Source organism: Kitasatospora misakiensis (assembly GCF_042656005.1).
GTDB classification, from domain to species: domain Bacteria; phylum Actinomycetota; class Actinomycetes; order Streptomycetales; family Streptomycetaceae; genus Kitasatospora; species Kitasatospora misakiensis.
On sequence record NZ_JBHSOF010000040.1, the window covers coordinates 1 to 56,623 of the forward strand.

At 73.2% G+C, this 56,623-nt stretch carries 48 protein-coding genes and 1 riboswitch (1 of these 49 cut by a window edge); of the genes, 20 read left to right on the forward strand and 28 right to left on the reverse strand.

Annotated elements, in window-relative coordinates; translation table 11 throughout:
- Positions 1-215: 215 nt before the first annotated feature.
- The 3 genes from ACFP3U_RS26105 to ACFP3U_RS26115 are packed head-to-tail and all read right to left on the reverse strand — an operon-like array spanning position 216 to position 3,474.
- Positions 216-1,313 (reverse strand): threonine aldolase family protein, encoded by a 1,098-nt coding sequence (locus tag ACFP3U_RS26105; RefSeq protein WP_380228169.1) that lies wholly within the window; start codon positions 1,311-1,313, stop codon positions 216-218.
- Complete coding sequence (locus ACFP3U_RS26110) at positions 1,310-2,077, reverse strand: SDR family NAD(P)-dependent oxidoreductase (protein WP_380228106.1); 768 nt, start codon at positions 2,075-2,077, stop codon at positions 1,310-1,312. The genes ACFP3U_RS26105 and ACFP3U_RS26110 overlap by 4 nt, the downstream gene beginning before the upstream one ends.
- On the reverse strand, positions 2,074-3,474 hold the full coding sequence (locus ACFP3U_RS26115; protein WP_380228108.1) for a DUF6421 family protein: 1,401 nt from the start codon (positions 3,472-3,474) through the stop codon (positions 2,074-2,076). The genes ACFP3U_RS26110 and ACFP3U_RS26115 overlap by 4 nt, the downstream gene beginning before the upstream one ends.
- 260 nt (positions 3,475-3,734) lie before the next feature.
- Between ACFP3U_RS26115 and ACFP3U_RS26120 the strand changes: the two genes are divergently transcribed.
- From ACFP3U_RS26120 to ACFP3U_RS26140, 5 genes are all read left to right on the forward strand, one after another.
- Entirely contained in the window at positions 3,735-4,625 is an 891-nt protein-coding gene (locus ACFP3U_RS26120) for an ABC transporter substrate-binding protein (protein ID WP_380228110.1), read from the forward strand.
- A gap of 11 nt (positions 4,626-4,636) precedes the next feature.
- Positions 4,637-5,548, forward strand: a complete 912-nt coding sequence (locus tag ACFP3U_RS26125) for an amino acid ABC transporter permease (RefSeq protein ID WP_380228170.1) — start codon at positions 4,637-4,639, stop codon at positions 5,546-5,548.
- Positions 5,545-6,321 carry an amino acid ABC transporter ATP-binding protein gene (locus ACFP3U_RS26130; protein ID WP_380228111.1) on the forward strand — a complete coding sequence of 259 codons (777 nt, stop codon included), beginning with the start codon at positions 5,545-5,547 and terminating at the stop codon, positions 6,319-6,321. The genes ACFP3U_RS26125 and ACFP3U_RS26130 overlap by 4 nt, the downstream gene beginning before the upstream one ends.
- 144 nt (positions 6,322-6,465) lie before the next feature.
- Complete coding sequence (locus tag ACFP3U_RS26135) at positions 6,466-7,089, forward strand: DUF5134 domain-containing protein (RefSeq protein ID WP_380228112.1); 624 nt, start codon at positions 6,466-6,468, stop codon at positions 7,087-7,089.
- A gap of 140 nt (positions 7,090-7,229) precedes the next feature.
- Positions 7,230-8,192, forward strand: a complete 963-nt coding sequence (locus tag ACFP3U_RS26140; RefSeq protein ID WP_380228113.1) for a M56 family metallopeptidase — start codon at positions 7,230-7,232, stop codon at positions 8,190-8,192.
- 49 nt (positions 8,193-8,241) lie between these two features.
- On the opposite strand, the gene ACFP3U_RS26145 is transcribed toward ACFP3U_RS26140, so the two are convergent.
- A complete protein-coding gene (locus tag ACFP3U_RS26145; protein WP_380228114.1) occupies positions 8,242-8,673 on the reverse strand; it encodes a MarR family winged helix-turn-helix transcriptional regulator in 432 nt (143 codons plus the stop codon).
- Positions 8,674-8,760: 87 nt separating this feature from the next.
- Between ACFP3U_RS26145 and ACFP3U_RS26150 the strand changes: the two genes are divergently transcribed.
- Positions 8,761-10,284, forward strand: a complete 1,524-nt coding sequence (locus ACFP3U_RS26150) for an MFS transporter (RefSeq protein ID WP_380228115.1) — start codon at positions 8,761-8,763, stop codon at positions 10,282-10,284.
- Positions 10,285-10,545: 261 nt separating this feature from the next.
- Positions 10,546-11,151, forward strand: a complete 606-nt coding sequence (locus ACFP3U_RS26155) for a TetR/AcrR family transcriptional regulator (protein WP_380228116.1) — start codon at positions 10,546-10,548, stop codon at positions 11,149-11,151.
- Positions 11,152-11,230: 79 nt separating this feature from the next.
- On the opposite strand, the gene ACFP3U_RS26160 is transcribed toward ACFP3U_RS26155, so the two are convergent.
- Positions 11,231-12,097, reverse strand: a complete 867-nt coding sequence (locus tag ACFP3U_RS26160) for a helix-turn-helix domain-containing protein (RefSeq protein WP_380228117.1) — start codon at positions 12,095-12,097, stop codon at positions 11,231-11,233.
- A 417-nt stretch (positions 12,098-12,514) separates the two neighbouring features.
- Between ACFP3U_RS26160 and ACFP3U_RS26165 the strand changes: the two genes are divergently transcribed.
- Positions 12,515-13,039 carry an ATP-binding protein gene (locus ACFP3U_RS26165; RefSeq protein WP_380228118.1) on the forward strand — a complete coding sequence of 175 codons (525 nt, stop codon included), beginning with the start codon at positions 12,515-12,517 and terminating at the stop codon, positions 13,037-13,039.
- Positions 13,040-13,375: 336 nt separating this feature from the next.
- On the opposite strand, the gene ACFP3U_RS26170 is transcribed toward ACFP3U_RS26165, so the two are convergent.
- On the reverse strand, positions 13,376-13,630 hold the full coding sequence (locus ACFP3U_RS26170; RefSeq protein WP_380228119.1) for a DUF397 domain-containing protein: 255 nt from the start codon (positions 13,628-13,630) through the stop codon (positions 13,376-13,378).
- 513 nt (positions 13,631-14,143) lie between these two features.
- On the opposite strand from ACFP3U_RS26170, the gene ACFP3U_RS26175 reads away from it, so the two are divergent.
- Complete coding sequence (locus tag ACFP3U_RS26175; RefSeq protein WP_380228120.1) at positions 14,144-15,046, forward strand: sirohydrochlorin chelatase family protein; 903 nt, start codon at positions 14,144-14,146, stop codon at positions 15,044-15,046.
- Positions 15,047-15,150: 104 nt separating this feature from the next.
- On the opposite strand, the gene ACFP3U_RS26180 is transcribed toward ACFP3U_RS26175, so the two are convergent.
- Complete coding sequence (locus tag ACFP3U_RS26180) at positions 15,151-17,304, reverse strand: hypothetical protein (protein WP_380228121.1); 2,154 nt, start codon at positions 17,302-17,304, stop codon at positions 15,151-15,153.
- A 354-nt stretch (positions 17,305-17,658) separates the two neighbouring features.
- Positions 17,659-17,819: riboswitch (cyclic di-AMP (ydaO/yuaA leader) on the forward strand.
- Between ACFP3U_RS26180 and ACFP3U_RS26185 the strand changes: the two genes are divergently transcribed.
- A complete protein-coding gene (locus ACFP3U_RS26185; protein WP_380228122.1) occupies positions 17,806-19,110 on the forward strand; it encodes a transglycosylase family protein in 1,305 nt (434 codons plus the stop codon). (Overlaps the previous riboswitch by 14 nt.)
- A gap of 197 nt (positions 19,111-19,307) precedes the next feature.
- Here the strand turns inward: ACFP3U_RS26185 and ACFP3U_RS26190 are convergent, their stop codons facing one another.
- The 8 genes from ACFP3U_RS26190 to ACFP3U_RS26225 form a co-directional block, all read right to left on the reverse strand.
- Positions 19,308-20,327 (reverse strand): LacI family DNA-binding transcriptional regulator, encoded by a 1,020-nt coding sequence (locus ACFP3U_RS26190; protein ID WP_380228123.1) that lies wholly within the window; start codon positions 20,325-20,327, stop codon positions 19,308-19,310.
- 25 nt (positions 20,328-20,352) lie between these two features.
- Complete coding sequence (locus tag ACFP3U_RS26195) at positions 20,353-22,059, reverse strand: glycoside hydrolase family 13 protein (RefSeq protein WP_380228124.1); 1,707 nt, start codon at positions 22,057-22,059, stop codon at positions 20,353-20,355.
- A 33-nt stretch (positions 22,060-22,092) separates the two neighbouring features.
- Positions 22,093-23,004, reverse strand: coding sequence for a sugar ABC transporter permease (locus ACFP3U_RS26200; protein ID WP_380228126.1), 912 nt, complete (start codon positions 23,002-23,004; stop codon positions 22,093-22,095).
- Positions 23,005-23,042: 38 nt separating this feature from the next.
- Positions 23,043-24,047: a carbohydrate ABC transporter permease gene (locus ACFP3U_RS26205; protein ID WP_380228127.1), complete on the reverse strand. Its 1,005-nt coding sequence runs from the start codon at positions 24,045-24,047 to the stop codon at positions 23,043-23,045.
- Positions 24,048-24,159: 112 nt separating this feature from the next.
- The gene (locus tag ACFP3U_RS26210; protein ID WP_380228128.1) at positions 24,160-25,437 is read right to left on the reverse strand and encodes an extracellular solute-binding protein; all 1,278 of its coding nucleotides are present in this window, start codon (positions 25,435-25,437) and stop codon (positions 24,160-24,162) included.
- Between the two features lie 310 nt (positions 25,438-25,747).
- Positions 25,748-26,833 (reverse strand): aldose epimerase family protein, encoded by a 1,086-nt coding sequence (locus tag ACFP3U_RS26215; protein WP_380228129.1) that lies wholly within the window; start codon positions 26,831-26,833, stop codon positions 25,748-25,750.
- Positions 26,834-27,141: 308 nt separating this feature from the next.
- Positions 27,142-28,113, reverse strand: coding sequence for a tetratricopeptide repeat protein (locus ACFP3U_RS26220; RefSeq protein ID WP_380228130.1), 972 nt, complete (start codon positions 28,111-28,113; stop codon positions 27,142-27,144).
- Positions 28,107-30,227: an ATP-binding protein gene (locus ACFP3U_RS26225; RefSeq protein ID WP_380228171.1), complete on the reverse strand. Its 2,121-nt coding sequence runs from the start codon at positions 30,225-30,227 to the stop codon at positions 28,107-28,109. Before ACFP3U_RS26225 ends, ACFP3U_RS26220 begins: the two co-directional genes overlap by 7 nt.
- A 329-nt stretch (positions 30,228-30,556) precedes the next feature.
- Here ACFP3U_RS26225 and ACFP3U_RS26230 point away from each other — a divergent pair, with 329 nt between their 5' ends.
- The 3 genes from ACFP3U_RS26230 (at position 30,557) to ACFP3U_RS26240 (ending at position 33,877) form a co-directional block, all read left to right on the forward strand.
- Positions 30,557-31,504: a terpene synthase family protein gene (locus ACFP3U_RS26230; protein ID WP_380228131.1), complete on the forward strand. Its 948-nt coding sequence runs from the start codon at positions 30,557-30,559 to the stop codon at positions 31,502-31,504.
- Positions 31,505-31,781: 277 nt separating this feature from the next.
- On the forward strand, positions 31,782-33,305 hold the full coding sequence (gene exaC, locus ACFP3U_RS26235; protein WP_380228132.1) for an acetaldehyde dehydrogenase ExaC: 1,524 nt from the start codon (positions 31,782-31,784) through the stop codon (positions 33,303-33,305).
- A 248-nt stretch (positions 33,306-33,553) separates the two neighbouring features.
- Positions 33,554-33,877 (forward strand): nuclear transport factor 2-like protein, encoded by a 324-nt coding sequence (locus ACFP3U_RS26240; protein WP_380228133.1) that lies wholly within the window; start codon positions 33,554-33,556, stop codon positions 33,875-33,877.
- A gap of 36 nt (positions 33,878-33,913) precedes the next feature.
- On the opposite strand, the gene ACFP3U_RS26245 is transcribed toward ACFP3U_RS26240, so the two are convergent.
- Entirely contained in the window at positions 33,914-35,134 is a 1,221-nt protein-coding gene (locus ACFP3U_RS26245; protein WP_380228134.1) for a serine hydrolase domain-containing protein, read from the reverse strand.
- Between the two features lie 82 nt (positions 35,135-35,216).
- Here ACFP3U_RS26245 and ACFP3U_RS26250 point away from each other — a divergent pair, with 82 nt between their 5' ends.
- The 4 genes from ACFP3U_RS26250 (at position 35,217) to ACFP3U_RS26265 (ending at position 41,359) form a co-directional block, all read left to right on the forward strand.
- Positions 35,217-35,726: an NUDIX hydrolase gene (locus ACFP3U_RS26250; protein WP_380228135.1), complete on the forward strand. Its 510-nt coding sequence runs from the start codon at positions 35,217-35,219 to the stop codon at positions 35,724-35,726.
- A gap of 22 nt (positions 35,727-35,748) precedes the next feature.
- A complete protein-coding gene (locus tag ACFP3U_RS26255) occupies positions 35,749-36,642 on the forward strand; it encodes a TetR/AcrR family transcriptional regulator (RefSeq protein ID WP_380228136.1) in 894 nt (297 codons plus the stop codon).
- Positions 36,643-36,795: 153 nt separating this feature from the next.
- Positions 36,796-38,787 carry a hypothetical protein gene (locus tag ACFP3U_RS26260; RefSeq protein ID WP_380228137.1) on the forward strand — a complete coding sequence of 664 codons (1,992 nt, stop codon included), beginning with the start codon at positions 36,796-36,798 and terminating at the stop codon, positions 38,785-38,787.
- A gap of 262 nt (positions 38,788-39,049) precedes the next feature.
- Positions 39,050-41,359 (forward strand): glycosyl hydrolase family 18 protein, encoded by a 2,310-nt coding sequence (locus ACFP3U_RS26265; protein WP_380228138.1) that lies wholly within the window; start codon positions 39,050-39,052, stop codon positions 41,357-41,359.
- A 76-nt stretch (positions 41,360-41,435) separates the two neighbouring features.
- Here the strand turns inward: ACFP3U_RS26265 and ACFP3U_RS26270 are convergent, their stop codons facing one another.
- The 11 genes from ACFP3U_RS26270 to ACFP3U_RS26320 form a co-directional block, all read right to left on the reverse strand.
- Complete coding sequence (locus ACFP3U_RS26270) at positions 41,436-42,137, reverse strand: spermidine synthase family protein (RefSeq protein WP_380228139.1); 702 nt, start codon at positions 42,135-42,137, stop codon at positions 41,436-41,438.
- Between the two features lie 130 nt (positions 42,138-42,267).
- A complete protein-coding gene (locus tag ACFP3U_RS26275) occupies positions 42,268-43,326 on the reverse strand; it encodes a YeiH family protein (RefSeq protein WP_380228140.1) in 1,059 nt (352 codons plus the stop codon).
- 7 nt (positions 43,327-43,333) lie between these two features.
- Positions 43,334-43,900, reverse strand: coding sequence for a cysteine dioxygenase family protein (locus ACFP3U_RS26280; RefSeq protein ID WP_380228141.1), 567 nt, complete (start codon positions 43,898-43,900; stop codon positions 43,334-43,336).
- Between the two features lie 131 nt (positions 43,901-44,031).
- Positions 44,032-44,946 (reverse strand): LysR family transcriptional regulator, encoded by a 915-nt coding sequence (locus ACFP3U_RS26285; RefSeq protein WP_051769519.1) that lies wholly within the window; start codon positions 44,944-44,946, stop codon positions 44,032-44,034.
- Between the two features lie 137 nt (positions 44,947-45,083).
- Positions 45,084-45,953 carry an amino acid ABC transporter permease gene (locus ACFP3U_RS26290; protein WP_380228142.1) on the reverse strand — a complete coding sequence of 290 codons (870 nt, stop codon included), beginning with the start codon at positions 45,951-45,953 and terminating at the stop codon, positions 45,084-45,086.
- Positions 45,950-46,594, reverse strand: a complete 645-nt coding sequence (locus ACFP3U_RS26295; RefSeq protein WP_380228143.1) for an amino acid ABC transporter permease — start codon at positions 46,592-46,594, stop codon at positions 45,950-45,952. Before ACFP3U_RS26295 ends, ACFP3U_RS26290 begins: the two co-directional genes overlap by 4 nt.
- 14 nt (positions 46,595-46,608) lie before the next feature.
- Positions 46,609-47,496 carry a glutamate ABC transporter substrate-binding protein gene (locus ACFP3U_RS26300; RefSeq protein WP_380228144.1) on the reverse strand — a complete coding sequence of 296 codons (888 nt, stop codon included), beginning with the start codon at positions 47,494-47,496 and terminating at the stop codon, positions 46,609-46,611.
- Positions 47,497-47,506: 10 nt separating this feature from the next.
- Positions 47,507-48,235, reverse strand: a complete 729-nt coding sequence (locus ACFP3U_RS26305; protein WP_380228172.1) for an amino acid ABC transporter ATP-binding protein — start codon at positions 48,233-48,235, stop codon at positions 47,507-47,509.
- A gap of 113 nt (positions 48,236-48,348) precedes the next feature.
- The gene (locus ACFP3U_RS26310) at positions 48,349-48,594 is read right to left on the reverse strand and encodes a LapA family protein (protein ID WP_380228145.1); all 246 of its coding nucleotides are present in this window, start codon (positions 48,592-48,594) and stop codon (positions 48,349-48,351) included.
- Between the two features lie 143 nt (positions 48,595-48,737).
- Positions 48,738-50,510, reverse strand: coding sequence for an ABC transporter ATP-binding protein (locus tag ACFP3U_RS26315; protein ID WP_380228146.1), 1,773 nt, complete (start codon positions 50,508-50,510; stop codon positions 48,738-48,740).
- 97 nt (positions 50,511-50,607) lie between these two features.
- Positions 50,608-52,386, reverse strand: coding sequence for an ABC transporter transmembrane domain-containing protein (locus ACFP3U_RS26320; RefSeq protein WP_380228147.1), 1,779 nt, complete (start codon positions 52,384-52,386; stop codon positions 50,608-50,610).
- A gap of 309 nt (positions 52,387-52,695) precedes the next feature.
- Between ACFP3U_RS26320 and ACFP3U_RS26325 the strand changes: the two genes are divergently transcribed.
- Positions 52,696-53,559, forward strand: coding sequence for an aldo/keto reductase (locus ACFP3U_RS26325; RefSeq protein ID WP_380228148.1), 864 nt, complete (start codon positions 52,696-52,698; stop codon positions 53,557-53,559).
- A 225-nt stretch (positions 53,560-53,784) separates the two neighbouring features.
- Here ACFP3U_RS26325 and ACFP3U_RS26330 read toward each other — a convergent pair whose 3' ends face one another.
- Entirely contained in the window at positions 53,785-54,585 is an 801-nt protein-coding gene (locus ACFP3U_RS26330) for a MarR family winged helix-turn-helix transcriptional regulator (protein ID WP_380228149.1), read from the reverse strand.
- 614 nt (positions 54,586-55,199) lie between these two features.
- Here ACFP3U_RS26330 and fabG point away from each other — a divergent pair.
- Both fabG and ACFP3U_RS26340 read left to right on the forward strand, forming a co-directional pair.
- Entirely contained in the window at positions 55,200-55,967 is a 768-nt protein-coding gene (gene fabG / locus ACFP3U_RS26335) for a 3-oxoacyl-ACP reductase FabG (protein WP_380228150.1), read from the forward strand.
- Between the two features lie 233 nt (positions 55,968-56,200).
- Positions 56,201-56,623, forward strand: the start of a protein-coding gene (locus tag ACFP3U_RS26340; protein ID WP_380228151.1) for a phosphatase PAP2 family protein. 444 nt of this gene lie beyond the right edge of the window; only the first 423 of its 867 coding nucleotides appear in the window; its start codon is at positions 56,201-56,203; the stop codon falls past the right edge of the window.

The window sequence follows — 56,623 nt, forward strand, 5'->3', positions numbered from 1 at the left end:
TTTCACACCGACCCTCCGGGCGCTTCGTTCTTTCGTGTTTCCAGCTTATCAGACGATTTCCGCCCCGTTTCCCGGAGTTTCATTCAGCCGACTTCGCTTTCCACTTGCCACCGCTCTCTCGCGGCGACTCCGGAACTGTACGGGGACGGGACCGCCACATGCAAATCGTCCCGCCCCGCTGACGCGGGACGGGACGATCGGCGGTCGAACGCGCGTCAGACGCGGCCCATCTCCTCGGCGATGGCCGCCGCGAAGGCGTCGATGTCGGCCTCCGTGGTGTCGAAGGAACACATCCAGCGGACCTCGCCGGTGTGCTCGTTCCAGAAGTAGAAGCGGTAGCGCTTCTGCAGCCACTCGCTCACCTCGCGCGGGAGGATCGCGAACACCGCGTTCGCCTGGACCGGGCGGACCACGGTCACGCCGTCGATCCCGCGGACCGCGGCCTCCAGCCGGGCGGCCATGGCATTGGCGTGGCCGGCGTTGCGGAGGTAGAGGTCACCGGTGAGCAGGGCCTCGAACTGGACCGAGACGAAGCGCATCTTCGACGCGAGCTGCATCGAGGTCTTGCGCAGGAACTTGATGTTCCGGACCTTCTCGGGGTTGAGCACGACCACGCACTCGCCGAACAGCAGGCCGTTCTTGGTGCCGCCGAAGGACAGCACGTCGACGCCGACGTCCGTGGTGAAGGCGCGCAGCGGGACGCCGAGCGAGGCGGCGGCGTTCGCCAGGCGGGAGCCGTCCACGTGGACCAGCATGCCGAGCTGGTGCGCGTGCTCGACGATCGCCCGGATCTCCTCCACGGTGTAGAGGGTGCCGAGCTCGGTGCTCTGGGTGATCGAGACCGCGAGCGGCTGCGCGCGGTGCTCGTCACCGAAGCCCCAGGCCTGCTGGTCGATGAGCTCGGGGGTGAGCTTGCCGTCGGGGGTGGGGACGGTGAGCAGCTTGATGCCGCCCATCTTCTCCGGCGCGCCGCCCTCGTCCACGTTGATGTGGGCGCTCTCCGCGGCGACCACCGCGCCCCAGCGCGGCAGCAGCGCCTGGAGGGCGACGACGTTGGCACCGGTCCCGTTGAAGACGGGGTACGCCTCGGCCTTCTCGCCGAAGTGGCGGCGGAAGACGTCCTGGAGGTGGGCGGTGTAGTCGTCCTCCCCGTAGGCGACCTGGTGGCCGCCGTTGGCGAGGGCTATCGCGGCGAGGACCTCGGGGTGCACGCCGGCGTAGTTGTCGCTGGCGAAGCCGCGGACGGCGGGGTCGTGCCGCCGTTCCGCGTCCGTGTGCCCGGAGAGGGCCGCGGGGTCGGAGAAGTCGATCATGGGGCTGTCAGCCACAGGTGCTGTCCGTTCAGTTCTTCTGCGGGGCGGTCCCAGAGGCCCGCCAGGTGGGCGGCGAGGTCGGCGGTGTCGGTGAAGCCGGCGAACTTCGCCTCCGGCTTCTCGGCCCGCATCTCGGGACTGACCAACGCCTTGATCACCAGGATGGCAGCCGCGGCGGTGGGCTTGCCGTCCTCGGCGGTGGTCTCCTTGCGGAAGGAGTCCGCCATGGCGAGCGTCCAGGCCTCGGTGGCGGCCTTGGCGGCGGCGTAGGCGGCGCCGCCCGCGGTGGGCTTGTGCGCGGCGGCGGCGGAGATCATCGCGTACCGGCCGGACTCGCTGCGGACCAGGGCGGGCTGGAACGCCAGCGAGGTGTGCTGGAGGGTGCGCACGACGGTGTCGTGCAGGAAGTCCCAGTCGTCTATCCGGCTGTCGAAGAAGGTCTTGCTGCCGCGCCAGCCGCCGACGAGGTGGAAGACGCCGTCGACGTGGCCGTGCTCGGCCTCCAGGTGGTCGGCCCAGTCGTGGACCTCCTGCGGGTCGAGCAGGTCGATGACCTGGCCGCTGACGCGCGCTCCGCGCACGGCGATCCGGACCGCGTCGAGCGCGGCCTCCAGGCGCTGGGCGTCGATGTCGGCGCCGATGACGGTGGCGCCGTCGGAGGCGAGGCGGCGCAGCACGGCCTGGCCGGCCGGGCCGCTGGCTCCGGCGACGGCGATGACCTTGCCGGTCAGCGGCCCGTCGGGTGCGGTGGATGCGGTGGTCACGCGGCGACTCCCTGCAGGCCGGCGCCGGTGATGCCGGCGGTGGAGGCGATGACGCCGCCGAGCTTCTTCGAGAGGGCCTCGTAGAACATGCTCAGCGGGAACTCGTCGGGGAGCACAGCGTCGCACAGGGCCTTGTTGAGCGCCTTGCCGTCGGCGATGTCGAACGGCAGCGCGTCGGTGCCCTTCGCCCAGGTGGAGGCGGGGTGCGGGGTGAGGTAGCGGGAGACCAGCTCGTAGGCGGCGATCCAGTGGGCCGGCTTGGGGCGGTCGATGCCGTCGCGGTAGAGGGTCTCGATCTCGGCGCAGAGCGCGTTGGTGACCTGCGGGGCGCGCTCCCAGTCGATGCTGAGGCGGTTGTCGCGCCAGCGCAGCGCGTCGTGCTTGTGCAGGTAGGCGAAGAGCAGCTGGCCGCCCATGCCGTCGTAGTTGCGGACGCGGTCGCCGCTGACCGGGAAGCGGAAGAGGCGGTCGAAGAGGATCGCGTACTGGACGTCGCGGGCGTGCTCGTTGCCCTCGGTCTCCAGCTTCACCGCCTCCTTGAAGGTGGTGAGGTCGCAGCGGAGCTCCTCCAGGCCGTACATCCAGAACGGGCTGCGCTGCTTGATCATGAAGGGGTCGAACGGCAGGTCGCCGTGGCTGTGGGTCCGGTCGTGGATGAGGTCCCAGAGCACGAAGGTCTGCTGCGAGCGCTCCTGGTCCTCCAGCAGGCTCTGCGCGTCGGCGGGGATCTCCAGGTCGAGCAGCTCGACGGCGTTGGTGGAGACCACGCGGAAGCGGGCGGCCTCGCGGTCGCAGAAGATGCCGCCCCAGGTGAACCGCTCCGGCGCCTTGCGCACGGCCACGGTCTCCGGGAAGAGGACGGCGGAGTTGGTGTCGTAGCCGGCCGTGAAGTCGGTGAAGGTGATCGGTACGAACATCGGGTTGTCGAAGCGGGTCCGCTCCAGCTCGGCCAGCCACTCGGGCCAGACGACGTTCAGCAGGACGGCTTCGAGGTTGCGGTTCGGGTTGCCGTTCTGCGTGTACATCGGGAAGACGACCAGGTGCTGGAGGCCGTCCTCGCGCTGGTCGGCGGGCTGGAAGGCGAGCAGCGAGTCCAGGAAGTCGGGCTCCCGGTAGCCGGTGTCGGCCCACTTGGCGAGGTCCGTGTCGACGGCGGCCAGGTAGGCGGCGTCGTGCGGGAAGAGCGGGGCCAGCTCGGCGACGGCGGCGCGCACGGTCGCGACCAGCGGGTCGACGGTCTGGCGCTGCACGGCGGACAGGTCGATGGAGCCGTCCTTGGACTGCAGGGGCCGCAGGGTCTCCACGGCGTCCTTCAGGCGCAGCCAGGCCGGGTGCTCGGCGAGGTTCTGGGCCGGGGCGTCGGCCGCCACGGCGAGCCTTGGCGAAAGATTCTGCATCGGGGACTCACTTCGACAGGAGGGTTTTCGACGGGACCACCATAAGTACGAAAGGTTCTCCTGTTCAAGGGGGGTCTCGACGGCGGATCTGCGGTGACCTGGGGTGGAAGGCGCGTAACGGGCGCGTGAACAGCCTCGGGGATCTTCCGGACGGTGCGGGACGAAGCCTCCCAAGGCGACCATGCCGCGCGTGTCCGGGGCCCGCCACCGGGGGAGGTCCCACCCGACCGGTCCGCCTCTTCGTGTCCAGGAGCAGCACCATGCACCTCCCCCGCACATCCGCCGTCGCCGTCCTGCTCGCCGGTGCGCTGCTGGCCGCGGTCACCGGCTGTGCCGCCCGGGAGCCGGCGTCCGGCTCCGGTGCCGGCTCCGGTGCCGCGGCCTCCGGCGGCTCCGCCGACTGCGCGGCGGGCGCGCTGCCGACCCGGACGGCCGGGACGCTCACCCTCGGCACCGACAAGCCCGCCTACGAGCCGTGGTTCTCGGACGACCGGCCGGAGAACGGCAAGGGCTTCGAGTCGGCGGTGGCGTACGCGGTCGCCGCGAAGCTGGGCTATCCCCGGGAGAAGGTGTCCTGGGTGGTCGCGCCGTTCGGCAAGGCGACCTCGCCCGGCCCGAAGGACTTCGACTTCGACGTCAACCAGGTGTCGATCAGCGCCGAACGCCGTCAGGCGGTGGACTTCTCCTCCGGCTACTACGACGTCCGGCAGGCGGTGATCGCGCTGAAGGGGTCCAAGGCCGCGTCCGCCCGGAGCCTGGCCGACCTCAGGGGGGTCAAGCTGGGCGCGCAGATCGGCACCACCAGTCTGGAGGCGATCACCGACAGCATCCGGCCGTCCGCGCAGCCGGCCGTCTTCGACTCCAACGACCTCGCGAAGGCCGCGCTGAGGAACGGTCAGGTCGAGGCGCTGGTGGTGGACCTGCCGACGGCGTTCTACATCACCGGCGCCGAGGTGACCGAGGCCCAGGTGGTCGGTCAGCTGGCGGGCGCGGGCGGCGGGGGCGAGCAGTTCGGGCTGGTGCTGGACAAGGGCTCCCGGCTGACCGGCTGCGTCTCGGCCGCGGTGGACGCGCTGCGGGCGGACGGCACCCTCGCGCGGTTGGAGAAGGAGTGGCTCTCCGACGCCGTCTCGGCCCCCGTCCTGCCGTGAGCTCCGAGAACATGAGCGCCGAGGACGTGGGCACCAAGGACACGGGCACCTCCGTACGAGGGGACGCCGCCCCGGCGGGTTACCGGCCCTCGGCGCGCCGGCTGGCCCACGAGGCGTTCCGGCGCCGCCGGGCCCGCCGCTCGGCCCTGATCGCCACCGCCTCGACCCTGGTGACGGTCGTCGCGCTGGTGGCGCTGCTGGTCGGCTCGCCGGGCTGGCCGGCGGTGCGGCGGTCGTTCCTCAGCGCCGAGTACGCCCGGCAGGCCCTGCCCGAGGTGCTCAAGGGCCTGCGGATCAACCTGGAGCTGATGGCCGTCTGCGGGGTGCTGATCCTCGTCCTCGGTCTGCTGCTCGCGGTACTGCGGACGCTGCGCGGGCCGGTCTTCCTGCCGGTGCGGCTGCTGGCCACGGCGTACGTGGACTTCTTCCTCGGCCTGCCGATGATCATCTGTCTGCTGGTCATGATCACCGGCGTGCCGGCGCTGCGGCTGACCGGCGTCACCACCGACCCGCTGTGGCTGGGCGGCGCGGCCCTGGTGCTGACGTACGCGGCGTACGTGTCCGAGGTGTTCCGGGCCGGGATCGAGTCGGTGCACCCGAGCCAGCTGGCCGCCGCCCGCTCGCTGGGCCTGTCCCACGCGCAGGCCATGCGGTTCGTGGTGCTGCCCCAGGCGGTGCGGCGGGTGGTGCCGCCGCTGCTCAACAACCTGGTCAGCCTCCAGAAGGACACCGGGCTGGTGTCGATCGGCGGGGTGATCGACGCGGTCTACGCGGCGAAGATCATCAACGGCCGGTCGTTCAACTCCACCCCGTACCTGGTGGCGGCGCTCGTCTTCGTCGTGCTGACGATCCCGCTGACCCGGTTCACCGGCTGGCTGACCGCGCGGATGAACCGCCGGCAGTACGAGGGGAGCATGCCGTGACGGATCCGGTGCCCGACGGCGGGCCGGTGCTGCGGCTGGAGGCCGTGCGCAAGACCTTCGGCGACGGCCAGGTGGTGCTCCGCGACGTCGGGCTGAGCGTCCCGGAGCACTCGGTGACGGCGCTGATCGGCGCGTCCGGCTCCGGCAAGTCGACGCTGCTGCGGTGCGTCAACCTGCTGGAGCCGATCGACGACGGCGCGGTCTTCCTGGACGGCGCCGAGATCACCGACCCGCGGGTGGACGAGGACGCCGTGCGGCGGCGGATCGGGGTGGTGTTCCAGGCGTACAACCTTTTCCCGCACCTGACCGTGCTGGAGAACGTGACGCTCGCCCCGCGCCGGGTGCACGGCGTGCCGCGCGCCGAGGCGGAGGAGCGGGCGCTGGAGCTGCTGGACCGGCTCGGGCTGGCGGCCAAGGCGGGCGCGTACCCGGACCGGCTCTCCGGCGGGCAGCAGCAACGGGTGGCGATCGTCCGGGCGTTGGCCACCGGGCCGCGACTGCTGCTGCTCGACGAGATCACCGCGGCGCTCGACCCGGAGCTGGTCGGCGAGGTGCTGGCGGTGGTCCGCGATCTGAAGGAGCGGGGCATGACGATGCTGCTCGCCACGCACGAGATGGGTTTCGCGCGCGAGGTGGCCGACCAGGTCTGCTTCCTGGACGGCGGGGTGGTGCTCGAACAGGGGCCGCCGGAGCGGGTGTTCGGGGCTCCGACCGAGGAGCGGACGCGGCGGTTCCTGAGCCGGGTGGTCGCCTCGGGCCGGCTCGCCCGCTGACCGGACCCCCGGGCCGCCCGGCGCCCGTCGGCGGGTCGCACCACGGCGGGCACCACCGTGCGCCCCCGCGCACGCCCTGCTGCGCACGGCGCCGAGCGGTGATCGTGGACGGTACGCCCGTCCGCGCCGTCCGGGAGGCCGCCGTTGCACGGTCCAGACCTGGTCAGCTGGCTGCTGGCCGCCCTCACCGCAGCCTCCGGCGGCTACTGCCTCTCCCGGCTGCGCCGTGCGCCGTGCGCACCCGCGGCGGTCCCGGCCTCGCCCGGCGCCGGGCACAGCAGGGCGCACGCCCATCAGTCGGAACACGAGTCGGGCCATGCGTCGGGCCATGCATCGGGCCACGAGTCGGACCTCGCCGAGGGGCTGATGGGCTGCGGCATGGCGGCCATGGCGGTCGCCGGGACGGCCGTGCCCGGCGAGGTCTGGGCCTGGGTGTACGGTCCGCCCGCCGTACTCCTGCTGCTCGCGGCCGTCCGCCGGCCGGACCGGCGGGCACACCGGCTGCACCACGCGGTCGGGGCGCTGGCGATGACCTACATGGCCCTGGCGATGACGGCCGGGCCCGGGCACGCCGGGCACCACGCGGCGGCCGGCTGGCCGGCGCTGACCGGCGCCCTGCTCGCCTACTTCGGCGGGTACGCGCTCTGGTCCGGCAGCCGGCTGCTGAGCGGCTCCGGCGGCACGGTGGCGGCGGTCTCGACCGGACTGCCCCGGGCCTGCCGGCTCGCGATGGGCATCGGCATGTTCGCGATGCTCCTGACCATGTGACGACCGCCCGGCGGCGGCGCCGGCGGGTGTCGTGGCGTTGGTCACTGGGTGGCCGAAAGCCGTGCCACCCGGCCCCGGCAGCGCATAGGTTGACGGGAAGCGCAATGTCGCGCTCCGTGCGTCCCCGGGGAGCCCATGCCATGACGGCCCTGCTCGGTCTGCTGCTGCTCGGACTGCTGCTCGCGACCGTCGCGCCCCGGCTGCTGACCCGGGCGCGCTGGGTGGAGCGGGAACCGGTCGTGGCGCTGCTGGTCTGGCAGTGCCTGGTGGTGGCGGTGGTGCTGTGCTGCGCGCTGGGCCTGGTGCTCGCCACGATGGCCGCCCTGCCCGCCCTGCGCGCGGTGCTCTTCTCCTGCGCGCCGACCGGTGTCGAGGCCGCGTACGGGCTGCACAACGCCGAGGGCTGGGGCCGGCTCTGCGCGGCGGTGCTGGCGGCGGGCGGGCTGCAGACGGTGGTCGCGCTGACCCGCGAGGTGCGGACGGCGAAGGCGCTGCGCGCCCGTCGGCACGCCCGACTCGCCGAGCTGTCACCGCCGTTGCCGGAGTCGATCGAGCCGGCCTCGGGCGCGGGCGCCCGGCCGCGCCGGGAGCGGCTGGTGGTGCTGGAGGACGTCCGCCCGGAGGCGTGGTCACTGCCGGGGCACGACTCCCGGCTGGTGGTCACCACCGGGGCGCTCCGGCAGCTGACCGACCGGGAGTTGGCGGCGGTGCTCAGCCACGAGCGCGGTCACGTCCGGGCCCGGCACCACTGGCTGGCGCAGGGCGCGCAGGCGCTCGCCTCCGGGTTCCCCGGAGTCGGGGTGTTCAGCGCCTTCCGGGACCAGGTGGGCGAGTTGGTGGAGCTGGCGGCGGACGACCGGGCGGCGCGCCGGCACGGACGGCACACCACGGCCCTGGCGCTGGCCGAGATCAACCTGGGGCGCGGGGTGTTCGGCGGCTGCCCGCCCGGTCAGGCACAGTCCCCGAAGCGGGTGGACCGGCTGCTGGCGGGGCGGCCGCGGCTCTCCGTACCGCACCGGCTGCAGCTGACCCTGGCCGCCCTGGCGGCGCCCGCCGCGGTCGTCCTGCTGGCCGCCGCACCGGGCCTGCTCGCCCTGCACTGAGCCGGTCGCGCGGCCATCACCCCCTCCGCGCGGGAGGATTGACGACACGTCAGCTGTCGGCCGGCGGGCAGGTGTCCACCGGGTCGTCGGCCAGGGTGAGCGAGAGCACCTCGCGGTGCAGCCCCCGGGCCTCGGCGTAGCGCCGGCGGCCCTCCTCGGTGAGCGCGACCTTGATGCCGCGCCGGTCGGCGGTGCACATCGCGCGGGTGACCAGGCCGGCCTTCTCCAGCCGGCCGATCAGCCGGGAGAGCGCGCTCTGGCTGAGGTGCACGGTGTGCGCGAGCTCCTGCACCCGCAGGCCCTTGTCGCCGCTCTCGCAGCCCTCGACGAGGCGTTCCAGCACCTCGAACTCGCTCATGCCGAGACCGTGCTTCTCGCCGAGCTCACGGTCGAGCAGGCAGGCGGTCTGGGCGTGCCGGGCGAGCAGGTCGCGCCATTGGGCGACCAGGCCGGCCTCCGCCGGGGAGTCGAGTTCAGCCACGCCGCCACGCTATCACAGCGTCCACAACTTATGCGTTAACATCATATTCACTTGCATTGAATGCACGTGCATGTAGTCTCTTGCGTCATGACCACAGCGACCACCACGACTCCCGACGATTCGTCACATGCCGGTGACCACTGGACTCCCCGGCTCTGGGGCACCCTGATCGTGCTCTGCGCCGCGCTCTTCCTGGACGCCCTGGACATCTCGATGGTGGGCATCGCCCTGCCGTCGATCGGCTCCGAACTCCACCTCTCCACCTCCACCCTCCAGTGGGTGGTCTCCGGCTACGTGCTCGGCTACGGCGGCCTGCTGCTGCTCGGCGGCCGCACCGCCGACCTGCTCGGCCGCCGCCGGGTCTTCCTGACCGCGCTCGGCGTGTTCGCCGCCGCCTCCCTGCTCGGCGGCCTGGTCGACGACGGCGGCCTGCTGATCGCCGCCCGCTTCCTCAAGGGCGTCGCGGCCGCCTTCACCGCGCCGGCCGGACTGTCGATCATCACCACGACGTTCCCCGAGGGCCCGGCCCGCAACCGGGCGCTGTCGATCTACACCACCTGCGGCGCCAGCGGCTTCTCGCTCGGCCTGGTGCTCAGCGGCCTGCTCACCGCGGTCGGCTGGCGCTGGACCTTCCTGATGCCCGTCCCGATCGCGCTGCTCGCCCTGATCTTCGCCGCCCGACTGCTCCCCCGCCAGGTCGAGGAGAAGGCCGCCGGCCGCTACGACGTGCTCGGCGCGATCACCGGCACGTCCGCCGTCCTGCTGCTGGTCTTCACCGCGACCGAGGCGCAGGGCGCGGGCTGGCTCAGCCTGCGCACCCTCGGCTCGCTGGCCGCCGTGGTGCTGCTCGTCGCGGCCTTCCTGGTGATCGAGAGCCGTACCGCGCACCCGCTGGTGCGCCTCGGCATCTTCCGCAACGGCTCGGTCGCCCGGGCCAACGTGATCGCCTTCGCGATGGCCGGCGCGTACGGCGGCTTCCAGTTCGTCGTCACGCTCTACCTCCAGGACCTGCTCGGCTGGTCGGCCCTGGCAATGGCGCTCGGACTGCTCCCGGCCGGCGCGATGATCGCCCTCTCGGCGCCGTTCATGGGCCCGGTGGTGGACCGCTTCGGCACCGGCCGACTGCTGCCGATCGGCCTGCTCGCCCTGGTCGGCGCGTTCGCGCTGTTCCTGCGGCTGGACGCGCACAGCTCGTACCCGGCGCTGGTGCTCCCCTCGATCGTGCTGCTCGGCGTCGGCTTCGCGCTCGCCTTCCCCTCGGTGAACATCGCGGCCACCGACGGGGTCGCCGACGAGGAGCAGGGCCTCGCCTCCGGTCTGGTGAACACCGCGATCCAGGTGGGCACCGCGGTCGTCCTGGCCGGCGCGACCGCGATCATCACCGCCGGCAGCGGCGGCGGCACCGGCGCCGAGGCCCAGCTGGACGGCTACCGGCCGGCGCTGCTGTTCGTCACCGGGGTCGCGCTGCTCGGCCTGGTGATCGCCGTCGCGGGCGCCGCGCTCGACCGGCGGAAGAAGGCAACTCCCCTGCCGGTACCGGACTATGATTATCCGTCAGGAGGCCGGGAGGACCTGGCCGAGCGACGCGACGGGATCCTCAGCAAGAACTGAGCGACGGCAGGGGTTCCACGACGGCAGAGGTTCCACGACGCCCGGATCCACCCCAGGTCCTCGCCGTCGGGCAAGGCGCCGGCTCTACCAAACCCCCGTGTTGGTAGGGCCGGCGCCTCTCCGTACGAGCCGAACCTGACCGCCCGGCCGAATGCCGGACGCCACGGTTCGGTCGCCGGCCCGGCCAGTATATTGGCCGCCAGCCAACGAATGTACGGAGCAGACACGATGGCACCTCGCGGGGATTCGGTCAATGAGGAGATGCGCCAGCGGTCCCGGCGGCGCATCATGCGGGCCACCGTCGAGCTCGTCGACCAGCGCGGATACGCCGGCACCACGCTGACCGACATCGCCGAGCGGGCCGGGCTCGCGCGCGGCCTGCTCTCCTACTACTTCGACGGCAAACGGCTGCTGATGCAGTCGGCCACCCACCGGATGATGCACCAGGCGCTCTCCACCGCCCTCGACGAGCTGACGCCCGACGCGGGCCCGGAGGCCCGGCTGGCCCGGGCCATCGACGCGGTGCTGAGCCTGGCCATGGAGCACCCGCGGGTGATGCGCTCCCATCTCGCGCTGATCCTCGACCCGGACAGCGGCGCCTTCGTCCAGGACCCGGAGCAGCAGCAACTCGGCGCGATCCTCCAGGGATTACTGCTCGACTGGGGCGCGCCCGACCCGGCGGCCGAGCACGCGGTGCTGCGCAGCGCGCTGATGGGCGGGTGCATAGGCGTGCTGCTGCCCGGGGCGGAGGTCCCGCTGGCGCCGATCCGCGCCGACCTGTTCCGCCGCTACGACCTGCCCTGGCACCTGGGCCTCCCGCCGCAGCCCTTCCCGCCGGAACGGGAGCGGGCGCCGGCCCGCGGCTGAACCGCGGCGGCCGGCGCCCGCTCCCTCCGTCGAACTCCGGGCAGGCGCCCGGACTCGACACCCGGATTCGACGCCCGGGTCAGCGCTCCTTCAGGATCGAGGCCAGCAGGTCGATGGTGCGCTCGGGCGTGAGGCTGTCCACGCAGAGCCGCTCCATGACCTGGATGTAGGCGTCGACGTCGTCGCGCTTGTCGAGGTACAGCGCGCTGGTCAGCTGCTCCAGGTAGACGACGTCCGCGAGGTCCTGCTCGGGAAAGCGCAGGATGGTGAACGCGCCGGACTCACCGGCGTGCGCACCGAAGCGGAACGGCATGACCTGGATGACCACGTTGGACTGCTCGGCGGCGTCGATCAGGTACTGGACCTGGCCGCGCATCACCTGGGGGCCGCCGACCGGACGGCGCAGCGCGGCCTCGTCGATGACCGCCCAGAGCCGCGGGCTGCCGCCCTCGGTGAGCAGCTTCTGACGCCGCATGCGCAGGCTGACCCGGCGCTCGACCTCCTCCTCGCTGATCACCGGCCGACTCTGGCCGAAAACCGCTCTCGCGTACTCCTCGGACTGCAGCAGGCCGGGGACGAACTGGACTTCGTAGGTGCGGATGAGGGCAGCCGCCTCCTCAAGCCCGACATAGGTCTGGAACCAACCCGGCAGGACGTCGTTGAAGCTGTGCCACCAGCCCGACTTGTTGGCCTCGCGGACCAGGCCGAGCAGCGCCTCGCGTTCGAGGCCGTCGTCCACGCCGTAGAGGCTGAGCAGGTCGGCGACGTCGCGTTCCTTGAAGCTGACGCGGCCGAGTTCCATGCGGCTGATCTTGGACTCGGAAGCCCGGATCGCGTAGCCCGCGTCCTCGCGGGTGATGCCGCGCGTCTCTCGGAGCCGGCGCAGCTGGGAGCCGAGGAGGATCCGGCGGACCATCGAGCCGCCGCCCGGCTGAACTGTGGTCATGCGGTCCTAACCTCCACGTAGGGCAAACAGCGCACAGTCTGCCATCAGTTGAGCGCTCACGGTGCCGATACTGACGGATGTTCCTATCAGTTCCGTACTCCGCACACCAGGATGCACGTGCATCCGGCGCTTGCATATGCCATTTGAACGACTGCACGTGAATCGACTCTTGCATCTGCTGTGAGCGCAGAGCACGATGGTGCACGTGCACCTGCACATCCCTGGCAATCCCGCGGGCTCCGCGTCGACCCCACGCGCGATTCCGTGCACCGGCCCGGTAGCGCCCCCGCGCCTCCGGGCCCACGTGCGCGCGCGCCTGAAGGTCGAGAGGCGGTCGCGCGGCCTAGCGAGTCGGAGGTGACCGGCATGACCCCGGCGGGTCCAGCCGTGTCGGCCCCCTTATGGGAGGAGCTCTTCATGAGCACCGGAACGGCTTTGGCAGTCGACCCCCATGTGGTCACGTGTACGCTCGCTCCCCGCTATGAAGCCGTCAGAACCGCGCGCGACTTCGCCAGGACCGCCCTCCACCGCTGGGGGCTGGGCGAGCTCTTCGACGACGTCGCGCTGGTGGCCTCGGAGCTGGTGACCAACGCGCTGCGGCACGCGATCGGCGCATGCCCCAGCACGGTGGGCGACTACGACTTTCCCACGCAACCGACGCCCGAGGGCCGGCTGCCGATCCGAATAAGCCTCGTGCACCGCGCGCCCCAGGTGGTCTGCGCGGTGAGCGACCCCAGCAGCATCGGCCCGGTGGCCCGGGAGGCGGACTTCGTGGCGGAGTCCGGTCGCGGCCTGCACCTGGTCGACTCGTTCAGCCACTCCTGGGGCTGGCACCCGCTGGGCGGCGGCAAGGTCGTCTGGGCGCTGTTCGAGGCGGAGGAGGAGAGCCGACGACCGGCCCCCCTCGCCGAGTTCGGCGGACGGCACCGGCGCTCGGCCTGACCGCGCGTCCGACGACGACTCCGACCGCGGCACACCACACCCCGGCGGGCCTCGTCCCGGTACCGACCATCCACCCCGGCGACGGCGACCGGCGGCCCTCGGGCAGCGGGCACCGGCAGCCTTCCGGCGGTGGCGTCCCCTCCGATCCGCGTGCGGCGGCTCGGTACGGCGGCGGCGACAGCGGCAGAGACCGCGACCGGACGCCGTGGCGGTTGCGGCACCTCCCGGGCGGCACCCCGGGCCGGACCACCCGCAGCCGGACCCGCCAGAAAAAGACAAAGGCCGTCGTGGTGTCAGCACCCACGACGGCCCCCCGATGGTGAAGCCGATGGCCGGTCAGACCGCCAGGTGGTCGAACTCCCCGTCCTTGGCCCCCAGCAGCAGTGCGGCGATCTCGGCCCGGGTGTAGATCAGCGCCGGACCGTCCGGGAAGCGCGAATTGCGCATCGCCACCTCGCCCCCCGGGAGGGCGGCGAACTCGACGCAGTTGCCCTGAGAGTTGCTGTGCAGGCTCTTCTGCCAGACCACGCCCTCGAGGTCCGTAGCGGCCATCCCGTTGTACGGGTCGTACGTGTGATGCGCGTCGTGCATAGAAATCTCCCGAAGAGCTCCGGAGTGGGTCGTTCAGCTCGGCGCCCCGGCCCCCGCCAACGACCGGGCCGGCCCCGTACCGGCCCGGCACAACGCCTCACTTGACGCGATGATAGCTCCAGTGCACGTGCATCAGCACGGGACATTGCAGGTGCACGGGCTCTTCGACACCGAACTGGAACTCTTCGCGAAGAGCCCTCCCGGCGGCACGTAAGCGGACATAGCCGACTGAATCGGCAAGCCGCCGATAACCGCCCGTAGGCGACCCCCCGCTGAATGTTGATCTTCGGACGCCGGGAGTCGCCCTTTCGTGACGCTCCGTCAGGTGAGTCGTATGCTGTGAGACATCTCACGCGCCACCCCGGCAACGGAAGGCCCGTTCCGGCGCATCTGCGTGGGTACCGGGAGAACCGCCGACCGGTGGCCGGTTATGTCCGGTTTTCGGACCGGTGGTCCCCCTCGGTACGGCAGCCGACTGCGGGCCGGGCGGGCCGATGTCCTACGATCTCCGCCATGAGCACCGCAGCCATCCCGGGCGCGCCACTGCCCGTCCGCACTCCAGGCTCCCGTGCGCGGGGGCGCCACCGCCGTCCCGAGCGCCCCGAGATCCCGGCCGGTTCCCCGGCCCTGCTGCTCGCCGTCCCCGCGGCCGCCGGGCCGGAATCCCGGTCCGTGGTCGAGGAGCTGCTGTCCATCGTCCGCAGCGAGCAGAACGGCGTCCTGACCGTCGCCGGCTACCTCGCGGCCGACGGGACCGACGGCGAGCGCACCGTCGCCGAGCTGCTGGCCGAGGCGGCCGAGGCCGGCCTGCCGGCCCCGATCGTGGTGCCGCTGGCGCCCGGCCCGCACGACTTCCTCCCCGAACTGCACGCCCTCGCCGCCGAGTACGGCGCCCCCGTCACCGACGCGCTGGGCCCGCACCCGCTGCTCGCCGAGGCCGTCCACGTCCGCCTCTCCGAGGCCGGTCTGGCCCGGGCCGACCGCGCCCGGCTCTTCGCCATCGCGACCGCCGCCGACGGCGTGGTGCTCACCACCGTCGGCGGGCAGGCCGCGGCCGACGCCGCCGGCATCACCGGCATGCTGCTGGCCGCCCGGCTCGCCGTGCCGGTCGTCCCGGCCGCGCTGGACGTGCCCGGCTCGGTCGCCGAGGCCGTCGCCCACCTCAAGGAGATGGGCGCCCAGAACCCGGCGCTCGCCCCGCTGGTGATCGGCCCCGAGGCGGACGCCGAGCTGCTCGCCACGGCCGCCGAGGAGTCCGGCTGCCCGTCGGCCGCGCCGCTGGGCGCGTACCAGGCGGTGGGCCAGCTGGTCGCCTCCACCTACCTGGCCGCGCTGCCGGCCGTCGACCCCGCGCTCGCCGTCGAGGACGCCGAGGACGCCGGCCCGAGCGGCGGCGGGCGGCACGCCGCCCAGTAACGGACACCTCGCCGGAGGGCCCGGAACGGTCACCCCGTTCCGGGCCCTCTCGGCACTACCGCTCGCCGACCCGCGTGACCGGATCCCGCGGCGCGGCGGCACGGCTACCGCCCGACCCTGGTGGTGGGCGCGGCCGCGTCCTTCAGTCTCAGCGCGGGGACCTGCACCGGCCGGGACTGGCCGGCCAGGGTCGGCACCGGCGCGGCGGCGGCGTTCCACTTCGGCTGCGCGTCGCCCTCCTCGCCCGCCCGGCGGACCTTGAGCACCTCGGTCGACCCGGTCCGGCGCAGCAGGATGTTCTTGGGCGCCCCGGCCTCCGGGTCCAGCCAGAGCTCGTTGCCGCCGAACTCGCAGTCCAGCAGCAGGACGTCGTCCGGCTTGCCGTCGGCCCCGGCCCGGAAGGCGACCCCGGCCCGGCGGTAGCCGGTGAACCGGGTGCGGCTGAAGGTGACGGACTCCCCGGCGAGTTCGTGCCGGGCGGTGGAGACCGCGAAGTCGCTGAGCCCGGCCGCGTCGATCAGCAGCCCGTCGAAGACGCTGCCCTTGTCCCGGCCGAGCGCGTGCAGCGCCACTCCCCCGCCCGCGTTGCCGTACAGCACGCTCGCGGTGTAGTCGAAGTCGTTGAGGTAGGCGCCGTGCTCGATGCCCCAGCCGCCGTTGTGGTAGGCGGCGAACTCGGTGACCACGTGGTGCCGCTGGGCGTTGAGCCAGACGAAGATGCCGTCCTGCAGGTTGTTGTGGGCGAGGCAGCGCTGGAAGGTCCAGACGCCCTCGCTGTTCTCCGGCCACTCGAAGCCGGAGGCGCCGTTGGCGCCCTGCACGCCGACCGCGACGCAGTCCAGGGCCTTGCCCCCGGTGCCCGCGCCGAGGTTGAAGCCGGTCAGCCGGTAGGCGCGGGGGTTGGGTTCGAGCAGGGTACGGGAGGCCACGCAGGACTCGTAGACGATGTCGTCGGAGGGCTGCTGGGGGGTTCGGGTGTCCAGCGGGCCGTCCCACCAGTAGGCGTCCTCCCAGGTCTCGTGGCTGACGCAGCTGCGGAAGGTGATGCCGTGGCTGGCGTGCGGCACGAAGGCGTGGCTGCCGGCGTCGCGGACCACCACGCCCTCGACGACGGTGCCCCGGGTGGCGTCGCCGAGCCGGTGGAAGTGCAGACCGTACCGGCCGAGCACCGGCGCGGTGACCGGTGCGGTGCCGTCCGGGCCCCGCCAGGTCTCCTTGGTGTCGGCGCGCGGGCCGACCCAGCGCAGCGCGGCGTGCCGGACGTCGGCCCGGCGGGAGCTGGTGAGGTGGACGTGGGCGCGGCCCTTGGCGGTGCCCTCGACCCGGACGCTGCGGGTGAGGTTGAGCAGTTCGGCGCCGACGGTGACGCCTCCGCCGGCCGCGACCCGGGGGTGCGGGTGCTTGAGCGGGGTCTCCAGGGTGACGGTGGTTCCGCTGACGGACCGGAGGGTGACGAGGTCGTAGCGGGCGGCGAAGCCGTCCTGGTCGGGCGGGCCGGTCGGGGTGACGGCCAGTTCGTCGCCGGGGAGCCAGCCGGCGGGCGGGGCGGCCAGGTTGACGACGGTGTCGCCGGCCTTGAGGTCGCGGTCGGCGCGGACCCAGGCGGTCTTGGCAGCGCCGTCCAGCCGGAGGTAGCCGGCGCCGGTGACCCAGAGGCCGACGTCGGTGTCGACCACCGTCATGCCGTCGCCCTTGAAGCGTTTCTCGTCGACGCCGGGGAAGCGCAGTGTGTGGGTGTGGTCCCCGTCGGGGGCGAGGGCGAGGGTGCCGCGGATCTCGACGTTGCCGGCGGCGGCGAGGGTGAGGGTGCGGTCGGCGGCGAAGGTGAGGCTGCCGCCCGGCTCCACCAGCAGGGAGCCGACCTCGGCGTCGGTGTCGAGCAGGACCTTGTCGGTGATCCGCACGGCGCTGCGCGGGCCGGGTGGGCCGCCGCCCCAGCCGGCCCGGTCGGACCAGCGGCGGCCGCCCTGGTCGACGGTGGGCGCGGGGGCGGGCTGCTCGGGGGGTCCGGCGCCCGGGGCTCCGGTGCCGCCCGGCGGGGCGGCGCCGTGGCCGCCGCCCGGGCCCATCGGGCCGGCCGCTCCGGCCGGGGGCGTCCCGACCACGGCGGCCGGGGTGACCAGCCGGGTCTCCCCGGTCAGCGAGCGGCGCAGGATCTCCTCGCCGCTGATCGCCGCGAAGGCGGTGCCGACGGCGAGCCAGCGCAGTAATCCGCGACGGCTTACGGGAGTTCGGGGTAGTTCGGGCGGGATGTCCACTCTGCGGTGTTTTGCCCGGCGATGCGCTCCGCGCGGCCGGGCGGCCGGTCGAGCGGCGTCCGGCTCCTCGTCACTGCCCATCGGTGCGTAGCCCTCCCCCCAGACGGCTGCGGCGGCGTCGGCGCGCTGCCGACGTTCTGAAGCATAGGCAGTTGTGTTGACCAGGACGGGCGTTACCGGAAATCGGTCATTTCTGATCATGAAGGACAGCCTCTCAGCACGGTTTTCGTAAACCGTGACGACCGTCACACATGTTTGCGGTTTGAACTCGCCTCTGCTTAACGTGCTCCCGTTCGTGGCCACACGGACCCAGCTCGTTCGCAACGCCGAGTCCTGCCGTCGGGCGTGCTGGCAGTGCAATTTGCACCACGGCAGGAGCGGGGGAACCACAGGTAGTTCGCCCAGGACCGGTCCTCGGACCGGACCCGGGCTAGGGGTGAAGCCGCGTCCACAGCGCGGCCGGGCAACTCCGGCCCGAATCCGACAGCTCACCTCGCAGGCGTGGGAGAGGACCACGTCTTCATGCTGCACACCAACGGCACCCGTCTGTCCGGCCGTACCCGTCGCGCGATCGCCGCCCTCGGCGTCGCGGGCATCGGCCTCACCATCCCCTGCCTCACCGCCGGCACCGCCTCGGCCGCCTCCGTCGCCACCTGGGACAAGGTCGCCCAGTGCGAGAGCACCGGCAACTGGAGCATCAACACCGGCAACGGCTTCTACGGCGGCCTCCAGTTCACCAACTCCACCTGGGCCGCGTTCGGCGGGACGTCGTTCGCCCCGCGCGCCGACCTCGCCACCAAGGACCAGCAGATCGCGATCGCCGAGAAGGTGCTCGCCGTCCAGGGCCCCGGCGCCTGGCCGGTCTGCTCGATCCAGGCCGGTCTGACCAAGGGCGGCACCCCGGCCGCCGTGGACACCACGACCGCCGCCAAGCCCGCCGCCCCGGCCCCGGCCCCGGCTGCCAAGCCGGCCGCCCCGGCCCCGGCCGCCCAGCCCGCCGCCCCCGCCGCCAAGGCCCCCTCCGCCGACGCCGCCCAGCAGCGCTCCGGCGGCCAGGACTGGCAGAAGTGGCGCCAGCAGGACGGCCAGCAGGCCACCGGGGACTACACCGTGGTCGCCGGCGACTGGCTGTCCTCCATCGCCGACAAGAACGGCGTCCAGGGCGGCTGGGAGCGGCTGTACGAGCTCAACCGCGCCACCCTGACCAAGGGCCCGCACACCATCTACCCGGGCCAGCACCTGACCCTGGGCGACCACACCAAGACCCAGGCCTCCGCCACCGACCAGTCCGGCCAGGGCTTCGACTGGTTCAACCGTGCCAAGGGCGCGCAGAACGGCACCGCCACCGCCACCGACGCGTCCGCCGTGACCCAGGACAAGGCCCAGGGCCAGCCGGCCGCCAAGCCCGCCGCGAAGGCCGAGACCCCGGCCCCGGCCGCCGCCACCGGCAGCATGGCCGCAGCCGTCGCCTTCGCCCAGTCGAAGGTCGGCCAGGCCTACGTCTACGGCGGCACCGGCAACGGCGGCTGGGACTGCTCCGGCCTGACCCAGGCCGCGCTGCGCGCCGCGGGCATCTCCGTCCCGCGCGTCGCCGCCGACCAGGCCGCCGCGTCCACCCACGTCTCGCTGGACGCCCTCAAGGCCGGCGACCTGCTGTTCTGGTCCAACAACGGCCAGGACTCCGGCGTCTACCACGTCGCGCTCTACACCGGCGACGGCAAGTACATCGAGGCCGCCAACCCGAGCGTGGGCGTGCGGGTCCAGACCGTCGCCAACTTCGCGCCGGACTTCGCCGGCCGGGTCTGACCGGTCTGACCGGTCCGACCGGCGCACCGCCGGTAGGACCGCACCACCGCCAGGCCCGTGCCCCCGGGGAGCAGTCGCTCGCTACCCGGGGGCCGCGGCATGCCCGGGCTCCGGACGGCCCGATCGCCCAGGAGGGCTGAGCGGGAACGCCGAGGGCCCGGGGAGCATGTCGCTCCCCGGGCCCTCGTGGTCTGTCCTCAGCGCGCGCGGGCGCCGGTCGAGCCGCGCATCACCAGCTCCGGCTGGAACATGAACTCCCCGCGCTGGACGGCGTTCCCGCCGACCTCCTCCAGCAGGGCGTCCACGGCCGCGGTGGCCATCGCCTCCACGGGCTGGCGGACGGTGGTCAGCGGCGGCTCGGTGAACGCTATCAGCGGCGAGTCGTCGAAGCCGACCACCGAGACGTCCTGCGGCACCGACAGGCCCCGCTGACGGACCGCCCGGATCGCGCCGAGCGCCATCATGTCGCTGCCGCAGACGATCGCCGTGCAGCCCTTGTCGAGCAGCGCCCCGGCCGCCGCGTGCCCGCCCTCCACGCTGAACAACGTGTGGTGGACGAGCTCCTCGGCCTGCTCCGGCGTGTACCCGAGCACCTCCCGCAGGGCCGCGGTGAAGCCCTCGATCTTGCGCAGCACCGGCACGTACCGCCGCTGCCCGACGGCCAGGCCGATCCGCTCGTGGCCGAGTTCGGCCAGGTGCTGGACGGCCATCCACATCGCGGCCCGGTCGTCCGGCGAGATGAACGGCGCGTCGATCTTCTCGCTGTAGCCGTTGATCAGCACGAACGGCACCCCGCGCCCGGCCAGCCGGGCGTAGCGGTCGTGGTCGGCGGTGCTGTCGGCGTGCAGGCCGGAGACGAACACGATGCCCGCCACGCCCCGGTCGACCAGCATCTCCACCAGTTCGTCCTCGGTGGAGCCGCCCGGGGTCTGGGTGCAGAGCACCGGCGTGAAGCCGTGCCGGCTCAGCACCTGCTCGATGACCTGGGCCAGCGCGGGGAAGATCGGGTTGCTGAGTTCCGGGGTGATCAGCCCGATCAGCCCGGCACTGCGCTGGCGCAGCCGGGTCGGCCGCTCGTAGCCGAGCACGTCGAGCGCCGCCAGCACGGTCTGCCGGGTGGCGGCCGAGACGTTCGCCTTGCCGTTGAGCACGCGGGAGACGGTGGCTTCGCTGACCCCCGCCTGCGCCGCGATGTCTGAGAGTCGCGCCGTAGTCACGGTCCCAGAGCCTATTGCAACCACGTCAGACCGCCCACCAGTCGGTGCTGTCCGCGGCCAGCACCGCCTGGCCGTCGGCCACCCGGGGGTCGGCGTCGGCGGAGGTCAGCAGCGGCCGGCCGGGCACCGGTATCCGGACCGGGGCGCCGGTGGCGTTGACGGTGCAGACGAAGGAGCCGCGGCGGAAGGCCAGGGTGCCCTCCGGGCTGTCCAGCCACTCGACCTCGCGGCCGGCGCCGAGGTCGGCGGTGGCCCGGCGCAGGGCCAGCGCGGAGCGGTACAGCTCCAGGGTGGAGGTCGGGTCGCCGGTCTGCGCCTCGACGCTGAGCGCGGCCCACTCGGCGGGCTGCGGCAGCCAGGACGGCCCGCCGGCGGCGGGGCCGAAGCCGTACGGGGCCTCGGTGCCGGACCACGGGATCGGGACCCGGCAGCCGTCGCGGAAGCCGTCCTGGCCGGCCTGGCGGAAGAACGACGGGTCCTGGCGCACCTCGTCGGGCAGGTCGGTGACGTCCGGCAGGCCGAGCTCCTCGCCCTGGTAGACGTAGGCGGAGCCGGGCAGGGCCAGCATCAGCAGGGTGGCGGCGCGGGCGCGGCGCAGGCCGAGCGCGCGGTCGCCGGGGGTGCGGATCTGGGTGCCCAGGCCGGGCGGGTTGGCGAACCGGGTGGCGTGCCGGGTGACGTCGTGGTTGGAGAGCACCCAGGTGGTGGGGGCGTCGACCGGGCGCATCGAGCCGAGCGACAGGTCGATCACCGCGCGCAGCTCGGCGGCGTCCCAGGAGGTGCCCAGGTACTGGAAGTTGAAGGCCTGGTGCAGCTCGTCGGGGCGGACGTAGTTGGCGGTGCGCTCGACGGTCGGGGTCCAGGCCTCGGCGACGCCGATCCGCTGCCCCGGGTACTCGTCGAGGATCCTCCGCCAGCTGCGGTAGATCTCGTGGACGCCGTCCTGGTCGAAGAACGGCATGACGTCGTTGCCGAGCAGCTTGAGCTGGTCGGCGCCGCCGATGTCGGGCAGGCCGGGGGCCTTGACCATGCCGTGCGCGACGTCGATGCGGAAGCCGTCGACGCCCATGTCCAGCCAGAAGCGCAGGATCGACCGGAACTCGTCGGCGACCGCCGGGCTGTCCCAGTTGAAGTCGGGCTGCTCCGGGGCGAACAGGTGCAGGTACCAGTCGCCGGGGGTGCCGTCCGGGTTCCCGGTGCGGGTCCAGGCCGGTCCGCCGAAGATGGACTCCCAGTCGTTGGGCGGCAGTTCGCCGTTCTCGCCCTTGCCGGGGCGGAAGTGGTAGCGGTCGCGCAGCGGGGACGCGGGGCCCTCGCGGAGCGCGCGCTGGAACCACTCGTGCTGGTCGGAGGAGTGGTTGGGGACGAGGTCCACGATGATCCGCAGGCCCAGCGCGTGCGCGTCGCGGATCAGGCCGTCGGCGTCCAGCAGGGTGCCGAACATCGGGTCCACCGCCCGGTAGTCGGCGACGTCGTAGCCGGCGTCGGCCTGCGGGGAGGCGTAGAACGGCGAGAGCCAGACGGCGTCCACGCCGAGGTCGCGCAGGTAGGGCAGGCGGCTGCGGATGCCGGGCAGGTCGCCCATGCCGTCGCCGTTGGAGTCCGCGAAACTGCGCGGGTACACCTGGTAGATGACCGCGTCCCGCCACCAGCCTCTGTCCGCGCCGGCCCCGGCCTCGTGAGCGGTGGCGTCGGCGGCGGGCCGGGAGGTGTCGGCCAGGTTCTGGGTCATGGACGGTATCCCTTGGGACTAGAGGAGGAGCGGTCAGGACTTCGAGGCGCCGGCGGTCAGCCCGGTCACCAGGTGACGCTGCACCAGGTAGAAGAGGACCGAGGAGGGGATCGCGATCAGAACGGCGGTCGCGGCCATCAGGTTCCACTGGGCGTCGTGCTCGCTGACGAAGGTCTGCAGGCCGACGGCCAGCGTGTACTTGTCGGAGCTGAGCATGAAGGTCGACGCGAAGGCGACCTCGGCCCAGGCGGTGAGGAAGGAGTAGAACGCGGCCACCGCCAGGCCCGGGCGGGCGAGCGGCAGGACCAGCCGCCAGAAGGTGCCGAACGGGGTGAGCCCGTCGACCCGGCCGGCCTCGTCGATCTCCACCGGGATGGTGTCGAAGTAGCCCTTCAGCAGCCAGGCGCAGTACGGCACGGTGGTGGTCGAGTAGACCAGCATCAGGCCGAGGTAGCTGTCCAGCAGGTCGAGCTGGGAGAGGATCGTGTACATCGGCACGATCAGCACCGCGATCGGGAACATCTGGGTGACCAGCAGCGACCACATCAGCGGCCGGTGGCCGGGGAAGCGCATCCGGGAGACGGCGTAGCCGGTGGAGGCGGCGATCAGCACGCCGAACACGGTGGTGACGCCGGAGACCAGGAAGGCGTTGCCGAACCAGCTGAAGAAGTCGGTGTCGAACAGCACCGTGCTGTAGTTCGACAGCGTCATCTTGTCGAGGATCTCGCCGGGGTGCAGGTAGTCGGTCTTGTCCGGGCCGAGCGAGACGTAGAGGATCCACGCCACCGGGAACAGGGCGATCAGGCTGGCCAGGATCAGCGCGCCGTGCATCAGGGCCTTGGCGAGCGGGCCGGTCTCGTCGCGGCCGCGGGCCTTGGCCGGCCGGGCGGCGGGCGCCGTGGCGCGGGCGGCGAGCGGGGTGGGTCGGTCGGTGGTGGTGCTCATCGGGGGTGCCTCCTTCGTGGTCGCCGGCTGCGCCGGGGTCAGCCGTTCGCCCGCTCGTTGCGGGCGAGCCAGCGGCGGTAGAAGCCGGTGAAGACGATCAGGATGGAGAGCAGGATCACGCCGTAGGCGGCGGACTGCGCGTAGTCCCGGGGCTGCTGGCCGAAGCCGAGGCGGTACGCCCAGGTGACCAGCAGCTGCGCGTCGGGCGCGCCGGAGCCGCCGAACAGCAGGAAGATGACGGCGAACTGGTTGAACGTCCAGATCACGCCGAGCAGGACGACGGTCGAGGAGACGGTGCGCAGCCCGGGCAGGGTGACGTGGCGGAACCGCTGCCAGGCGGTGGCGCCGTCCATCTCGGCGGCCTCGTACAGCTCGGCCGGGATCGACTGGAGTCCACCGAGCAGCGAGATCATCATGAACGGCACGCCGACCCAGGTGTTGACCAGGACGGCGGCGGCCTTCTGCGCGGTCGGGTCGTCCAGCCAGCCGGGCTCGGGCAGGTGCAGGGCGGAGAGCAGGCCGTTGACGGCGCCGCCGTCGGCGAGCATCAGCCGCCAGGAGAAGACGGTGACGAAGGTCGGCACGGCCCAGGGCAGGATCAGCAGCATCCGGTAGACGGCGCGGCCGCGGAGCTTCTGGTTGAGCAGCAGGGCGAGGCCGAGGCCGATGGTGTAGTGCAGGCCGACGCAGAGCGCCGTCCAGGAGATGGTCCAGACGAAGTGCGACCAGAAGCGGTCGTACGAGCCGGGGCCCCAGAGGATGTCGGCGTAGTTGTCGAAGCCGACGAAGTGGTAGCTCGCCGGGATCTCGTTGGCGCCGATCTTGCGGGCCATGTTGAGGCTGTTGGCGTCGGTGAGGGTGAGCCAGAGTCCCTCGGCGAGCGGGTAGAGCACCAGGACGCCGAGGACGAGCACGACCGGTGCGATCATCGCGTAGGCGTACCAGTGCTTGGCGTACGAGCGCTTGAGGCGCTCCATCAGGCCCGGACGCGGATCGCGCTGCCGGCTGCCCTGGCCGGTGGCGCCCTGCACGGCGACTGACATTGTTCGACACCTTCTCGGGGAGGTCCGCCGCCTCGCTTCGGCGACTGCTGCTACGGGTCCGGCCGTCCGGCCCGCCGTGGGGGAGGCGGGCCGAACGGCTGCAGATCGGGGACTACTTGGCGAAGCCCGGGAGGAGCTTGGCGTAGTCGGTGGCGACGGTGTTCAGGCCGTCCTGGGTCGAGGTGCCCTGGACGATCTTGCCGAGGTTGGTGCCCAGCGAGGCGAACAGCGAGCTGTACTCGGGCAGTTCGGGGCGCGGCTTGGCGCTCGACAGCACCGACTGGAAGCCGGCGATGCCGGGGTCGGCCTTGACCTCGGGGGTGTAGGCGTCGTCGCGGGTCGGCAGGGTGGAGTTCTTCTGCGCGATGAAGGCCTGGCTCTCGGCCGAGGTCATGAAGGCGGCGAACTTCTCGGCGGCGGCCTTGTGGGCCTTGTCGGCACCGGCGTAGACGGAGATGTTGTGGCCGCCGGTCGGCGCGCCGCCCTTGCCCGCGGAGCCGCCCGGGACGGGGGCGATGCCGAGGTTGGTCTTGTCCGCGAAGGCCGAGCCCTTGTAGACGTTGGTGATCTCCCAGGGGCCCTGGACGATCGCCGCGACCTTGCCGCTGTTGAAGGCGTCCATCATGTGCGCGTAGGCGTCGGTGGTGACGTCGGCCTTGGCGGTGCCGGGCGCGGTGAACATCGACTTGTAGGTCTCGACGGCCTTGGCGGCCTCGGGCCCGGCGACGGTGATCTTCTTGCCCTTGGCGTCGACGGTGTCGGTGCCCTCGCCGAACAGGAACGGCATCGCGTAGTAGCCGTCGGCGGCCTTCAGCCAGAAGCCGTCCACGCCGGCCTTCTCCTTGACCGTGGCGGCCGCGGTCCTGAGCTCGTCCCAGGTGGTGGGGGCGGCGGTGATGCCGGCCTTGGCGAAGAGCTCCTTGTTGTACATCAGGCCGAGGGTGTCGGTGACCAGCGGCACGCCGTAGAGCTTGCCCTGGTAGCTCGCCTGCTGGATCAGGCTGGGCTGGAACTTGGCGGAGTCCGCGGCGGCCGGGGTGCCGTCCAGCGGCTCCAGGTAGCCGGCCTTGGCGAAGGCGGCGGTCCAGCCGACCTCGGAGCGGAACACGTCCGGCGCGCCCTTGGCCCCCATGGCGGTCTGGAGCTTGTTCTGCGCCTGGTCGAACGGCACGTTGACGAAGTCGACCTTGACGCCCGGGTTGGCGGCCTCGAACTTCTTGACCAGCTCCTGGTAGTTCGGCGCCTCGTTGGTGGCGTTCGACGTGTCCCAGTAGGTGAGGGTGACCGGCCCGTCGGCCTTGCCGTCCGAGCTGGAGCCGCTGCTGCCACAGGCAGCCATCGAGACCGCGAGGGCCACAACGAGGGCAGAGGCCGCGATGCCACGCCGCATGAGAACTCCTTGGAGGGGTGGGGGTGCCCGAAAAAGTGGGAGGCAGGCGCATAATGACTGCCTTGCCTCGCGCCGACCGCACCGTTGCTGCCGTCGGGCTCGGGAAGGAAGTTAACAGCGGGGCAACAGTCGCGGAAAGTCCTTGCAGAAAGTTTCTGCAAGAAACGGCGATCGTTACACCCGCGTGTCCTTCACGTTGCCGCACGGTAGTTGACAGGCTTAGGAATTATGGCGCTTTGTCCGGTTAGCCCCGGTCGACTGACGCCGCCGGGGCCACCCTCCGTGGTGAAAGGCTCTTGCAGCGCCCCCGTCAGCCGGTGGTTCCGAGCCGGAAGACGGTGGTCGAACGGAACTCCTCCCCCGGCCGCAGCACGGTGCTCGGGAAGGCCGGCCGGTGCGGGGAGTCCGGGAAGTGCTGGGTCTCCAGCGCGATCCCGGCGAACGGCCCGTACGGCACCCCGCTCGCGCCGGTGACGGCGCCGTGGAAGGTGTTGGCCGTGTAGACCTGGACGCCCGGCTCGGTGGTCAGCACCTCCAGGGTCCGCCCGCTGACCGGGTCCTCCAGCCGCGCGGCCGGGCCCGGGGTGCCGTCCGCCGGGCGGGGGCGCAGCACCCAGTTGTGGTCGTACCCGCCGGGGCCGGTCAGCTGCGGGTGCGCGTCGTGCACCGACTTGCCGATCGGCCGGGCGGTGGTGAAGTCGAACGGCGTGCCGTCCACCGGCTCGATCCGCCCGTCCGGGATCAGCCGCTCGTCGGTGGGGGTGTAGCCGTCGGCGTCCAGGGTGAGCAGATGGCCGAGGACGTCCCCGGAGCCCTCGCCGCCCAGGTTGATGTAGGCGTGGTTGGTGAGGTTGACCACGGTCGGCGCCGAGGTCACCGCGTGGTAGCGGATCGCCAGCTCGCCGGAGGCGTCGAGCGTGTAGTCGACCGTGACGTCCAGCGCGCCGGGGAAGCCCTGGTCGCCGTCCGGGCTGTGCAGCCGCAGCCGGACGCCGTCGGGCAGCTCCTCGGCCGCCCAGATCCGGTTGGCGAAGCCGTCCGGGCCGCCATGCAGGGTGACCCCGTTGCCGGTCGCGGCGAGCGGGTGCTCCTCGCCGTCGAGGGTGATCCGGCTGTCGGCGATCCGGTTGGCGTACCGGCCGACCACGGTGCCGTAGTGCCGGGCCGGGCCGAGGATGTCGGCGAGCCGGTCGCTGGAGAGCAGCACCTGCGCCGGGCGGCCGTCCCGGTCGGGGGCGACCAGGGTGTGCAGGGTGGCCCCGAGGGTGAGCACGCTCGCCTCGTACGGGCCGGCCCGCAGCGTCCACCGCTCGATCGCGGCGCCCGCGCCCGAGGGCTCGAAGGGCTCGCGCCGCACGCTGGTGGTCTGCGACCCGTTCACCGGGGGCGTCGCCATGACCTGCTCCTCACTGGCGGGCCACAGCCGTGTGCCCGCCGTTCACCGGGGTACCGCCCGAGCCCCCGTAACGGGCCCGGGTCGGCGTCAGCCTAAGGCCTGTCTGTTGGTTTTTGTCGGATCAGGTCGCGGCCCGGCGAGGAACCGGGACACCGGCCCGGGCGGACGGGCGGACCGGCGGGCGGACAGGCGGGTGTAGGGGGGCGCTCGCCCGGCACGCGCGCCGTCCGCCCGCCGCCGCCCTGCCACCCTCCTGCCACCCGAGCCTCCAGAAGCAGCCAAAAGCCATCAGAATCGATCAGGAGCGATCAGAAACGATCGGGTCCGTCCGGCGGCTCCGAGGCCTCGGGCAGTTCGGGAAGTCCGGACCGTTCGGGCAGCTCCACGAGCGCCGCCGCATCCGAGCCGTCGCGCGGCCCGGGCGCCCACCACTCGCCCTCCCACCGCTCGCCCGACCGGTGCTCCGACCCCATGGCGAGGGCGGCGGCCAGGCCGTCGGGCCCGCTGCCCGCCTTGCGGTAGACGGCGGCCAGCCGGCGGTTGACCAGGCTGAGCGGCAGCGCCAGCCGGTCGGCGATCAGCTGCGGCGACAGGCCCCCGACGGCCAGCTCGGCGACGTCCCACTCGGGCTGGCTGAGGGTCTCCCGCACGTCGCCCAGCCGGTTCGGCCGCAGGCCGTAGTTGGCCAGCTCGCGGCGGGCCCGGTCGACCAGTCCGTCCGCGGCGCAGTGCTGGGCCAGCTCGATGCCCTGGTACAGGTACTCCTGGGCGTCCTCCAGCCGGCCCACCCGGCGCAGCGCGGCCCCGAGGTCGACCAGGGCCACCGCGTGCTCGTAGCCGGCCGGCGACTGGCCCAGGTGGGCGACCGCCCGCTCCAGCAGCTCGACCGCCTGCTGGCCGTCCTCGATCTGGGCGGACAGCCGCAGCGCCGTCCCGATCGCCGAGGCGGTGCCGAACCGCTCCGCGTCGGCGACCGAGCGGCGCGCGTACGCCCGGGACCGCTCCGGCTCGTCCTCGGCCAGCGCGATCGCCAGGTGCCCGGCCCAGGGCGCCCAGACCGTGTTGTGCCAGCCCCGGATGTCCAACTGGGCGCCGGCCTCGGTGAGCGCGGCGGCGGCGCCGGCGGGCCGGCCGACGGCGAGCAGCAGCTTGCCGTACAGCGAGGCGGCGTCCGGCAGCACCATCGCGGTGGCGTGGTACGGCGGGTGGAAGCCGAAGTCGATGGCGAGGTCCCAGGCCTCCCGGCTGCGGCCGCGGGCGATCAGGGTGTCGATCAGCACGCCGACCGCGTCCCAGGCCAGCGGCAGCTTGGAGCCGATCCGCTCGGAGAGCCGCAGCGCGCGGGGCGCAGGAAGTCCTCGGCCTCGGCGAGCAGACCGCGCCGGAACCGGGCCAGGCCCATCAGGAAGTAGGCGAAGCCCCGGTGGGCACCGGACCAGCCGGCCACCTCGAACTGCACGATGGCGTCCGAGAAGAGCCGCTCGGCCTGGGCGATCCGGTCGTTGTAGGTGTAGGAGAGGCCGAGCGTGGCGGGCAGTTCGAAGCCCCACGTGTTGTCGGTCCAGCCGAGCCCCTTGGGCAGCCGCCCGTTCTCCAGCACGTCGTCGGCGTGCCGCAGCACCTCGGCCGAGGGCTCGCCGCGCAGGGTGAGGTCCCAGGCCCGCAGCGCCAGCACCGCGCGGTCGGCGGCATCGCGCCCGGTGAGGCTGTCGCACAGCGCGCCGAGCCGGGCGGAGCGGGCCGGCCCGTCCTCCTCGGACTTGCGGTAGGCGTGCCACATGAACGACGCGGCCTCCAGCCGCAGCCGGCCCGCCTGGTCCCCGAAGGTGCGTTCGGCCTCGCCCTGGCAGACCAGCGCGGCCTCGCGCAGTTCGCCGCTGTGCGCGAGCACCTCGGAGAGCCGGAAGGTGGCGTCCACCCGCAGCGAGGGGCGCAGCGGCCCCTCCTCCGGATCGAGCGCGAGCTTCAGCTGGTTGACGGTGGCGACCGGGTCGGTGAGCAGTGCGGAGCAGCCCAGTTCGTACAGCACCTCGGCGCGGTCCTGGTCGTCCGGCGGCTCGGCGAGGGCGCGGTGCAGACAGCGCTGGGCGGCCTCGGGCGCGCCGATCAGCAGGTGTTCGGAGGCGGCCCGGCGGAGTTTGCGCACCGTGCGGTCGTCGCCCTCGCCCGCGAAGGTCTCCACCAGGTGGCGGGAGGCGGCGAGCAGGCCGAGTCCGGCGTTCTCGATCTCGGCGGCGGCGACGCCGTGCATGCCGGTGCGGGTGGCCTCGGGCATGGTGTTGTAGATCGAGCTGGCGATCAGCGGGTGGACGAACTCGAGGTTGCCGTTCGGGGTGACGGTGAGGACGCGCTGCTTGCGGAGTTCGACGATGGACGCGCGGGCGCCCTCGGTGGTCTGGGCGGAGATCCGGGTGGCGAGGTCGGGCCGGATGTCCGTGCCGAGCATCGCGGCGGCCCAGGCGAACCGCAGGGTGGCGGCGCCGAGCCGCTCCAGCCAGGACTTGAGGGTCATCCCGGTGGCGTCGACGGCGAGTTCGCGCAGTTGGAGGGAGTTCTCCTCGACCGGGTCGAGCTCCTGGTCGCGGACTTGGTCGAGCAGGGCGACGACCTCGAAGGGGTTGCCGTTGACGACGTTCCAGAACTCGTAGCAGAAGGCGTCCTCGGCCCGGTCGCCCAGCTCGGCGCGGATGATGTCGGTGACGGCCACCAGGGAGAGCCGGGTCAGCTCGTGCCGTCGGGTGGCGAGCGTGGCGACGGCGCGGTGGTGGTCCTGGGAGTCCGGCTGCCAGTCGGCGATGTCGTCGCGGTAGGCGAAGACCAGCAGGACCGGCAACTCGCGGGCCCGGACGGCGAACTGGGTCAGCCAGGCGAGGGATTCGAGGTCGGCCCAGTGCAGGTCGTCGACGATCATCACCAGTGGGGCGCGGCGCGGGGCGAGTTGGGTCAGGACGAAGTCCAGGCCGTCGCGGACGCCCTGCGGGTCGAGGCGGCGGGCGCCCTTCTTGGGCTGCTTGAGGCCCATCGCAGGCCCGACGACCTCCTCCCAAGTCCCCATCACCTGACGGAACTCGCCGGGGCCGAGGCTGCCGAGCACCGGCTGGAGGAGCTGGCGCAGCACGTGGTACGGCTCGTTGAACTGGCGCTCGCCACCCCGCGCGAACAGCACGGTGGCGCCGGGGCGGAGCTTCGCGAGCCTGCGGACCTCGTGCAGCAGACTGGTCTTGCCGATGCCGGGCCGGCCGGAGAAGGTGAGCAGCTCGCCGATCTCGGTGCCGCCGGCCGCGAAGTCGCGGCAGAGCTTGTCCACCGAGGCCTCGGCGGAGCGGAGTTCGGCGTCGCGGTCACGCAGTCGGACCCGGTTGGGGGCGCCTTCGGCCTCCCGCGCGCCGGGCATTGCCTCCACCCGGAATTCGTTGTCCCACTCGGCCACCGTCGCGCCTCCGCCTCGCTGTTCCCTGCCCGTGCAGCCGAGGTTAGCGTTGCCGGAGGCCCGGTGGAGTGCATTCACGCAGGCGGGGGCCGAGATCGAGGGTTCGGCGAGCTTGCCGAGGGCAATTGCCCTATATCCCTAACGTCAGATCATTGCATCAGATAATCTACGCCCCGCAGGCCAAGTCGATCATGCCGTGCCATTCTGCCACCATCCGGCCGCTCAGCCCCAACTCCCCCACCAACAGCCGCAATACCGCAAGCGCCCCCACCCTCCGCAGCTCCGGGAGTCCGATGTCTGACGACACCTCACTTCAGATTCCGTTCCCGTACAGTCGCAGCACCCACGGGCCGTACGCCACCGAACTGCACCGCGCCTGGCTGACCCGCCACCCCCTGCTGTCCGACCCGACCCACCCCGCCTACGCGCACTGGGACGTGGTCGACCTCGCGGCCCTCGGCTACCCCGACGCCGGGCCCGACGAACTCGCCCTGGCCGCAGACCTCATGGGCTTCTACTTCCTCTTCGACGACCAGTTCGACGGACCGCTCGGCCGCCGCCCCACCGAGGTCGCCCCCATCTGCGACCGGCTGATCGCCGTCCTGCACGGCGCCCGGCCCGACCGGACCTCCGCCGTCGAGACCGCGTTCGCCGACCTCTGGGAGCGCAGCGTCCAGGGCATGCCCGCGCGTTGGCAGGCGCGCGCCGCGTACAACTGGGAGTACTACCTGGCCAGTCACCCCGCCGAGGCGGCCGGCCGGATAAGCCCGCGACCGCCCGACCGGGCCGGCTACCAGGTGCTGCGGCGCGGCACCGCCGCGATGGAGACCATCTTCGACATGGTCGAGCGGCTCGGCCACTTCGAGGTGACGCCCGCCGTGCTGCACCACCCGGTGCTGCGTCAGATCCGCCAACTCGCCGCCGACATCCCGTCGCTGACCAACGACGTCCGGTCGTTCCCGCTGGAGGCGCCGCGCGGCGACGTCAACAACCTGGTGATGATCGTCCAGCGGGAGCGGGACTGCTCGGCCGAGGAGGCCTGCGCCGTGGTGATGGGCGAGGCGCAGCTGATGGTCGAGCGCTGCCGCGAGCTGTACGAGGGGCTCCCCGACGTGTACCGCGAGCTCGGGCTGGCCCGGGTCGAGCGGATCATCGCCCAGCGCTACGCCGACGGACTGGTCACCTGGCTGGCCGGCTACCTGAGTTGGGAACGCCTCACCGGCCGCTACCAGGAAGCCTGAGGGCGCGAGGCCCGGCGGCCAGGCCGCGAGGAGCGGGGCCCGGCCGCTGGGCGGCGGCGGCCGGAATGCGCCACCCTCCGTCGACGGGCGCCGTACGGACCGTAGCCGAACCGGCCGTCCGCCGGTTAGGGTGCTGCCCGGCGGGCGCCCCCGGAGCGGGGCGCGCCCGACCCGCGTGTGTGTCCGTACCCTCCGCCGGGCCGCCCTGCACGGCCCGGCGCACCGCCCGGCCCGCCCGCCGGAGCGGTGCCCCGACAGCGCGAGGAGGCACCAGAGCATGCCGGTCTACCAGCCCCCCGGACAGCCCGGATCCATCGTCGGCTACCGCCCCCGCTACGAGCACTGGATAGCCGGCCGGTGGACGCCACCGGTCCTCGGCCAGTACTTCGAGAACCCCAGCCCGGTCACCGGTGAGGTCTTCACCGAGGTCGCTCGCGGCACCGCCGAGGACATCGAGGCCGCGCTGGACGCCGCCCACGCCGCCGCCCCGGCCTGGGGCCGCACCCCGCCCGCCGAGCGCGCCCAGGTGCTGCTGCGGATCGCCGACCGGATCGAGCAGAACCTCGAAAGGCTCGCCGTCGCGGAGAGTTGGGAGAACGGCAAGCCGGTCCGCGAGACGCTGGGCGCCGACCTGCCGCTCGCCGTCGACCACCTGCGCTACTTCGCCGGCGCGCTGCGCGCCCAGGAGGGCGGGGTGTCGCAGCTCGACGAGGACACGGTGGCGTACCACTTCCACGAGCCGCTGGGCGTGGTCGGCCAGATCATCCCGTGGAACTTCCCGATCCTGATGGCGGTCTGGAAGCTCGCGCCGGCCCTCGCGGCGGGCAACGCGGTGGTGCTGAAGCCCGCCGAGCAGACGCCGACCTCCGTCCTGCTGCTCGTCGAGCTGACCGCCGACCTGCTGCCCCCGGGCGTGCTCAACGTGGTCAGCGGCTACGGCCTGGAGGCCGGCCGGCCGCTCGCCTCCAGCGACCGGATCCGGAAGATCGCCTTCACCGGCGAGACCACCACCGGCCGGCTGATCTCGCAGTACGCGAGCGGCAACCTCATCCCGGTCTCGCTGGAGCTCGGCGGCAAGAGCCCCAACCTGTTCTTCGCCGACGTCGCCACCGAGCGGGACGCCTTCTACGACAAGGCGGTCGAGGGCTTCGCGATGTTCGCCCTCAACCAGGGCGAGGTCTGCACCTGCCCGAGCCGGGCGCTGATCGAGTCCGCGGTGTACGACCGGCTGCTCGCGGACGGCCTGGAGCGGGTGCGCTCGATGCGCCAGGGCGACCCGCTGGACACCGAGACCCAGGTCGGCGCGCAGGCCAGCCACGAGCAGCTGCGCAAGATCCTCTCCTACATCGAGATCGGCCAGGCCGAGGGCGCCAAGGTGCTGGCCGGCGGCGAGCGGGCCGACCTCGGCGGCGCGCTGTCCGGCGGCTACTACGTGAAGCCGACCGTCTTCGAGGGCGTCAACGGGATGCGGATCTTCCAGGAGGAGATCTTCGGCCCGGTCGTCGCGGTGACCCGCTTCGAGGACTTCGACGACGCGATCGCCCTCGCCAACGACACCCTGTTCGGCCTCGGCGCCGGCGTCTGGACCCGCGACGGCGCCACCGCCTACCGGGCGGGCCGCGCCATCCAGGCGGGCCGGGTGTGGACCAACTGCTACCACGCCTATCCGGCCCACGCCGCCTTCGGCGGGTACAAGAACTCGGGCATCGGCCGGGAGGGCCACAAGACCGTCCTTGAGCACTACCAGCAGACCAAGAACCTGCTGGTCAGCTACTCCCCGCAGGCCCTGGGCCTGTTCTAGGACCGGAGTCCGGCCGGCAGCGGCCGGCGGAGCCCGGAACGCGGAGTGGGAAGTCGGGCCGGCCGACTTCCCACTCCGTACACCACTCCCCGTGGCCCGGTCCCGGGGTCCCCTGAGGGCAAATCACCCGTATCGGGATGTAAGCACATGAATCATGGGAAATCCCCGACGCGCCGCCGACATGCGCGGCGAGTCCCGTCCGACGTCCTAAACAGGAGTCCTGACCGCTTCGACTCCTGGGAGACCGGATGACCATCGCCCCCGCCAGACTGTCCGACCCGACCGTGCGCGCCGCCGTCACCGCGATCAACGCCGGCGACCGGAAGGCCTTCGTCGACCTGCTCGCCCCCGACGCGACGATGGCCGACGACGGCACCGACCGCGACCTCCAGGACTGGATCGACCGGGAGATCTTCACCGTCCGCGGCCACATCGAGGTCCGCTCCGAATCCGACGGCGGCCGGGCGCTGGTCGCCGACTACCGCAACGAGACCTGGGGCGAGATGCGCACCGCATGGCGCTTCACCGTCGAGAACGGCCGGATCAGCCGCTTCGAGACCGGCCAGGCCTGACCCGCGCGCCCACCCGGCGCCCCGCCCGGCGCCCCGTCAGGACAGCCCGAGGCACTCCCGCACCGCCCGGATCAGCGCGCGGGAGCGGACGTCCCCGGTGACGCCGGGCTGCATGCCGTTGGTGACGTAGCCGAAGCCGATCCCGAGCTCCGGGTCGGCGAAACCCAGCGAACCGCCCCGGCCGGGGTGGCCGAAGCTGGCCGGCGAGGTCATCAGCGCGGTCGGGCTGTGCCGGAAGAAGCCCAGCCCGAACGTCGAGTTGACGATCAGCACCCGGTCCGGGCCGCTGACCGCCGGCCCGACCGCGCGGGCCAGCACCTCGGGGCCGAGCAGCGGCGGCAGCGTCCCGCCGCCGCTGCCGTACCGGTCCGCCGCGCCGATCAGCGCCGCGTAGAACCGGGCCACCGAGCGCGCGGTGCCGATCCCGCCCGCGCCGGGGATCTCGGCGGCCTGCACCGCCGGGTCGTTGAGGTCCACCCCGGGCCGCACCGAGGCGAACGCCCGCGCGGTCAGCGACGCCGGGTCCTGGTAGGCGTCCCGGACCGACTGCTTGGGCCGCAGCCGCAGCCCGCTCGGACCGCTCCTGGCCGCCTCCGGCGCGGGCAGGTCGACCAGCCGGCCGACCCGGGGCGCGGCACCGGACGGCAGCCCGATCCACAGGTCCAGGCCGAGCGGCCGGGCGATCTCCTCGGCGAAGTACTGCCCGACGGTCCGCCCGCTGACCCGGCGCACCACCTCGCCGACCAACCAGCCGAAGGTGTACGGGTGGTAGCCGTGCGCGGTGCCCGGCTCCCAGGCGGGCCGCTGGGCGGCCACCGCGGCCGCCGCCGGCTCCCAGGTGAGCACGTCCTCCAGGCGCAGCGGCACGTCCAGCGCGGGCACTCCGGCCTGGTGCGACAGCAGCCAGCGCACCGGCACCCCGCCCTTGCCGCCCGCCGCGAACTCCGGCCAGTAGGAGGCGACCGGGGCGTCCAGGTCGAGCCGCCCGCGCTCGGCGAGCAGCAGCGCGGTGGTCGCCGTCAGGCCCTTGGTCACCGAGCGCAGCACCTGCGCGGTGTCGGCCGTCCACGGCACGGCCGGCGCGGGCCGCCCGCCGACCTCGGGCCGGGCGTCACCGCCCCACAGGTCGACCACCTTGCGGCCGCGCACGTACAGCGCGAACGCCGCGCCGAGCTCCCCGTAGTCCCGGAAGTTGCGGGCGAAGGCCTCCCGCACCGACTCGAAGCCCTCGGCCGTCTCGCCCCAGATCTCCACCACCGCGCGCCGCCCTCGTCCCTCGCGTGTCGTTTCGCATCGTTCGCATGTCCGTGAACCGTTCGGAAACCCTAACCTGTCTGTCATGACCAATCCTGCCGATGAGCTGCTGGACGTCGTCGACGAGCACGACCGGGTGATCGGGACCGCACCGCGCGGGGAGGTGTACCGGCGGGGGCTGCTCCACCGGTGCGTCTTCGTCCTGGTCCGCGACCCGGCCGGGCGGATCTTCGTGCACCGGCGCACCGACACCAAGCTGTTCGCCCCGGGCGCCCACGACATGTTCGTCGGCGGCGTGGTGGGGGCCGGCGAGACGTACGAGGAGGCCGCCGTCCGGGAGGCCGAGGAGGAGATGGGTGTGACCGGGATCGTCCCGCGCCCGCTGTTCCGCTTCATCTTCCGCGGCGACGGCCTCTCCTGGTGGTCCGACGTGCACGAGGCCGAGTGGGACGGCCCGGTGGACCCGCAGAAGTCCGAGGTGGCCTGGCACGCCTGGCTGACCCCGGCCGAGCTGGCCGAACGCCTCGCCCGCGACGAGTTCGTCCCGGACGGCCGCGAGGCCTACCGCCGTTACCTGCGGCACCAGGGGGCCTGACCGGGCGGATAGGGTGACGCGCATGGCATCCCGCACGCCGTCGGCCCCCTCCCCCGCGCCCGCGCAGGGCGACCGCCCGGAGCGCACCGAGAAGACAGCGCAGACCGGGCGCACCGGGCAGACCTCGCGGTCCGGAGAGACCTCGCAGACCGGGCGGACGCGCCGACGGCTCAGTGTGGACGAGCGGCGCGAGCAACTGATCGCCGTCGCGCTGGAGCTGTTCAGCCACCGGCCGCCGGAGGAGGTGTCGATCGACGACATCGCCGCCGCCGCGGGCGCCTCCCGGCCGCTGGTCTACCACTACTTCCCGGGCAAGCAGGCGATCTACGAGGAGTCCCTGCGCCGGGCCGGCCGCGAGCTGGCCGCCCGGTTCGAGGAGCCGGCCGACGGCCCGCTCTCCGAGCGCCTGTACCGGGTGATGGGCCGCTACCTGGACTTCGTGCAGAGCCACGGCCCCGGCTTCGCGGCCCTGCTGCGCGGCGGCTCGGTCACCGCCAGCACCAACACCTCGGCGGTGATCGACGAGGTCCGGCAGGCCGCGCACGACCAGATCCTCGGCCACCTGGCGCTCCCCTCGCCCAGCCCCGGGCTGCGGCTGACCGTCCGGGCCTGGATCGCCAACGCCGAGATCACCTCGCTGGAGTGGCTGGCCGACCGCTCGGTGCCGCTGGCGGAGCTGCAGCTGCACCTGGTGCAGGAGTTCGTGGCCTCGCTCACCCTGACCGCCGCCCGGGAGCCCGCGCTGGCCGCCGAGCTGGCCGGCTTCTTCGCCGGGGAGCGGCCGGACGGCCCGACCGGGAGGCTGGTCCGCGACCTCGCGGGCCTGCTGGCCGTCCCCGGTGTGGCCGACGCCCTCACCGCCCTGGCCGCCCCCGCCTCGCCACCCGACGAGGAGGACGCGTCCGACCGTCCCTAGAGGCCGTACCTGGGCGACCACCCCGGGCCGCCGGTTCTGCCACGTCGGCGGCCTCTGATAGGAATGTGCACGGATCTGACGGCCCACCGGGCACCCTCGGGCCGGGGATCCGGACCACCGAACGCACAGCGAGCAGAGCGGGGGGCTCAACAGTTGACCCAGGACGGCCAGTTCAGCGCCGAGGCGCACCCCTTCGCGGCCGCGGAGCGGGTCGCCGCCACGCTCGGCAGCCTCACCGACGCCCTCTTCGACGCCCGCACCTCGCGCCACCCCGCGGCCGCGCTGACCGCCCTGCGGGCGACCGCGCACCCCGTCGCCGGGGCGCTGTTCCAACTGCCGCTGGCGCCCAACGGCCCGGTGCACACCGCCGTCGACCGGCTCGGCACCGTGGTCACCGCCGGCACCGCCCGCCCGGGCACCGGCGCCGCGCTCGCCCCGCTGGTGACCCGCGCCCTGCTGGCCCGCTACGGCGCCACCGGTCCGGTCCGCGGCGCGGCGGCCGACTCCCCGGAGGCCCTCACCGCCGGGCACTTCGAGCTCCCGGTGACCGGCGAGCCCGCCGACCCCAAGCTCCGCCCCGCGTTCGCCGCGCCCCTGGCCGCCCTCGCCGCCGGGCAGCAGACCCGGCAGCCGGTCGAGCTGCCCACCGGCGCGGGCGCCGAGGTCCGCCTGGTCGTCCCGCCCGGCTTCCACGCCCTCACCTCGCCCGGCGGCCCGCCCGGGGTCTCCGCCCGCACGGTGCCCACCGGCCCGGTGGACGGCATCCCGGCCGGCGGCGGGATCGCCCCGGCCACCGGCGCTGCCGCCGCCGAGCTGACGGCGCACCTGGCCGAGGCCGCCGAGGAGCTGTTCAGCGGCACCGGCCCGGGCGAGCGCCGCGAGTTCGCCCTGATCACCGCCTCCCTGGCCGACGTCGTCACCGCCTCCGGCGTGGTCTACGCGGGCATCGGCGCCGTCCACGTGGACGGTCGGGCGGCCGATGCGACGCTGGTCGTCTCGCTGGCCCGCCACCCGCTGCCGATCACGGGCCTGGCCACCGAACTGGCCACCGTGCGCCGGCACGCCGAGGTGTGGACGGTCCTGCTGCCCGCCGGACCGGCGGCCGTCCTGGTCGAGGGCCGCAGCGTCCCGGTGCCCGGCCCGCTGGCCGCCGACGGGGGGCGCCGCTGGGCGGTCACCTCGGTGGTCGAGGCCTTCGTCCCGCTGCCGGATGGCGTCTCGGTGCTCTGCGTGCAGCTGACCACCGCCCAGCCGCAGGACTGGGAGCTGTACACGGACGTGTTCGCCGAACTGCTGAAGTCCGTGCAGTTCGGCTGGGACGGCGTCCCCGGCGCGCCGGTCGCGCCCCTTCCCGCCCCGGCCGCCGTCCTCGTCCCGACCGCCACCCCGGCACCGGTCCCGGCCCCCGCTCCGGCGCCTCCGATGCCCCCCGCGGCCCCGGCGCCGACGCCGGCTCCCGCGCCGCTCCCCGAGCCCGTGACCGCGGACGACGCCACCCCGCTCCCGGTGCAGCAGCTGCCCGGTACCCCGGTCCGCGTCCCGCCGGCCGACTTCAACCCCTTCGCCCAGGTCGCCGACCCGACCCCGGCCCAGCCGATCCTGGTGCCCGACGACGCCCCGGAGCCGGTCGCCGAGGCCCCGGAGCCCCTCAAGGGCACGCCCGTGACGGTGCCCCCGCCGGACTTCGACCCCTTCGGCATCCTCGGCACCCCGGCCGCCACCCCGGCCACCGAGAGCCCGGAGCCCCTGAAGGGCACGCCGGTGACGGTGCCCCCGCCGGACTTCGACCCCTTCGGCATCCTCGGCACCCCGGCCGCCACCCCGGCGCCGGCCCCCGCCCCGGCCGCCGCGCCGCAACCCGCCGCTGCCCCGGCCGCCGACCCGTTCGGCACGGTGACCGCCGCCGAGCGGGCCAGCGACCCGTTCGGCACGACCGTCGGCGCCCCGCCGGCCGCGCCCGTCCCGCCGCCGCCGAGCACCCCGCCGAGCGTCCCCGCCGCCGAGGCCGGGCCGGCCGCCCCCGTCAAGGGCACCCCGGTGATGGTCCCGCCCCCGGACTTCAACCCCTTCGCCCCGCAGCCCGACGCCGCCCCGGCCCCGCCGCAGCCCGCCGCAGCCACGCCGGAGCACGACCCGTTCGGCTGAGCGACAGCACCCGTCACCGCGCACACGCCCGTCCACCGCGCCACCGGTCATGCCCACGACCGGCAACTGGTACAGACCTATTGCCAGTTGCCGGTCCGCTCCCTACCCTCGGCACAGGATCCTCCGCGGCACCCCGACGGCCCGAGGACCGGTTCCGCGCCACCCCCATGGCCCGGAACCCGCTGCTCCACGCACCTGACACCTCCCCACGGGTAACGGGGCGTCCGGGCCTGCCCGGGGCCCCAGGACAGGAGCCACATCCATGCGCAGACGTCGGATCAGCCTGCCGCTGCTGGCGGCCGGGGCCCTGCTCGTCCCCCTGCTCGCCGCCGCCCTCCCCGCCACCACGGCCAACGCCGCCGCCAACGCCGCCGCCGAGCGCGCCGCCGAGGCCGCCGCCGGATCCGTCACCGCGACCTTCGCCAAGGGCAGCGACTGGGGCAGCGGCTACGAGGGCGGCTACACCATCACCAACGGCTCCACCGCCCCGGTCGACGGCTGGACGCTGGAGTTCGACCTGCCCGCCGGCAACACCGTCGCCAGCCTCTGGAACGCGACGTACACCACCGCGGCCTCCCACGTCACGGTGAAGAACCCCGGCTGGGCCGCGACCCTGCCGGCCGGCGGCAGCTACAACCTCGGCTTCAACATCGCCTACTCCGGCGCCTACCAGCCGCTGAAGAACTGCAAGGTGAACGGCCGGCCGTGCGGCGGCGGCGGCGGCGGGGACCAGACCGCGCCGACCGTCCCGGGCGCCCTGCAGGCCGGCACCGTCACCCAGACCACGGTCGACCTGTCCTGGACGGCCAGCACCGACAACGTGGCCGTGACCGGGTACGACGTCTTCCAGGGCACCACCAAGGCGGCCACCACCGACGGCGCCACCACGGCCGTCACCGTGCAGGGCCTGACCGCCGGCACCGCCTACCAGTTCACCGTCCAGGCCTTCGACGCGGCCGGCAACCGCTCGGCGGCGGCCGGCCCGGTGAGCGCCACCACCAAGCCCCCGGTCGAGGACCGCGAGGCGCCCACCGCGCCCGGCACCCCCGCCGTGACCGGTTCGGACGCCAACTCGGTCTCACTGAGCTGGGCCCCGAGCACCGACAACGTCGGTGTCACCGCCTACGACGTGTACAACGGCACCGCGCTCGCCGCGACCGTCACCGGCCCGGCCGCCACCGTCGGCAACCTGGCGCCGGACACCGCCTACACCTTCACCGTCAAGGCCCGCGACGCGGCCGGCAACGCGTCGCCACCGTCCGGACCGGTGACCGGCAGGACCAAGCCGGGCGGCGGCAACCCGGCCACCATGAAGATCGGCTACTTCACCCAGTGGAGCATCTACGCCCGCGGCTACAGCGTGAAGCAGCTCGACACCTCCGGCTCGGCCGGCCGGCTCACCACGCTCAACTACGCCTTCGCCAACATCCACCCGAGCACCAAGCAGTGCTTCATCACCAACAAGGCGGCCGGCCCGGACAACGACCCGAACGCGGGTGACGGCGCCGGCGACGCCTGGGCCGACTTCGGCAAGGGCTGGGACGCGGGCAGCTCGGTGGCCGGCACCACCGACACCTGGGACCAGAAGCTCGCCGGCAACTTCAACCAGCTGAAGCAGCTCAAGGCCAAGTACCCCAATCTCAGGACGCAGATCTCGCTGGGCGGTTGGTCGTACAGCAAGTGGTTCTCCGACGCGGCGGCCACCGACGCCTCCCGCAAGGCGCTGGTCAGCTCCTGCATCGACCTGTACATCAAGGGCAACCTGCCGGTGATCGACGGCCGAGGCGGCGCGGGCAGCGCGGCCGGCATCTTCGACGGCATCGACCTCGACTGGGAGTGGCCGAACTCCGACGGGCACACCGGCAACATCTTCCGGCCGGCCGACAAGGCCAACTACACCCTGCTGGCCCAGGAGTTCCGCCACCAGCTGGACGCCCTCGGCGCCACCACCGGCAAGCACTACACGCTGAGCGCCTTCCTCCCCGCCGACCCGGCGAAGGTCGCCGCCGGCATCGACATCCCCGGCCTGTTCGGCGCCTTCGACTTCGCCACCGTCCAGGGCTACGACTACCACGGCGGCTGGGAGACGGTCACCAACCAGCAGTCCGCGATCAAGCTCGCGGCGGGCGACCCGAACCCGCCGGCCCGGCAGTTCAGCTCCGAGATCGCGATCGGCGCGTACCTCGCCGGCGGCGCCCCGAAGAGCAAGCTCACGCTGGGCATCCCGTTCTACGGCCGCGGCTGGACGGGCGTCCCGCGCGGCACCACCAACGGCCTCTTCCAGACCGCGACGGGCCCCGGCCCGGGCACCTACGAGGCCGGCTTCGAGGACTACAAGAAGCTCAAGCAGATGGCCTCCGGCGGCGGTTACACCGTCTACCGGGACCCGGTGGCCGGGTACGCCTACCTCTACAACGGCTCGGTCTTCTACACCTACGACGACCCGACCGAGATCGCCCGCAAGACCGCCTGGATCAAGTCCCAGGGGCTGGCCGGCGCGATGGTCTGGGCCTTCGACGGTGACACGCCGAACGGCGAACTGATGGCCGCGGTGGACAACGGCCTCAAGTAGCCCCGTCCGTCCGGCACCTGGCCCGTCACGCGCTCACCGCGCGCGGCGGGCCAGGGCACGACCCCCGCAGGGCGCCTCAGACCCGCCCCAGGTGCACGACGTCCGGCACCCCGCGGGCCACCGCGATCTCATGGGTGACCACGTCCGAGAAGCCGGCCGCCCGCAGCGCCTCCTCGAAGGCCGGGGACGGCTGCGCGCTCCAGACCGCCAGCACCCCGCCCGGCGCCAGCCGGTGCCGCAGGACGGCCAGCCCGTCCGGGCCGTACAGCCCGGCGTTCGCGTCGGTGACGGTCCAGTCCGGCCCGTTGTCGATGTCCAGGCAGAGCGCGTCGTAGCGGACGCCGTCGGAACCGGCCAGGTACTCCAGCAGGTCGGCGTGGACCACCTCGACCCGCTCGTCGTCGAGCGCCCCGGCCGAGAACCCGGCCAGCGGGCCGCCGCGGTGCCACGCGATGATCGCGCTCTCGCGCTCCACCACGGCGATCCGCCCCCAGCGCGGCTCGGCCACCGCGTGCGCCAGCGAGAAGCCGACCCCGAGCCCGCCGATCAGCACGGACGGCCGCGCCGACGGACCGGTCCGGTCCAACTCGTCCAGCGCCGCCCCGACCAGCAGCCGCTCGGAGCGCCCGTCGACGGTGTCCATCAGGAAGCAGCCGTTGACGATGATCTCGTAGTGTCTGCCGCGCTGCCGCAGCACCACCTCGCCGCCAGGGCCCTCGCGCCGGTCGAGCGTGACGACGGCGGCGAAACCGTCCCGTTCGGGCAGTGCGGTGCTCATGCGGTGGATTCCTCCGCGGTGGTCGGGGACACGGACGCGCGGAACGGTCGGCGACGGACCCCGGACCTGGGGCCGACGGACCGGACCACCCGCCCGACGATAGCCGAGCCGCCCCCGGCCGGCCGCCGATTTACGTGGTGATCAGCACTCCGGCGTACGACACCCCCGCCACCACCACCCAGGAGCCCAGACCGAGCAGCGCGATCCGGCCGCCGGTGCGCACCATGGTCGGCAGGTGGACGGCGCTGCCGAGCCCGAAGAGGGCGGCCGCGAGCAGCAGCTCCTGGGCGTCCCCGGCGAGCGTGAGGGCCCGCTCGGGCAGCACCCCGGTGGTGCGCAGCGCGATCATGGCCAGGAACCCGGCGACGAACAGCGGCAGCAGCGGCGGCCGCTTCCCGTCCACCGGCCCGGTGCCGGCCCGGCGGCGCGCGCGCCGGGCGGCCACCGCGACACCGGCGACCAGCGGGGCCAGCAGGACCACCCGCATCAGCTTGACCAGCACCGCCTCGCGCAGCGCGCCCGCGCCGCCGGTCTGCGCGGTGGCGACCACCTGCCCGACGTCGTGCACGCTGGCGCCGACCCAGCGCCCGAAGCCGCTCGGGTCCAGCCCGAGCGGGTGCTGGAGCAGCGGCAGGACGGCGATCGCCAGGGTCCCGCAGAGGGTGACCAGCGCGACGGAGGCGGCGACGTCCTCCTCCTCGCTGCCGGCGGCCTGGCTGACCGCGCCGATCGCCGAGGCGCCGCAGATCGAGTAGCCGGTGGCGACCAGCAGCGGCTGGTCGCCGGGCAGTCCGAGCCGCCGCCCGAGCCAGCAGGTGCCGGCGAAGGTCGCGGAGACCACGGCGAGCACCATGGCGACGGTGGCCCAGCCGAGGCCGAGCACGTCGTCGAGGCTCAGTTTGAGGCCGAGCAGCACGATGCCGATCCGCATCAGCCGCTTGCCGGCGGTGGAGAGCCCGGGCCGGGCGACGCCGCGGACCACCGGCCGCAGGCCGGGCAGGTGCGCGGCGGCGACGCCGAGCACGACGGCGGCGGTGAGCTTGGGCACGGCGGGTACGGCCTGGTGGACGGCGAGCGCGGCGGCGACGCCGAGCGCGGCGAGCAGCAGGCCGGGGGCGTCGCCGCCGAGCGGGGGCAGGGCGCGGGTGCGGACCGGCCGCACCTCGCGGTCCCGGAGGATCAGTGCCATGCGGGGCTCACCGCTGGTCGCCGGCCGGCAGCCGGTAGACGCGCCGGATGCTGGTGCCGAGCCGGGAGACGTCGGCGCCGTACACGTGGATGGAGATGGCGGTGGAGCCGCAGGCGTTGCGGACCAGGTGGATGTCGCCGGGCGGGGCGAACGCGGCGACGGTGCCGGCCGGGCCGACCACGTGCTCGGTCTCGACCAGGTGGGCGGTGGGGCCGTCGGAGACCAGCCGGTAGCGGGTCTCGCTCTCCTGGCCCTGGTGGACGCCGGCCACGCACCAGGAGACGTGGTCGTGGATCGGGGTCCGCTGGCCGGGCAGCCAGACCAGGGCGACCACCGAGAAGGAGCCGTCGCCCTCGGCGTGCAGAACGTGCTGGCGGTAGCGGTCCGCGTCGCCCTCGCGCTGTTCGGCGGTGAGCAGCTCACCGTCGCCGAGGTGCGGGGCGAGGCGCTCGCCGACCAGGTAGGCGGTGAGTTCCGGCGGCAGGCCGCGGTCCACGACCGCGCGGATCTCGCCGACGAGGGCGGTCATACGCTCGGTGAGCCGGCCGCTGCCGACCGTGGCTGACGTTGTCATGGCTGTAGGGTCGCCCCGCGCGACCTATCACGTCCAAGGAGGGTTCTTTCGCTCTCCCCCAACCACCGCTTATCGATCGGGCCCGGGTCGGCGCCCGGCGGCCCGGGGTCGGAGCGCCGGCCGACCCCGGGTCAGCAGCCGACGCGGGCGGCGGCGGCCTGCCGCAGATGGTCCAGGACCAGGGCGGTGGCGGGGATCCGCCGGTGCTCGCGGAGCACGTACGCGCTGACCTGCCGGCGCAGGTGCGGCTCCACGGCCCGGCCGGTGACCTTGCGGTGGCACATGAAGGAGAGCACCAGCGCGGGCATCAGCGCGATCCCGACCCCGGCGGCGACCAGGCTCTGCACGGCGAGGTTGTCGTCGGTGGAGAACACGATGTCCGGCGCGAAGCCCTCCTCCGCGCAGACGTGCAGCAGGTTGGCCCGGCAGCGCGGGCAGCCGGCGATCCACCGCTCGCCGTCGAGGTCGGCCAGCCGGACGGCGTGCCGACGCCCGAGCGGGTGCCCGACCGGCAGCAGCACGGTCAGCAGGTCCTCCATCAGCGGGATCTCGTCCAGCTCCGGCGGCACCTCGGCGGGTGCGCCGGGATAGCGGAAGGCCAGCGCGATGTCGCACTCACCGCGCAGCAGCCGCTGCACGGAGTCGGGCGGCTCGGCCTCCAGGAGTTCGACCCGGACGCCGGGGTGCTCGGCGAGCAGCCGGGCCATCGTCTCCGGTATCAGGGTGGCGTTGGCGCTGGGGAACGCGCAGACCCGGACGCGTCCGGCGCGCAGCCGGGCCAGCGCGGCGAGCTGCTGCTGGGCGGCGGAGAGGCTGCCGAGGATCTGCTCGGCGTGCCGGGAGAGCGCCTCGCCGGCCTCGGTGAGCCGCAGTCCGCGCCCGGCCCGGGTGAACAGCGGCAGGCCGACGGTGCGTTCCAGGGCCTTCATCTGCTGGGTGATGGCGGGCTGGGTGTAGCCGAGTTCCCGGGCGGCCGCCGAGTAGGAGCCGGCCCGGACGACCTCGTGGAAGGTCCGGATGTGCCGCGAGTCGAATACCGGCTCCACTGTCCTCCGCCCGGCCGCTGTGCCACTGCCGGGCAATCATAAGCAGAGTTTGGAGGTACCGGGCCAGTCCTCGTTCGCACCTATGGTTCACCCACGAACCGGGCACCCCTCCGGTCCCCGCCGACCCCGGGCCCGGGTCACTGCTGCGCGGCCGGCGGCAGTCCCATCGGCACCTCGGCACTGACCACCGGAGCCCCGCCCCGCACGCTCGGGCTCCGCCGGCTGCGCCGCTCGACCCAGCGGGCGAACCAGGAGAGCAGCAGACACATACCGATGTAGATCGGCGCGATCACCATCACCACCGGGATGAACGGCAGGTCGTAGTCCAGGTTGGTGGCGATCAGCTTGCCCGCGTGCAGGAACTCCTCGTAGGTGATCAGGAAGCCCAGCGAGGTGTCCTTGAGCGCCACCACCAGCTGGCTGATGATGGCCGGCAGCATCGCCCGGTTGGCCTGCGGCACCAGGACGTACGCCATGACCTGGGTCTTGCGCATGCCGAGCGCGAAGGCCGCCTCCTTCTGCCCCTTGGGCACCGCCAGCACGCCGGCCCGGAACACCTCGGCGAGCACCGAGCCGTTGTAGAGCACCAGCCCGGCCACCAGCGCCCACAGCGGGGCGACCTTGAGCGCGACGAAGATGAAGAAGATCATCACCAGCAGCGGCATGGCCCGGAAGAACTCCACCACCAGGGTGGACAGCCAGCGCACCACCCGGTGGTCGGAGAGCCGCCCGGCGGCGAACAGCGCGCCGAACGGCAGCGCGAAGAGCACCGTCCAGCCGAAGGCCTTGAGGGTGTTGCCGAGCCCGCGCAGCAACAGCTCCTGGACGCCCTTGTACTCGAAGGCCATCCACTTGGACTCGGTGAACTGCTGGGTGTGGAAGAGCATGTAGACGATCCAGCCGACCAGCGCGGCGATCGCCAGCAGCGCGAGCCCGCCGTACAGCCGGTGCCGGGCGAGCGCCTTCGGGCCGGGGACGTCGTAGAGCGCCGAGGATTCCACCGTCATCGCGAGACCGCCACTCGTCGTTCCAGCAGGTTGAAGACGGCGCTGACGGCCAGGGTGATGATCAGGTAGCCGACGGCGATCCAGACGAAGGTCCAGACGATGCTGTAGCCGAGCTCGTTGATGGTCCGGTAGGTGCCGAGCAGTTCGGTGACGCTGAACGAGCCGGCGATGGCGGTGTTCTTCGCCAGCGCGATCATCACACTGCCGATCGGGGCCACCACCGACCGGTAGGCCTGCGGCAGCACCACCAGCCCCATCGTCTGGCCGAAGGTCATGCCCAGGCTGCGCGCCGCCTCGCCCTGGCCGGCCGGCACGGTGTTCACGCCCGAACGCATCGCCTCGCAGACGAACGCCGAGGTGTAGCAGCCGAGCGCGAGCACCGCGAAGGTGAAGAACGGCAGGGTGATGTCGAAGCGCGGCAGGCCCAGCACCACGATGAAGAACAGCAGGGTCAGCGGGGTGTTGCGCAGCAGCGTCACCCAGGTGGTGCCGAACACCCGCAGCGGCTTCACCGGCGAGACCCGGAAGCTCGCCATCAGCACCCCGAGCACCAGTGACAGCACCGCGCTCACCGCGAACAGCGAGAGGGTTCCGAGGAAGCCCTCCCAGTAGGTCGACCAGTTGTCGGTCAGCGTTTTCACAGCCCGGCCTTCCCTCAGTACCGGTCGATCGGCGGCGGGGTGGGCGCGGGGATCCCGGACAGGCCGAGAGTCGCGTCGTACGCCTTCTTCCAGTCGCCGTTCTCCTCGTGGTGCGCCAGCGCGTCGTTGAGCGCGCCGCGCAGCACGGTGTCGTTCTTGGGCGTGCCGATCCCGTACGGCTCCTCGGAGAACAGCGGCCCGACCACCTTGAGCTCGTCCGGCACCTTGGCCGCGTAGCCCATGAGGATGGTGTTGTCCGTGGTGACGGCGTCCACCTGGGAGGTGATCAGGTTGTCCACGCAGGCCGAGTAGGTGTCGTAGCCGATCAGCTTGGCCTTCGGGTACTGCTTCTGGATCCGCTGGTACGGGGTGGAGCCGGCCGCCGAGCAGACCGTCTTGCCGTCCAGGTCCTGCGGCCCGTTGATGTCCTTGTTGCTCTTGCGCACCAGCAGCGACTGCCCGGCCAGGTAGTACGGCCCGGCGAAGCCGACCAGCTTCTTGCGGTTGTCGTTGATGGTGTAGGTGCCGACGTAGTAGTCGACCTGGCCGTTCTGCAGCGCGGTCTCGCGGTTGGCCGAGGCGATGGTCCGGAACTCGATCCGGTCCGGGCCGAAGCCGAGGTCAGCGGCGACCATCTTGGCGATCTCGATGTCGAAGCCGGAGTACACCCCGGTGGCCGGGTTCTTCTGGCCGAGGTAGGGCTGGTCCTCCTTGGCGCCGACCACCAGGTGCCCGCGGGCGCGGGCGCCGTCCAGGGTCGACGAACCGGTGACCGGGCTCCCGGTCACCACCTGGTAGCTGGGCAGCGCGCTGGGCTGCGGTCCCTTGGGCGGCGGGGTGCCCTCCTTGCCGCAGCCGGCCAGCAGCAGGGCGGCCGCCGCGAGGGTCACGATCTTCTTCACGGGCCGGGCCTCAGTGCTTCAGGATCTTGGAGAGGAAGTCCCGGGCGCGCTCGCTCTCCGGGGCGCTGAAGAACTCCTCCGGCGCGCGGTCCTCGACGATCCGGCCGTCGGCCATGAAGACCACCCGGTTGGCGGAGGCCCGGGCGAAGCCCATCTCGTGGGTCACCACCACCATGGTCATGCCCTCGTGCGCCAACTGGCGCATCACGTCCAGCACCTCGTTGATCATCTCCGGGTCGAGCGCCGAGGTCGGCTCGTCGAAGAGCAGCGCCTTCGGGTCCATCGCCAGCGCCCGGGCGATCGCCACCCGCTGCTGCTGGCCCCCGGAGAGCTGGGCCGGGTACTTGTCCGCCTGGTCGGCGAGCCCGACCCGCTCCAGGAGCGCCCGGGACTTCGCCTCGGCCTCCGCCCTGGCCCGCCCGCGCACCTTGATCTGCGCCAGCGAGACGTTCTGCAGCACGGTCTTGTGCGCGAACAGGTTGAAGGACTGGAACACCATCCCGACCTCGGCCCGCAGCCGCGCCAGCCCCTTGCCCTCGGCGGGCAGCGGTTCGCCGTCGATCAGGATGGTGCCCGACTCGATCGGCTCCAGCCGGTTGACGGCCCGGCAGAGCGTGGACTTCCCGGAGCCGGACGGCCCGATCACCACCACGACCTCGCCCCGGCCGACCGTCAGCTCGATCTCCCGCAGGACGTGCAGCGCCCCGAAGTGCTTGTTGACGCCGCGCAGTTCGATCAGCGGGGTGAAGCCGCCGGCCCCGGGGCCCGGGGCCGGGACGGCGTCCGGGGGCGGCTCGGGCGGGGACGGCTCAGGCGGGGACGGCTCAGGCGGGGACGGCGGTTCGGTGGCGCTCACCGGCCCTGCCGCCCCTTCAGCAGCCAGCCCAGTGCGCCACCGGCGAGCAGGGTGGCCAGCAGGGCGATCCAGAGCGGAGCGGTCACGGTGAACACCCAGAACTGGATCTTCACCTTGTCCAGGTTGGCGAACAGGAACCACACCGCGAGGACGACGATGACGCCGATCCCGATGTACCGGGTGGGAATCCCGCCGATCTCACTGCGCTTGGCACCGGAGGAGCCGTCCGAAATCTTGGTCACCCGTGCAGTCTGCGGGCGCATGGGAGGGTTTGCCCGACTACGCGCCCGGGAGTAACCCGCACGGGGCAACCCCTCCCCGCGCGGGTTTACCTCCCATCACCCTCCGTCAGCACCACACCCCTTCACCACAGCCCTCACATTCCTCAGCGCTCGTCCCGCCAGGAGCGCCACAGCGCCGCGTACGGGCCGCCGGCCGCCACCAGCTCGGGGTGGCTGCCGTACTCGCTGATCCGCCCGCCCTCGACCACCGCGATCACGTCCGCGTCGTGCGCGGTGTGCAGCCGGTGCGCGATGGCGATCACCGTACGGCCCTCCAGCACCCGGGAGAGCGAACGCTCCAGGTGCCGGGCGGCCCGCGGGTCCAGCAGCGAGGTGGCCTCGTCCAGCACCAGGGTGTGCGGATCCGCCAGCACCAACCGGGCCAGCGCCAACTGCTGGGCCTGCGGCGGCGTCAGCGCGGCGCCGCCGGAGCCGACCTCGGTGTCCAGCCCGGCCGACAGCGCGTCCACCCACTCCCCGGCGTCCACCGCGTCCAGCGCCCCGCGCAGCTCGGCGTCGTCCGCCCCGGGCGCGGCCAGCAGCAGGTTGTCCCGGAGCGTCCCGACGAAGACGTGGTGCTCCTGGTTGACCAGCGCCACCTCGGAGCGCACCCGCTCGGCCGGCATCCGGGACAGCGCCGCCCCGCCGAGGGTCACGCTGCCCCGGCCGGGCGCGTAGATCCCGGCCAGCAGCCGGCCCAGGGTGGACTTGCCCGCCCCGGACGGCCCGACCAGCGCGACCCGGCTGCCCGGGGCGACGTCCAGGCTGATGCCGTGCAGCACATCGGCGCCCTCCCGGTAGCCGAAGCGCACGTCCCGCGCCTCGACCCGCCGCCCGTCCGGCCGGGCCTCCTCGTCGTTCTCCGCCTCGGGCACCTCGTGCACACCGACCAGCCGGGCCAGCGAGGCCTGACCGATCTGCAGCTCGTCGTACCAGCGCAGGATCAGATCGACCGGCGCCACCAGCGCCTGGGCGTACAGCACCCCGGTGGTCAGCTGGCCCACGGTGATCCAGCCCCGCAGGGCGAACAGCCCGCCGAGCACCAGCGGACCGAGCACCGCCAGGGTGTACACCGCGTCGATGGTCGGGAACCAGGCCGAGCGCAGCCAGAGCGTGTACCGCTCCCAGGCGATCCACTCCGCCAGCTTGCGGTCGGTCAGCCGGACCCGCTCCTCGCCGAGCCGCAGCGTCTCGACCGTCCGGCCAGCGTCCACCGTCTCGGCCAGCACGGAGTTCACCGCCGCGTATCCGGCGGACTCGTTCCGGTAGGACTGCGGGGCCCGCCGGAAGTACCAGCGGGAGGAGGCCAGCAGCAGCGGCAGACCGAACAGCGCGGTGACCGCGAGCAGCGGCGAGGTGACCACCAGCGCGCCGAGCACCAGCAGCAGCGAGACGATCGCCACGGCCAGCTCCGGCACCGCCTCGCGCACCGACTTGTCCAGCCGGTCGATGTCGGTGGTGCCGCGGGAGACGAGGTCGCCCGTCCCGGCCCGCTCCAGGACGCCGGTCGGCAGCGCCACGGAGCGGACCAGGAAGTCCTCCCGCAGGTCCGCCAGCACCCGCTCGCCGAGCACCGCGCCGCGCAGCCGCGACCACCAGGTGAACGCGGACTGCACCGCCAGCGCGAGCAGGTACCAGGCCACGGCCACCGTGATGGTGGACCCGACGGTCCCGGTGGCCAGCGACTCGACGAGGGTGCCGAGCACCCACGGACCGACCAGCCCGGCCACGGTGGCCACCGTGTGCAGGCCGACCACCGCCGAGAAGGCGCCGCGGTGGCGCCTGGCCAGCACCCGCAGGTAGCCGCGCACGGCGGCCGGGGAGCCGACCGGCAGGGTGGTGGCCGGCCCCTGCTCCTGATGGACGGGGGGCTTCATGCGTCACTCCTCGGCTGGTCGTGCTTCGACTGGTCGTACCCCGACCGGGCGGACCGGGCGGACCGGGCCGCCGGCGCACCGGACGGGCGGCGGCGCCTCACGGCCGCTCCCCCACCGGCGCCGGCTCCTCCTCGCGGGTGACCACCGCCCGGTAGGCCGGTTCGTCGCGCATCAGCTCGCGGTGGGAGCCGGCCGCGGCCACCCGGCCGTCCCGGACCAGCACCACCCGGTCCGCCAGGTCGAGCAGCAGCGGGCTGGTCGCGAGGACCACCGTGGTGCGCCCCTCGCGGTTCTTCCGCAGCCCGGTGGCGATCCGGGACTCGGTGTGCGCGTCGACCGCGCTGGTCGGCTCGTCCAGCACCAGCACCGGCGGGTCGGCCAGCAGCGCCCGGGCCAGGGCCAGCCGCTGGCGCTGCCCGCCGGACAGCGAGCGCCCCCGCTCGGTGATCTCCGCCCGCATCACCTCGCCGCGCCCCACCAGGCCCGCCATGCCGTCCACCAGGGCGTCGAGCACGTCCTCCGCGCGGGCCGCGGCGAGCGCCGCGGCGGGGTCGACCCGGCCGGAGGCGGGGATCTCGAACAGCGCCGCCAGGGTGCCGGAGAGCAGCACCGGCTCCTTGTCGTGCACCAGCACCGCGGCCCGCGCCTCGGCCAGCGGGACGGTGTCCAGCTCGGTGCCGCCGAGCCGGACGGAGGGCTCCGGCCGACCGCCCTCGGCCACCGGGACGTGCCCGCCGAGCCGCTCGGCCAGCGCGCCGGCGAGGTCCGGGTCGCCGCAGACCACCGCGGTCAGCTCACCGGCCCGGGCGGTCAGCCCGGTGACCGGGTCGTACAGGTCGGAGCGCGCCGGGTCGGCGAGCCGGCCGGTCCCGGCGCCCTCCGTACGGGCGAGCGCGAGCACCCGGACGGCGCGCCCCGCCGAGACCCGGGCGACGCTCCAGGCGTGCGCGGCCTCGCCGAGGATCCGCAGCGGCGCGGCGAGGAAGGCCGTCGCGCCGTAGACCGCGACCAGGGTGCCGACCGAGATCCGCCCGTCGGCCGCCAGCCGGGCGCCGTACCAGGTGATGCCGACCACGAACAGCCCCGGCAGCAGCACCTGCTGCGCCTGCATCAGGGACCAGATCCGGGCCGAGCGGACGGCGGCCGCCCGGACCTTCTGGGAGGCCTCGCGGTAGCGGTCGAGGAAGAGCTCCTCGCCACCGATCCCGCGCAGCACCCGGAGCCCGGCCACCGTGTCGGCGGCCAGCTCGGTGGCCTTGCCGCCGAGGGCGCGCTGCGCGGTGTAGCGGCGTTCGAACGGTCCGAGCAGCGGCCAGACCGAGGCGGCGAGGGCCGGCACGCCGAGCAGCACGGCCAGCCCGAGCACCGGCTCGGTGGCCAGCACCGCGGCGCTCACCGCCAGCCAGACGACGATCGCCCCGCGCAGCCGGGCGACGAGCTCGACGTACCAGCCGATCTTCTCGACGTCCCCGCTGCCGACCGCGACGATCTCGCCGGTGGCGATCCGCCGGGACAGCCCGGAGCCGAGGTGCGAGGCCTGACGGGCCACCAGCTGCCGTACCTGGCTGGCGGCGTGGATCCAGTTCCAGACCGCCTGACGGTGCAGCAGGACGGTGCCGACCGCGGAGACCGCGGCCAGCGCGAGGGCGAGCGCGCCGGCCCGCCACAGGGCGCCGGAGTCGCCGTCCACGACGGCCTGGACGCCGAGGCCGACCGGCACCGGCAGGGCCGCCTGACACCCCATCTCCAGCAGCGCCCAGCAGGTGGCGAGCACCTGCCCGCGCCGCTGCCCGCGCTGGAGCCAGCGCAGGAAGGCGAGCGGGGAGGAGAGGTCAGGTCGGCCGGGATCGGCCAGGGGGAGGGTTTTGAGCAGCATGACGCTCCGTTGGGGGGGGCGGTGCGGACGGAGGGCGCGAGGGGCGGCCGGTATGGTCACGGCGGAGGGTCGGTCAGGAGGGTCGGTCAGGAGGCCATGGCAGCGAGCCTGCCAACCCGAGTGTGACCTGCGCAACAGGTTTTCCGGCGGTCCGGTCGGCCACACCGCCGCCCCGCCCCGACCCCGTAGGCTTCTGCGTGCGCCGGTAGCGCGCGTCGGAAAATTTTCCCGGACCGGGGAACAATTCCGGCCACCCCGCCGGTTGCGCCATCGGAACCACATGGACGACCAGGAGAGGGCACTCCTTCCGTGAGCAACATCCCGAGCGTCAAGCTCAACGACGGCACCCTGATCCCCCAGCTCGGCTTCGGCGTCTGGCAGGTCCCGGACGCGGAGGCCACCGCCGCCGTCCGCACCGCGATCGAGGTGGGCTACCGGTCCATCGACACCGCCGCGATCTACGAGAACGAGACCGGCACCGGCAAGGCGATCGCCGAGGCCCTGGCCGGCGGCGTCGCCCGCGAGGACCTCTACATCACCACCAAGCTGTGGAACTCCGGCACCCGCGACTGGTCCGGCGAGCAGGGCCGCGACGCGGTGCTCCGCGAGTTCGACGCCTCGCTGGAGCGGCTCGGCCTGGAGTACCTCGACCTCTACCTGATCCACTGGCCGCGCCCGATGCACGGCAGCTACGTCAACGTGTGGCAGGCCCTGGAGCAGCTGCGCGCCGACGGCCGGGTCCGCTCGGTCGGCGTCTCCAACTTCGGCACCGAGCAGCTCACCCGGCTGGCCGAGGAGTCCTCGCTCGTCCCGGCGCTGAACCAGGTGGAGCTGCACCCGTACTTCCCGCAGGAGGAGCTGCGCGCCTTCCACGCCGAGCACGGCATCGCCACCGAGGCGTGGAGCCCGCTCGGCCAGGGCAAGGACCTGCTCGGCGAGCCGGCCCTGGTCCGGATCGCCGAGAAGCACGGCCGCACCGTCGCCCAGGTGGTGCTCCGCTGGCACCTGCAGAGCGGGATCGTCGCGATCCCGAAGTCGGTCACCCCGTCGCGGATCAAGGAGAACCTCGACGTCGCCGGCTTCGAGCTGGACGCCGAGGACCTCACCGCGATCGCCGGTGTCGCCACCGGCACCCGGATCGGCCCGGACCCGCAGGGCTTCGACTGGAACTAGCCGGCCGGCGGCACCGCCCGCCCGCCCGCCCGCGTCAACGGTGAAGGCCGCCCTCCCCGATCGGGGAGGGCGGCCTTCACCGCGTTGACCAGCGGAAACCGTCACCGGCCCCGGGGCCGGCGGCCTGCGGTCGACGACGGTCGGCCGCCGGGTGAGCGGCGGACGACCGAGGAGCGACCGGCGGGCGGCTGGCGAATCGTTTTGTCGAACGGCCCGGGCGTACGCCTACAGCCGGGCCGCCTTGGCGATCAGCGCGAGCGCGGCCTCGTGCTCGTGCTCCTCCAGCGGAGCCAGCAGCAGCCCCTGGACCCGGGCCACCCCCGCGGCCGAGCGGTGCAGCAGGTCCTGCCCCGCCGGCGAGAGCGACAGCAGGTTGCGCCGCCCGTCCGAGGGGTCGCGGCGACGCTGGACCAGGCCGCGCCGGACCAGCCGGCTGACCATCTCCGCCATCGTGGCCTTGTCCAGCGAGGCGAGCTCGCCGACCGTGCGCTGGTCCGCGCCCGGCTCCAGTTCGAGCGCGTCCAGCACCGCGTACTGCGGCGCCGTCAGCTCCGAACCGACGTGCTCCGACCAGAGCTTGGTGTGCACCTGCTGGCTCACCCGGATCAGGTAGCCGATCGCCCGCTGGGCGTCCAGCATCGGTCGCGCGTCCGTCAGGACGGCGACCTGGGCCGGCTCCAGTCTGGCTATCTTGGCCATCACACGGACGATCTCCAGCTGCTCCTCCGGGGTCAGCGGCTCGAACAGCGTGCGCTGCACGCGGACCACTCCGCCGGTGGCCTCGCGGACAGCCTGGGCACCGCTCTGCGAGAGAGCGAGCAGCTTGCGCCGGCCGTCGGCCGGGTCTCGGCGCCGCAGCACCAGGCCGCGCCGGACCAGCCGGGCGACCATCTCGGCCATCGTGGCCTTGTCGAGCGAAGCACGCTCGCCGACGGTCCGCTGGTCGGCGCCCGGTTCGAGGGCGAGAACCAGCAGGACCGCGAACTGCGGGGCCGTGAGATCGGCCCCGACATGTTCGGACCACAACCGGGTGTGGACCTGCTGTGCAACGCGGATGAGGTGTCCGGGCGACTGCTGCAGTCGCGCGGACACGCGGGTCGTCGGGATCTCCCCCAGCACCATGTATCCGTCCCGATGTCACACCCGGTGTGTGTGGGACACCCGGGTGGGGCAGTAACGGCGAGTGGGCGTCCCGCTGTGAGGGAGGGCGCTCCAGCCGTGCAGCCGGTGGCTGCTGGCGGACACTATACAAACGGCAGGCCCTCGCTGGCAGGCAGGGGCGGATAGTAGACGCAGGTTCGGCAACATTGGCATATTTACTCGCCGCGCCGACCCACCGGTAACCCGTTCGCAGGAGAAAGCCGACCGGTCGGTCCTTACCCTCGGTCACCTGCGCCTTCGCCCTGGCCGCGCTCCCTACTCGCCGGTAGGGTATGGCCACCCGGGCGGATCCGCCCTCCGGACCTGCCCGGCGGAACCCGAGAGCCCGCCGTACGGTTCCTGGGAGTTCCCTGAGTGCCCCGGCGCGGAACGGAACCGCGTCCGGCCGGTCACCGCGGCGACCCCCGAGCGACACCCGAGCGCCATCCGCGGACTCGCATCGACGTCCGCGGACCTCCGAGAGAGAGACGAGACCGAGCATGACCGAGCAGACCACCACGCCCCGGGTCGCCGTCGTCACCGGCGCCGCACGCGGCCTGGGCGCCGCCACCGCCGTCCGCCTGGCCGCCGACGGCTACGCCGTCGCCGTCCTCGACCTGGAGGAGTCGGCCGGCCGGGAGACCGTCGAGCGGATCACCGCCGCCGGCGGCCGGGCCATCGCGGTCGGCGCGGACGTCTCGGACGCCGACCAGGTGCAGGCCGCGGTCGACCGGATCGTCGCGGAACTCGGCGCTCCGGTCGTCCTCGTCAACAACGCGGGCGTGCTGCGCGACAACCTGATCTTCAAGATGACCGAATCCGACTGGGACACGGTCATGAACGTGCACCTGCGCGGCGCGTTCCTGATGACCCGGGCCGTCCAGAAGTACATGGTCGACGCCGGTTTCGGACGGATCGTCAACCTGTCGTCCTCCTCCGCCCAGGGCAACCGCGGCCAGGCCAACTACTCCGCCGCCAAGGCCGGCCTGCAGGGCTTCACCAAGACCCTGGCCATCGAGCTCGGCAAGTTCGGCATCACCGCCAACGCGGTCGCCCCCGGCTTCATCGCCACCGACATGACCGCCGCCACCGCGGCCCGGGTGGGCATGGACTTCGAGGACTTCAAGGCCGCCGCGGCCACCCAGATCCCGGTGCAGCGGGTCGGCGTGCCGGAGGACGTGGCGCACACCATCTCGTTCTTCGCCGGCGAGGGCGCGGGCTTCGTCTCGGGTCAGGTGGTCTACGTGGCCGGCGGTCCGCTCGACTGAACCACCGGACCTACACAGGGTTACCACGGGGTGGGAACCGGCTCGACCGGTCTCCCACCCCGCGCCTTTTCATCCAGGATGTGGAAAAGGCACACGAACACCATACGGGCATTCGATCCGAAAACGCCGTCGGAGCCTCCGGAAACAGCCGTTCCGCGATCACCGAACGCCTATGCCGAGGAATTCCGAATTACGCCGCGAATGACCCGGGGGCGGTGGGTATGGTCACCGCCGTGCAAGCGCCGAGTGAACGCCCGGGCCGCCCGGAGCCCCCGACCACCCGCCGTGAGCGCCCGCGTCCCACCCACCGCGCGCCCGCCCGGCCACCCCTCTCCCCCCGCCTGACCGCGCTGCTGGCCCTGACCGCGCTCGGCTACCTGCTCGTCGTCGCGGCCGTCCTGCTCGACACCGCGCTGGTCGATCTCGACTGGAAGATCCGGCTGGTCCGGCCCTATGAACGCTGGCCCGGCCCCCACCCGCTGCTCGACACCTGGGTGGTGGCCGGCCAGCGCGGCCCCTCCGCACTGGCCGCCTTCGCCTGGCTCGGCTGGCGCGCCCTCCGACTGGGCCGGATCCGGCCGCTGCTGGTGATGGGCGCCGCCCTGCTACTGCTCAACCTGACGGTCGGCGGGGTCAAGGTGGTCACCGGCCGACTC

What these genes read in the sequence shown, in the direction of transcription:
- ACFP3U_RS26105 (WP_380228169.1), bottom strand. Translation starts at nt 1,313, where the DNA reads ATGATCGACTTCTCCGACCCCGCGGCCCTCTCCGGGCACACGGACGCG.
- ACFP3U_RS26115 (WP_380228108.1), bottom strand. Translation starts at nt 3,474, where the DNA reads ATGCAGAATCTTTCGCCAAGGCTCGCCGTGGCGGCCGACGCCCCGGCC.
- ACFP3U_RS26120 (WP_380228110.1), top strand. Translation starts at nt 3,735, where the DNA reads ATGCACCTCCCCCGCACATCCGCCGTCGCCGTCCTGCTCGCCGGTGCG.
- ACFP3U_RS26125 (WP_380228170.1), top strand. Translation starts at nt 4,637, where the DNA reads ATGAGCGCCGAGGACGTGGGCACCAAGGACACGGGCACCTCCGTACGA.
- ACFP3U_RS26140 (WP_380228113.1), top strand. Translation starts at nt 7,230, where the DNA reads ATGACGGCCCTGCTCGGTCTGCTGCTGCTCGGACTGCTGCTCGCGACC.
- ACFP3U_RS26150 (WP_380228115.1), top strand. Translation starts at nt 8,761, where the DNA reads ATGACCACAGCGACCACCACGACTCCCGACGATTCGTCACATGCCGGT.
- ACFP3U_RS26155 (WP_380228116.1), top strand. Translation starts at nt 10,546, where the DNA reads ATGCGCCAGCGGTCCCGGCGGCGCATCATGCGGGCCACCGTCGAGCTC.
- ACFP3U_RS26160 (WP_380228117.1), bottom strand. Translation starts at nt 12,097, where the DNA reads ATGACCACAGTTCAGCCGGGCGGCGGCTCGATGGTCCGCCGGATCCTC.
- ACFP3U_RS26165 (WP_380228118.1), top strand. Translation starts at nt 12,515, where the DNA reads ATGAGCACCGGAACGGCTTTGGCAGTCGACCCCCATGTGGTCACGTGT.
- ACFP3U_RS26170 (WP_380228119.1), bottom strand. Translation starts at nt 13,630, where the DNA reads ATGCACGACGCGCATCACACGTACGACCCGTACAACGGGATGGCCGCT.
- ACFP3U_RS26175 (WP_380228120.1), top strand. Translation starts at nt 14,144, where the DNA reads ATGAGCACCGCAGCCATCCCGGGCGCGCCACTGCCCGTCCGCACTCCA.
- ACFP3U_RS26195 (WP_380228124.1), bottom strand. Translation starts at nt 22,059, where the DNA reads ATGACCCAGAACCTGGCCGACACCTCCCGGCCCGCCGCCGACGCCACC.
- ACFP3U_RS26200 (WP_380228126.1), bottom strand. Translation starts at nt 23,004, where the DNA reads ATGAGCACCACCACCGACCGACCCACCCCGCTCGCCGCCCGCGCCACG.
- ACFP3U_RS26205 (WP_380228127.1), bottom strand. Translation starts at nt 24,047, where the DNA reads ATGTCAGTCGCCGTGCAGGGCGCCACCGGCCAGGGCAGCCGGCAGCGC.
- ACFP3U_RS26210 (WP_380228128.1), bottom strand. Translation starts at nt 25,437, where the DNA reads ATGCGGCGTGGCATCGCGGCCTCTGCCCTCGTTGTGGCCCTCGCGGTC.
- ACFP3U_RS26215 (WP_380228129.1), bottom strand. Translation starts at nt 26,833, where the DNA reads ATGGCGACGCCCCCGGTGAACGGGTCGCAGACCACCAGCGTGCGGCGC.
- ACFP3U_RS26225 (WP_380228171.1), bottom strand. Translation starts at nt 30,227, where the DNA reads ATGCCCGGCGCGCGGGAGGCCGAAGGCGCCCCCAACCGGGTCCGACTG.
- ACFP3U_RS26230 (WP_380228131.1), top strand. Translation starts at nt 30,557, where the DNA reads ATGTCTGACGACACCTCACTTCAGATTCCGTTCCCGTACAGTCGCAGC.
- exaC (WP_380228132.1), top strand. Translation starts at nt 31,782, where the DNA reads ATGCCGGTCTACCAGCCCCCCGGACAGCCCGGATCCATCGTCGGCTAC.
- ACFP3U_RS26240 (WP_380228133.1), top strand. Translation starts at nt 33,554, where the DNA reads ATGACCATCGCCCCCGCCAGACTGTCCGACCCGACCGTGCGCGCCGCC.
- ACFP3U_RS26250 (WP_380228135.1), top strand. Translation starts at nt 35,217, where the DNA reads ATGACCAATCCTGCCGATGAGCTGCTGGACGTCGTCGACGAGCACGAC.
- ACFP3U_RS26255 (WP_380228136.1), top strand. Translation starts at nt 35,749, where the DNA reads ATGGCATCCCGCACGCCGTCGGCCCCCTCCCCCGCGCCCGCGCAGGGC.
- ACFP3U_RS26265 (WP_380228138.1), top strand. Translation starts at nt 39,050, where the DNA reads ATGCGCAGACGTCGGATCAGCCTGCCGCTGCTGGCGGCCGGGGCCCTG.
- ACFP3U_RS26270 (WP_380228139.1), bottom strand. Translation starts at nt 42,137, where the DNA reads ATGAGCACCGCACTGCCCGAACGGGACGGTTTCGCCGCCGTCGTCACG.
- ACFP3U_RS26275 (WP_380228140.1), bottom strand. Translation starts at nt 43,326, where the DNA reads ATGGCACTGATCCTCCGGGACCGCGAGGTGCGGCCGGTCCGCACCCGC.
- ACFP3U_RS26280 (WP_380228141.1), bottom strand. Translation starts at nt 43,900, where the DNA reads ATGACAACGTCAGCCACGGTCGGCAGCGGCCGGCTCACCGAGCGTATG.
- ACFP3U_RS26290 (WP_380228142.1), bottom strand. Translation starts at nt 45,953, where the DNA reads ATGACGGTGGAATCCTCGGCGCTCTACGACGTCCCCGGCCCGAAGGCG.
- ACFP3U_RS26315 (WP_380228146.1), bottom strand. Translation starts at nt 50,510, where the DNA reads ATGAAGCCCCCCGTCCATCAGGAGCAGGGGCCGGCCACCACCCTGCCG.
- ACFP3U_RS26320 (WP_380228147.1), bottom strand. Translation starts at nt 52,386, where the DNA reads ATGCTGCTCAAAACCCTCCCCCTGGCCGATCCCGGCCGACCTGACCTC.
- fabG (WP_380228150.1), top strand. Translation starts at nt 55,200, where the DNA reads ATGACCGAGCAGACCACCACGCCCCGGGTCGCCGTCGTCACCGGCGCC.